This window comes from Streptomyces sp. VRA16 Mangrove soil (assembly GCF_017377775.1).
Classification (GTDB): Bacteria; Actinomycetota; Actinomycetes; order Streptomycetales; family Streptomycetaceae; genus Streptomyces.
On record NZ_JAFVLN010000007.1, the window covers coordinates 113,204 to 170,874 of the forward strand.

At 72.0% G+C, this 57,671-nt stretch carries 43 protein-coding genes, 1 tRNA gene and 1 riboswitch (2 of these 45 running past the window's edge); of the genes, 26 read left to right on the forward strand and 18 right to left on the reverse strand.

The features are described from left to right. A protein-coding gene (locus J3486_RS20450; RefSeq protein WP_207822194.1) for a cobalt-precorrin-6A reductase crosses the window boundary here: on the forward strand, window positions 1-76 show its end. Its footprint begins 668 nt before the window's first position; the window shows 76 of its 744 coding nt (coding positions 669-744); its start codon lies off the left edge, out of view; the stop codon is at window positions 74-76. On the opposite strand, the gene cobJ is transcribed toward J3486_RS20450, so the two are convergent. The 3 genes from cobJ to J3486_RS20465 are packed head-to-tail and all read right to left on the reverse strand — an operon-like array spanning window position 49 to window position 3,349. Beyond that, a complete protein-coding gene (cobJ, locus tag J3486_RS20455) occupies window positions 49-1,566 on the reverse strand; it encodes a precorrin-3B C(17)-methyltransferase (RefSeq protein WP_207822196.1) in 1,518 nt (505 codons plus the stop codon). The two genes, J3486_RS20450 and cobJ, sit on opposite strands and share 28 nt — an antisense overlap. Then, window positions 1,563-2,219, reverse strand: a complete 657-nt coding sequence (locus J3486_RS20460; protein WP_207822197.1) for a precorrin-8X methylmutase — start codon at window positions 2,217-2,219, stop codon at window positions 1,563-1,565. The genes cobJ and J3486_RS20460 overlap by 4 nt, the downstream gene beginning before the upstream one ends. Window positions 2,220-2,233: 14 nt before the next feature. Continuing rightward, a complete protein-coding gene (locus tag J3486_RS20465; protein WP_229378326.1) occupies window positions 2,234-3,349 on the reverse strand; it encodes a cobalamin biosynthesis protein CobG in 1,116 nt (371 codons plus the stop codon). Between the two features lie 65 nt (window positions 3,350-3,414). Further along, window positions 3,415-3,538: riboswitch (cobalamin riboswitch) on the forward strand. A 32-nt stretch (window positions 3,539-3,570) separates the two neighbouring features. Here J3486_RS20465 and cobN point away from each other — a divergent pair. The 4 genes from cobN to J3486_RS20485 all read left to right on the forward strand — a co-directional run bounded on the left by cobN (window position 3,571) and on the right by J3486_RS20485 (window position 10,417). Then, complete coding sequence (cobN, locus tag J3486_RS20470; RefSeq protein ID WP_207822202.1) at window positions 3,571-7,269, forward strand: cobaltochelatase subunit CobN; 3,699 nt, start codon at window positions 3,571-3,573, stop codon at window positions 7,267-7,269. Between the two features lie 116 nt (window positions 7,270-7,385). Next, the gene (locus tag J3486_RS20475; RefSeq protein WP_207822204.1) at window positions 7,386-7,982 is read left to right on the forward strand and encodes a Uma2 family endonuclease; all 597 of its coding nucleotides are present in this window, start codon (window positions 7,386-7,388) and stop codon (window positions 7,980-7,982) included. A gap of 55 nt (window positions 7,983-8,037) precedes the next feature. After that, window positions 8,038-9,108, forward strand: a complete 1,071-nt coding sequence (locus J3486_RS20480) for a MerR family transcriptional regulator (RefSeq protein ID WP_207822208.1) — start codon at window positions 8,038-8,040, stop codon at window positions 9,106-9,108. Window positions 9,109-9,112: 4 nt separating this feature from the next. Next, a complete protein-coding gene (locus J3486_RS20485) occupies window positions 9,113-10,417 on the forward strand; it encodes an MFS transporter (protein WP_207822210.1) in 1,305 nt (434 codons plus the stop codon). On the opposite strand, the gene J3486_RS20490 is transcribed toward J3486_RS20485, so the two are convergent. Next, complete coding sequence (locus tag J3486_RS20490; protein ID WP_207822776.1) at window positions 10,402-12,909, reverse strand: polysaccharide lyase family 8 super-sandwich domain-containing protein; 2,508 nt, start codon at window positions 12,907-12,909, stop codon at window positions 10,402-10,404. The two genes, J3486_RS20485 and J3486_RS20490, sit on opposite strands and share 16 nt — an antisense overlap. Before the next feature lie 291 nt (window positions 12,910-13,200). On the opposite strand from J3486_RS20490, the gene J3486_RS20495 reads away from it, so the two are divergent. From J3486_RS20495 to J3486_RS20505, 3 genes are all read left to right on the forward strand, one after another. Next, a complete protein-coding gene (locus J3486_RS20495) occupies window positions 13,201-13,533 on the forward strand; it encodes a hypothetical protein (protein ID WP_207822212.1) in 333 nt (110 codons plus the stop codon). Window positions 13,534-13,636: 103 nt separating this feature from the next. Continuing rightward, on the forward strand, window positions 13,637-14,584 hold the full coding sequence (gene sigJ, locus J3486_RS20500; protein ID WP_207822214.1) for an RNA polymerase sigma factor SigJ: 948 nt from the start codon (window positions 13,637-13,639) through the stop codon (window positions 14,582-14,584). A gap of 118 nt (window positions 14,585-14,702) precedes the next feature. Next, window positions 14,703-15,902 carry an NAD(P)/FAD-dependent oxidoreductase gene (locus J3486_RS20505; protein WP_207822216.1) on the forward strand — a complete coding sequence of 400 codons (1,200 nt, stop codon included), beginning with the start codon at window positions 14,703-14,705 and terminating at the stop codon, window positions 15,900-15,902. Window positions 15,903-15,919: 17 nt separating this feature from the next. On the opposite strand, the gene J3486_RS20510 is transcribed toward J3486_RS20505, so the two are convergent. Both J3486_RS20510 and J3486_RS20515 read right to left on the reverse strand, forming a co-directional pair. After that, complete coding sequence (locus J3486_RS20510) at window positions 15,920-17,548, reverse strand: acyl-CoA dehydrogenase family protein (RefSeq protein WP_207822218.1); 1,629 nt, start codon at window positions 17,546-17,548, stop codon at window positions 15,920-15,922. After that, window positions 17,545-18,189: a TetR/AcrR family transcriptional regulator gene (locus tag J3486_RS20515; protein WP_207822220.1), complete on the reverse strand. Its 645-nt coding sequence runs from the start codon at window positions 18,187-18,189 to the stop codon at window positions 17,545-17,547. The genes J3486_RS20510 and J3486_RS20515 overlap by 4 nt, the downstream gene beginning before the upstream one ends. A 71-nt stretch (window positions 18,190-18,260) precedes the next feature. On the opposite strand from J3486_RS20515, the gene J3486_RS20520 reads away from it, so the two are divergent. The 4 genes from J3486_RS20520 to J3486_RS20535 all read left to right on the forward strand — a co-directional run bounded on the left by J3486_RS20520 (window position 18,261) and on the right by J3486_RS20535 (window position 22,994). Beyond that, entirely contained in the window at window positions 18,261-18,875 is a 615-nt protein-coding gene (locus J3486_RS20520; protein WP_207822222.1) for a TetR/AcrR family transcriptional regulator, read from the forward strand. A gap of 143 nt (window positions 18,876-19,018) precedes the next feature. After that, on the forward strand, window positions 19,019-19,954 hold the full coding sequence (locus J3486_RS20525; protein ID WP_207822224.1) for a TauD/TfdA family dioxygenase: 936 nt from the start codon (window positions 19,019-19,021) through the stop codon (window positions 19,952-19,954). Continuing rightward, on the forward strand, window positions 19,951-21,240 hold the full coding sequence (locus tag J3486_RS20530) for an MFS transporter (protein WP_307804879.1): 1,290 nt from the start codon (window positions 19,951-19,953) through the stop codon (window positions 21,238-21,240). Before J3486_RS20525 ends, J3486_RS20530 begins: the two co-directional genes overlap by 4 nt. Window positions 21,241-21,278: 38 nt before the next feature. Beyond that, window positions 21,279-22,994, forward strand: coding sequence for an aldehyde dehydrogenase family protein (locus J3486_RS20535; protein WP_207822225.1), 1,716 nt, complete (start codon window positions 21,279-21,281; stop codon window positions 22,992-22,994). Window positions 22,995-23,055: 61 nt separating this feature from the next. Here the strand turns inward: J3486_RS20535 and J3486_RS20540 are convergent, their stop codons facing one another. Both J3486_RS20540 and J3486_RS20545 read right to left on the reverse strand, forming a co-directional pair. Next, window positions 23,056-28,143, reverse strand: a complete 5,088-nt coding sequence (locus J3486_RS20540; RefSeq protein WP_207822227.1) for a DUF5979 domain-containing protein — start codon at window positions 28,141-28,143, stop codon at window positions 23,056-23,058. 721 nt (window positions 28,144-28,864) lie between these two features. Continuing rightward, a tRNA-Gly gene (locus J3486_RS20545) sits at window positions 28,865-28,938 on the reverse strand. A 548-nt stretch (window positions 28,939-29,486) separates the two neighbouring features. On the opposite strand from J3486_RS20545, the gene dcd reads away from it, so the two are divergent. Beyond that, the gene (gene dcd, locus J3486_RS20550; protein WP_207822229.1) at window positions 29,487-30,062 is read left to right on the forward strand and encodes a dCTP deaminase; all 576 of its coding nucleotides are present in this window, start codon (window positions 29,487-29,489) and stop codon (window positions 30,060-30,062) included. 11 nt (window positions 30,063-30,073) lie between these two features. Further along, entirely contained in the window at window positions 30,074-30,589 is a 516-nt protein-coding gene (locus tag J3486_RS20555; RefSeq protein ID WP_207822230.1) for a phosphoribosyltransferase, read from the forward strand. Between the two features lie 63 nt (window positions 30,590-30,652). Here the strand turns inward: J3486_RS20555 and J3486_RS20560 are convergent, their stop codons facing one another. Next, the gene (locus J3486_RS20560; protein WP_207822232.1) at window positions 30,653-30,943 is read right to left on the reverse strand and encodes a GntR family transcriptional regulator; all 291 of its coding nucleotides are present in this window, start codon (window positions 30,941-30,943) and stop codon (window positions 30,653-30,655) included. 165 nt (window positions 30,944-31,108) lie between these two features. Here J3486_RS20560 and J3486_RS20565 point away from each other — a divergent pair, with 165 nt between their 5' ends. Further along, entirely contained in the window at window positions 31,109-32,155 is a 1,047-nt protein-coding gene (locus J3486_RS20565; protein ID WP_207822234.1) for a site-specific integrase, read from the forward strand. A gap of 78 nt (window positions 32,156-32,233) precedes the next feature. Here the strand turns inward: J3486_RS20565 and J3486_RS20570 are convergent, their stop codons facing one another. From J3486_RS20570 to J3486_RS20605, 8 genes are all read right to left on the reverse strand, one after another. Next, window positions 32,234-33,082 (reverse strand): Yip1 family protein, encoded by an 849-nt coding sequence (locus tag J3486_RS20570; protein ID WP_207822236.1) that lies wholly within the window; start codon window positions 33,080-33,082, stop codon window positions 32,234-32,236. 109 nt (window positions 33,083-33,191) lie between these two features. Further along, window positions 33,192-34,676: an FG-GAP-like repeat-containing protein gene (locus J3486_RS20575; protein ID WP_307804880.1), complete on the reverse strand. Its 1,485-nt coding sequence runs from the start codon at window positions 34,674-34,676 to the stop codon at window positions 33,192-33,194. 74 nt (window positions 34,677-34,750) lie between these two features. Beyond that, a complete protein-coding gene (locus tag J3486_RS20580) occupies window positions 34,751-36,265 on the reverse strand; it encodes an FG-GAP-like repeat-containing protein (protein WP_207822238.1) in 1,515 nt (504 codons plus the stop codon). Between the two features lie 51 nt (window positions 36,266-36,316). Next, entirely contained in the window at window positions 36,317-37,798 is a 1,482-nt protein-coding gene (locus J3486_RS20585; RefSeq protein WP_207822240.1) for an FG-GAP repeat protein, read from the reverse strand. A gap of 203 nt (window positions 37,799-38,001) precedes the next feature. Then, on the reverse strand, window positions 38,002-39,348 hold the full coding sequence (locus J3486_RS20590) for a VCBS repeat-containing protein (protein WP_207822241.1): 1,347 nt from the start codon (window positions 39,346-39,348) through the stop codon (window positions 38,002-38,004). Between the two features lie 115 nt (window positions 39,349-39,463). Then, window positions 39,464-40,858 (reverse strand): FG-GAP-like repeat-containing protein, encoded by a 1,395-nt coding sequence (locus J3486_RS20595; protein WP_207822243.1) that lies wholly within the window; start codon window positions 40,856-40,858, stop codon window positions 39,464-39,466. Between the two features lie 269 nt (window positions 40,859-41,127). Beyond that, window positions 41,128-42,657, reverse strand: a complete 1,530-nt coding sequence (locus J3486_RS20600; protein WP_207822245.1) for an FG-GAP-like repeat-containing protein — start codon at window positions 42,655-42,657, stop codon at window positions 41,128-41,130. 189 nt (window positions 42,658-42,846) lie between these two features. Further along, window positions 42,847-45,129 (reverse strand): (Fe-S)-binding protein, encoded by a 2,283-nt coding sequence (locus J3486_RS20605; protein WP_207822247.1) that lies wholly within the window; start codon window positions 45,127-45,129, stop codon window positions 42,847-42,849. Between the two features lie 327 nt (window positions 45,130-45,456). Between J3486_RS20605 and J3486_RS20610 the strand changes: the two genes are divergently transcribed. The 10 genes from J3486_RS20610 to J3486_RS20655 all read left to right on the forward strand — a co-directional run bounded on the left by J3486_RS20610 (window position 45,457) and on the right by J3486_RS20655 (window position 55,180). Continuing rightward, a complete protein-coding gene (locus tag J3486_RS20610) occupies window positions 45,457-46,500 on the forward strand; it encodes an NAD-dependent epimerase/dehydratase family protein (protein ID WP_207822249.1) in 1,044 nt (347 codons plus the stop codon). A 1-nt stretch (window position 46,501) separates the two neighbouring features. Continuing rightward, the gene (locus J3486_RS20615; protein ID WP_207822251.1) at window positions 46,502-47,605 is read left to right on the forward strand and encodes an MraY family glycosyltransferase; all 1,104 of its coding nucleotides are present in this window, start codon (window positions 46,502-46,504) and stop codon (window positions 47,603-47,605) included. 68 nt (window positions 47,606-47,673) lie between these two features. Then, complete coding sequence (locus tag J3486_RS20620) at window positions 47,674-48,078, forward strand: hypothetical protein (RefSeq protein ID WP_207822253.1); 405 nt, start codon at window positions 47,674-47,676, stop codon at window positions 48,076-48,078. Next, window positions 48,075-49,076, forward strand: a complete 1,002-nt coding sequence (locus J3486_RS20625; protein WP_207822255.1) for a glycosyltransferase family 4 protein — start codon at window positions 48,075-48,077, stop codon at window positions 49,074-49,076. The genes J3486_RS20620 and J3486_RS20625 overlap by 4 nt, the downstream gene beginning before the upstream one ends. A 64-nt stretch (window positions 49,077-49,140) precedes the next feature. Beyond that, complete coding sequence (locus tag J3486_RS20630) at window positions 49,141-50,196, forward strand: LCP family protein (protein WP_207822257.1); 1,056 nt, start codon at window positions 49,141-49,143, stop codon at window positions 50,194-50,196. 170 nt (window positions 50,197-50,366) lie between these two features. Then, window positions 50,367-52,214, forward strand: a complete 1,848-nt coding sequence (gene dnaK, locus J3486_RS20635) for a molecular chaperone DnaK (protein WP_207822259.1) — start codon at window positions 50,367-50,369, stop codon at window positions 52,212-52,214. Then, entirely contained in the window at window positions 52,211-52,894 is a 684-nt protein-coding gene (gene grpE / locus J3486_RS20640; RefSeq protein WP_207822261.1) for a nucleotide exchange factor GrpE, read from the forward strand. Before dnaK ends, grpE begins: the two co-directional genes overlap by 4 nt. A gap of 48 nt (window positions 52,895-52,942) precedes the next feature. After that, window positions 52,943-54,124, forward strand: coding sequence for a molecular chaperone DnaJ (gene dnaJ, locus J3486_RS20645; RefSeq protein WP_207822263.1), 1,182 nt, complete (start codon window positions 52,943-52,945; stop codon window positions 54,122-54,124). Between the two features lie 5 nt (window positions 54,125-54,129). Then, entirely contained in the window at window positions 54,130-54,579 is a 450-nt protein-coding gene (locus tag J3486_RS20650) for a heat shock protein transcriptional repressor HspR (protein WP_207822265.1), read from the forward strand. A gap of 82 nt (window positions 54,580-54,661) precedes the next feature. Then, window positions 54,662-55,180 carry a GNAT family N-acetyltransferase gene (locus J3486_RS20655; protein WP_207822267.1) on the forward strand — a complete coding sequence of 173 codons (519 nt, stop codon included), beginning with the start codon at window positions 54,662-54,664 and terminating at the stop codon, window positions 55,178-55,180. A gap of 81 nt (window positions 55,181-55,261) precedes the next feature. Here J3486_RS20655 and J3486_RS20660 read toward each other — a convergent pair whose 3' ends face one another. Further along, window positions 55,262-57,046: a DUF2207 domain-containing protein gene (locus tag J3486_RS20660; protein ID WP_207822269.1), complete on the reverse strand. Its 1,785-nt coding sequence runs from the start codon at window positions 57,044-57,046 to the stop codon at window positions 55,262-55,264. 322 nt (window positions 57,047-57,368) lie between these two features. Between J3486_RS20660 and J3486_RS20665 the strand changes: the two genes are divergently transcribed. Further along, window positions 57,369-57,671, forward strand: the 5' end (the start) of a protein-coding gene (locus tag J3486_RS20665; protein ID WP_229378329.1) for a cellulase family glycosylhydrolase. 1,401 nt of this gene lie beyond the right edge of the window; 303 of the gene's 1,704 nt are visible here — the first part of the coding sequence; the start codon lies at window positions 57,369-57,371; its stop codon lies off the right edge, out of view.

A 57,671-nucleotide genomic window follows, 5' to 3' on the forward strand; every position in this document is an offset into this window, starting at 1 on the left:
GCAGGGGGTGGCGGTGGCGGCCACCGTCGAGGAGGCCGCCCACTGGGTTCAGCGGTCGGCCGGGGCCTGCGGATAGCGCCGCGGCGTCCACGCCACCGTCCGCCCGTCCGCGCCCCGGGGCACCGCCCGCGTCTGCGACGAGCCGACGATCAGCAGCGTGCGCATGTCGACCTCGGCCGGGTCGAGATCGGTCAGCCGCACCACGCGGACCTGCTCCTGCGGGCCGCCCACGTCCCGCGCCACGACCACCGGGGTGTCCGGGGCGCGGTGTTCGAGCAGCAGCTCGCGGGCCTTCGCGACCTGCCAGGTGCGGCTGCGCGAGCCCGGGTTGTAGAGCGAGATCACCAGGTCGGCGGCGGCCGCCGCGTGCAGGCGCTCCGCGATGACCTCCCACGGCTTGAGGCGGTCGGACAGCGAGATGGTCGCGTAGTCGTGGCCGAGCGGGGCGCCCGCCTTGGCCGCCGCCGCGTTGGCCGCGGTCACCCCGGGCAGCACGCGGACGTCGATGTCCGCGTAGCGCTCCTCGGCGGCGACTTCGAGGACCGCCGTCGCCATCGCGAAGACGCCCGGGTCACCGCCCGACACGACCGCGACGCGGCGGCCGCGCAGCGCCAGGTCGAGGGCCATCTCGGCGCGCTCCGACTCCACCTTGTTGTCCGAGCCGTGGCGGCGCTGCCAGGGCCGGGACGGGACCCGGTCCAGGTAGGTCGTGTAACCGACCAGGTCGTCGGCGGCGGCGAGCGCGCCGCGCGACTCGGGGGTCAGCCAGGGGGCGCCCGCGGGGCCCGTGCCGACGACCACGACCTCGCCGCGGGCCGGATCCTCGGCCGGCTCGGCGTCGATGCGCGACGGGAGCACCGCCACCGAGAAGTACGGGACGGAGGCCGGGTCGACGTTCGCCAGCGCGCCCGTGCGCTCGCCCGCCATGAAGGCGCGCTCCACGTACCGGGCGCCCTCCAGGCGGCCCGAACGCTCCAGCGCCGTACGGACCTTGGGGAAGGTGCGGCCCAGCTTCATCACCACCGCCGAGTCCGCCGCCGCGATCCGCGCCGTCAGCTCGTCCTCGGGCAGCGTGCCCGGGATGACGGTGAGGGTCTCGGTGTCCTCGCACAGCGGCTCGCCGAGGCGGGCCGCGGCCGCGCTGATGGAGGTCACGCCGGGGATGACCGTCGTCTCGTACCGGTCGGCGAGACGCTTGTGCATGTGCTGGTACGAGCCGTAGAACAGCGGGTCGCCCTCGGCGAGGACGGCCACCGTGCGGCCCGCGTCCAGGTGGGCGGCGAGCGTGGCGGCGGCCTCGGCGTAGAAGTCGTCGAGGGCGCCGCGGTAGCCGCCGGGGTGGTCCGTCGTCTCGACGGTGAGCGGGTACATCAGCCGCTCCTCGATCTGGTCCTCGCGGATGTGCTCCGCGGCGATCGAGCGGGCTATGGACCGGCCGTGCCGTGCGCAGTGGTACGCGATGACGTCCGCGCCCGCGACGGCCTTCACCGCGGCCACCGTCATCAGCTCCGGGTCCCCCGGGCCGAGTCCGACGCCGTAGAGCCTGCCGGTCGCCTTGCCGCTCATGCGCGGTCCTCCATGATCTCCGCCTCGGTGGCGAGGGCGTTCAGCGCCGCCGCCGTGATCGCGCTGCCGCCGCGCCTGCCCCGCACGATCAGGTGCTCAAGTCCCAGGTCGCTGGCGGCGAGCGCGTCCTTCGACTCGGCCGCGCCGACGAAGCCGACCGGGATGCCGAGCACGGCCGCCGGGCGCGGGGCGCCCTGCGCGATCATTTCGAGGAGGTGGAACAGGGCGGTGGGGGCGTTGCCGATCGCGACGACCGCGCCGTCGAGCCGGTCCCGCCACAGTTCGAGCGCCGCCGCGCTGCGGGTCGTGCCCAACTTGGCCGCGAGCGCCGGGACTTGGGGGTCCCGGAGCGTGCAGATCACCTCGTTGTCGGCGGGCAGCCGCTTGCGCGTGACGCCGCTCGCGACCATGTGCGCGTCGCAGAGGATCGGCGCGCCCGCGCGCAGGGCGGCGCGGGCCTTCGCCACGACGGCCGGGGAGTGGCCGATGTCCTGTACGAGATCCACCTGGCCGCAGGCGTGGATCATGCGGACCGCCACCTGGGCGACGTCGGCGGGCAGGGCGGCGAGGCCGTCCGCGGCCTCCGCGCGGATGGTGGCGAAGGACTCGCGGTAGATCGCCGCGCCGTCCTTCTCGTAGTCGTACAAGGACATGAGGTTCGGCTCTCTCAACTGGGGTGCGTGGTACGGGTGGTGGTCGTGTACGTGCCGTCGGTCCTGGCCGTGACGTCGACGTACGGCCCGGTCGGGTGGCCGCAGCGGCGCTCGCAGCCGGACCAGTACGTGGGGAGTTCGGGGTGCCGGGGTGCGGCGTCGGCCCGTACGTCGGTGTGGGCCTTGGCGCAGCCCCGGCTGCCGATGCAGGCGCCGAGGCGGGTCCACGGGGTGTCAGGGTCGGCGGGTGCGCCGGGCACGACGACCCGGCGCCAGGGGGTCAGGCGCAGTTCCTGGGCGGGGAGTCGAGCGGCCAGTTCGGTGAGTTCGGCCCACTTCTCGGGGGTGGCCGTGCCGAAGGGAAGGGCGAGTCCGGCGGGCTCGGCGGGCGTGGCCGCCGCGGCGGGTCCGTCGGCCACCTCGCCCCGCAGGCCGGCCGACACGAGCCGGGCCTCCAACTCGGCTCGTGAAAGGGTCAGTTCGGCGACGCGCCAGGTCCGGCCCGGGGCCTCGCGCGCCGCCGTCACGAAGACCTCCGCCGCGATCACCGCCGCCCGTGCCGCGTCCCCGTGCGCCACCCGGAACCGTGCCTCCCCGAGCGACACCTCGGCGTCGCCCCCGGGCAGCCCCCGCACCAGCACGTCGGGGCCGAGCGCCGCGACGTCGCCGCGGCCGTCGTCCAGCGCGAACAGGAACCGGCCGGAGAGCCCCGGGGTGACCGCGCTCGCGCACAACTCCGCGTCGAGCGCGCGCAGCCAGCCGCGTACGTCGACGGATCCGAGGCCGTCGAGCCCGGACATCGGCGACGCCACGACGTTGCGGACCCGTTCGTGGGCCGGGGACGGCAGCAGTCCGGCCGCGGCCAACGCCTCCGCCAGAGCGCCGCCGCAGCCGTCGCGCACTCCGCGCAGCTGCACGTTCCCCCGCGACGTGAGGTGCAGCGCCCCGTCCCCGAGCCGGGCGGACAGCGCGCCGAGCGCCCGCGCCTGGTCCGCCGTCAGCACCCCGCCGGGTATGCGCACCCGCGCCAGGAACCCGTCGTCGGCGGCGTGCAGCCGCAGCGCGCCGGGGCAGGCGTCGCCGGACGTGCCGGTACCTGCGGATATGGGGGGATCGGGGGAGGCGGACATGCCGGGGAGCATACCCATGGGCCTGTGACCGGCATCCCGTACCGGCCCGTCGCCCCGACCCGTACGATGAGCGTGCCATCGACGGCAAAAGGGGAGGAAGCCCGGTGTGAATCCGGCGCGGTCCCGCCACTGTGAGCTCCGCAACAGCGGAGTGAGCCAGGAACTCCCGCCGTCCAACGACCACCCGGGGCGCGGACACCCCGAGGAAGGGCCGCCGACGCATGCCTCAGCAGCTTCTGCTCCTGTCGACCTCCGACACCGACCTGCTCAGCGCCCGCGCGGCGAACACGACGGCCGGCACGCCGGTTTCGTACCGCTTCGCGAACCCCTCCCGGCTCCCGCTGGACGACCTCGACGCGCTCCTCGACGGCGTCGGCCTGGTCGTCGTACGGCTCCTGGGCGGGGTCCGTGCCTGGCAGGACGGCATCGACCGGCTGTCCGCCGCCGGGATCCCGCTCGTGGTGCTCAGCGGTGAACAGGCCCCCGACGCGCAGCTGATGGCGGCCTCCACGGTGCCCGTCGGCATCGCCGCCGAGGCCCACAAGTACCTGGCGCACGGCGGTCCCGCGAACCTCGCCCAGCTCGCCCGGTTCCTCTCCGACACCGTGCTGCTGACCGGCCACGGCTTCGAGGCGCCTGCGCCCGCTCCCACCTGGGGATCCCTGGAGCGCACCGCCGCGACGACCGACGGTCCGACCGTCGCCGTGCTCTACTACCGCGCCCACCACATGAGCGGCAACACGGCCTTCGTGCACGCCCTCTGCGACGCGGTCGAGCACGCCGGAGCCCGTCCGCTCCCGCTGTACGTGGCCTCCCTGCGGGCCCCCGAGCCCGAGCTGATCGAGGCGCTCGGCGCGGCCGACGCGATCGTCACCACCGTGCTCGCCGCGGGCGGCACCCGCCCCGCGGAGGCGAGCGCGGGCGGCGACGACGAGGCGTGGGACGCGGGCGCGCTGACCGGGCTCGACGTGCCGATCCTCCAGGCCCTGTGCCTGACCTCGTCCCGGTCCGACTGGGAGGAGAACGACGAGGGCGTCTCGCCGCTGGACGCCGCGAGCCAGATCGCGGTGCCGGAGTTCGACGGGCGCCTGATCACCGTCCCGTTCTCCTTCAAGGAGATCGACGAGGACGGGCTCCCGGCGTACGTCGCCGACGCCGAGCGCGCCGCCCGTGTCGCCGGGATCGCCGTGCGCCACGCGCGCCTGCGCCACATCCCGGCCGCCGACAAGAAGCTCGCCCTGGTCCTGTCCGCGTACCCGACCAAGCACTCCCGGATCGGCAACGCGGTCGGCCTCGACACCCCCGCGTCGGCGATCGCGCTGCTGCGGCGGCTGATCGCGGAGGGCTACGACTTCGGGGACGAGGCCGGCATCCCGGGCCTCGTCTCCGCAGACGGCGACGAGCTGATCCGCGCGCTCATCGAGGCCGGCGGCCACGACCAGGAGTGGCTCACCGAGGAACAGCTCGCCAAGAACCCGGTCCGCATCCCGGCCGCCGACTACAGGCGCTGGTACGCGACGCTGCCGCTCTCGCTGCGCGAGCAGGTCGAGCGGCACTGGGGGCCGCCGCCCGGCGAGATGTTCGTCGACCGGTCCCGCAACCCCGAGGGCGACATCGTGCTCGCCGCGCTGCGCCGCGGGAACCTGCTCATCCTCATCCAGCCGCCGCGCGGCTTCGGCGAGAACCCGATCGCGATCTACCACGACCCCGATCTGCCGCCGTCCCACCACTACTTGGCGGCCTACCGCTGGATCGCGGCCTCCGCCGACGACCGGGGCTTCGGCGCCGACGCGATGATCCACCTCGGCAAGCACGGCAACCTGGAGTGGCTGCCCGGCAAGAACGCGGGCCTGTCCGCCGCGTGCGGCCCGGACGCCGCGCTCGGCGACCTGCCGCTCGTCTACCCGTTCCTCGTGAACGACCCGGGCGAGGGCACCCAGGCCAAGCGCCGCGTCCACGCCACCCTCGTCGACCACCTCGTGCCGCCGATGGCCCGCGCCGACTCCTACGGCGACATCGCCCGCCTGGAACAACTCCTCGACGAGTACGCCCAGATCAGCAGCATGGACCCGGCGAAGCTGCCCGCCATCCGCGCGCAGATCTGGACCCTGATCCAGGCCGCGAAGCTCGACCACGACCTGGGCCTCGACGACCGCCCGGACGACGACGGCTTCGACGACTTCCTGCTGCACGTCGACGGCTGGCTCTGCGAGGTCAAGGACGCCCAGATCCGCGACGGCCTGCACGTCCTGGGCCAGGCGCCGGCCGGCGCCGACCGCGTCAACCTCGTCCTGGCGATCCTCCGGGCCCGCCAGATCTGGGGCGGCACGCAGGCTCTGCCGGGCCTGCGGGAGGCGCTGGGCCTGGACGAGTCGAGCGCGACCCGTACGTCCGCCGACGAGGCGGAGGCCATGGCGCGGGCCCTGGTGGAAGCGATGGAGGCCGCCGGCTGGAACCCGGAGGAGGCCACCCGCCTTGGGCAGTCCGCCGCCTTGGGCGGCAGGGTGGGCACGGCGGCACCCCAGCACCGGGCAGGCGCTGCGGAGGGCGGTGAGCACGGCCCGGCCGAGGACGCCGTCACCGCCATCCTCGACTTCGCCGCCCGCGAAGTCGTCCCCCGTCTCAACGCCACCACCGACGAACTCGACCACACCGTCCGCGCGTTGGAGGGCCGCTTCGTGCCCGCGGGCCCGAGCGGCTCCCCCCTGCGCGGCCTCGTCAACGTCCTGCCGACCGGCCGCAACTTCTACTCCGTCGACCCGAAGGCCGTCCCGTCCCGCCTCGCGTGGGAGACCGGCCAGGCCCTCGCCGACTCCCTCCTCACCCGCTACCAGGACGACAACGGCGCGTACCCCACCTCCGTCGGCCTCTCCCTGTGGGGCACCAGTGCCATGCGCACGGCGGGCGACGACGTGGCCGAGGCCCTCGCGCTGCTCGGCGTCCGCCCCGTCTGGGACGACGCCTCGCGCCGCGTGACGGGCCTGGAGCCGATCCCGTACGCCGAACTGAACCGCCCCCGCATCGATGTGACCCTGCGCATCTCGGGCTTCTTCCGCGACGCGTTCCCGCACGTCATCGGCCTCCTCGACGACGCCGTACGCCTTGCGGCGTCGCTCGACGAGCCGGCCGAGGTCAACCACGTACGCGCCCACGTCCAGGCGGACGTCGCCGAGCACGGCGACGAACGCCGGGCCACCACCCGCATCTTCGGATCGCGCCCGGGAACGTACGGCGCGGGCCTCCTCCAGCTGATCGACTCCAAGGACTGGCGCACCGACGCCGATCTGGCCGAGGTCTACACGGTGTGGGGCGGCTACGCGTACGGGCGCGGCCTCGACGGCTGCCAGGCCCGCGACGCGATGGAGACGGCCTACAAGCGGATCGCGGTCGCCGCCAAGAACACGGACACCCGCGAGCACGACATCGCCGACTCCGACGACTACTTCCAGTACCACGGCGGCATGGTCGCCACGGTGCGCGCGCTGCGCGGCACCGCCCCCGAGGCGTACATCGGCGACTCGACCCGCCCCGAGACGGTCCGTACCCGCACCCTCGTCGAGGAGACGTCCCGCGTCTTCCGGGCCCGCGTCGTGAACCCCAAGTGGATCGAGGCGATGCGCCGCCACGGCTACAAGGGCGCCTTCGAACTCGCCGCCACCGTGGACTACTTGTTCGGCTACGACGCCACGACCGGCGTGGTCGCCGACTGGATGTACGACAAGTTGACGGAGACGTACGTCCTCGACGAGACCAACCGCCAGTTCCTCTCCGAGGCCAACCCGTGGGCCCTGCACGGCATCGCGGAGCGGCTGCTCGAAGCCGAGTCGCGCGGCATGTGGGAGAAGCCGGACCCGGCGGTCCTGGAAGCCCTGCGCCAGGTGTACCTGGAGACGGAGGGCGACCTGGAGGCCGACGAGTAGGGCGCTGAGCTGGGGAAACGCGCCTGCTTGCCCATTCGGGTGAACGATCTGAGGATCCCCGGGCCTGCCCCCACCTACCCTGGGAGTGTCGCGCTGAGCGAAGGAGGAGGTCCGTCATGGCAGCTCTGCCGGTCCCGGAGCACCATCCCGTGGGGCCGGGGCATGTTGGTGTCCCGGACGTCGAGGAGGCCTTCACTCGGGTCAGCGCGGCCGCCCCCGAGGGGTGGCGCGTGGAGTTGATCGAAGGGGAGATCCACGTGACACCTCCAGCCAACGGTGAGCACGAGGAATTCGTGACCGAGGCATCGGACCAGATCACGCTCCGGAGGCTGGACCGCACACTGCGCAGCTACACCGGAATCGGGCTGAACGTACCCGGAGCCTCCGCGACCGGCCACGTCGTCCCCGATATCGTCGTCGCCCCGAAGGGATCCTTCGACAACGACCTGGAGTGGCACGAGCCTTCGGCCGTTCTCATGGTCGTCGAGGTCACCTCCGACTCGACCGCTGGGAACGACCGCTTCAAGAAGATCCGTGGGTACGCCCGCGCGGCAGTGCCGCTGTATCTCCTCATTGACCGCGAGGCCAAGCGGGTCACCCTCGGTTCCGTGCCCGAGGGCGACGACTACGCGAAGAAGACCTCCTACAAACTCGGCCTCGCCGTCCCCCTCCCCGACCCCCTCGGCTTCGACCTGGACACCGCCGAGTTCTGAGCCGCTTGACCCTCGACCTGGTGCAGGGCCCAGAGTCCCGGGTGTGGAGAACGACATGCGCAGCATCGGCGAGCTGGCCCGGGACAGTGGCCTGGGCGTGAGTGCCCTGCGGTTCTACGACCGGGCCGGTGTGCTGGTCCCCGACCGGGTCGATCCGCTGACCGGCTACCGCTGGTACGCGCCCGAGCAGCTCGACGAGGCCCGCCTGCTGGCCCGCCTGCGCCGGGCCGGGATGCCGCTGGCCGACATCCGGCTGGTCCTGGCGAGCTGGTCCGGCAAGGACACCGTCCTCGTACGGAACCTGCTCGACGCCCACCTCGACCGGCTCGAACAGGGGCTCTTCGACGCCCGCACCGCGTTCTCCGCACTCCGAGCAGCACTCGACGAGAGGGAGAACACCATGACCGCCCCCGCCGCGCCCGCGACGACCGTCCGGCTGACCGTCACCGCGGGCGACCTGTCCGCGGCCCTGGACGCCGTCCGCTTCGCCGCGAGCACCGACCCGGGCCTGCCGATGCTGGCCGGGGTCCTCTTCGACGTCGAGGACGGGACGCTGCGCCTCGTGGCCACCGACCGCTACCGGATGGCCGTCGCCCGGGCCGCCGTCGACGGGTACGACGGCGAGCGCGTCCAGGTCGTCGTGCCGAGCGCGCTCGCCGACGCGATGCGGCCGCTGCTGGACGCCGAGGAGCGGGTGACGCTCACCGTCGACGGCGGCCGCGTCAGCCTCGACACCGGCACCGGCCAGACCTCGGGCCCGCACCTCGACCACGACTTCCCCGACTACCGCAGGCTCCTCCCGCCGGCCGGGGCCCGCCGCGCCACGGTCGACACGGCCGCCTTCCGCCGCTCCCTGGAGACCGGGCCCGTCCGCACCGACGACACCGGGGCCGTGCTCAGCGTCCTCGGCCTCGCCGCCGACGGCACCGTGACCCTCGCCCAGGACCCCGACGGCGACCCGGACCGCGTCGCCGTGAACCGCGGCTACCTCCTGGAGGCCCTGACCGCGGGCGCCCGCGCCGAACTCGTCCTGGAACTCGACGCCCCCACGACCCCGGTCGCTGTCCGCCGCCCCGACGACGGGGACACCTTCTCGCTGCTGATGCCGGTGCGTCTTGAGGCGTAGCGGGATGACCGCCCCCGAAGAAACCGCCGACGACACCGTCGGGCCGCACAGAACAGCGGGCCCGGCGCCCGCCCGGGAGGACCGGGAGCGGCTGCCGGGCCCCTATCTGTGGTGGCTCGCCGCCATCCTGGTCTCCCTCGCCGGCAACGCCGTCTTCTCCTTCGCGCTCGGCTGGTCGGCGAGCGCGTACGGCGGGGGCGTCGCGGGCCTCGTCCTGAGCGCGGTCACGCTGCCGCGCGTGCTGCTGCTCCTCGTCGGCGGCGCGGTGAGCGACCGGGCCGGTGCGCGCCGGGTGCTGATCACGGGTGACGCGGCGATGCTCGCCTTCTCGCTCGTGCTCGCCGCCGTCGCCCACCGCCTGGGCACGCCGCCCTGGCTGCTCATCGCGACGGGCGTCGCCGTCGGTGTCGTCGACGCCTTCTACCTTCCGGCGTCGGGCACCATGCCGCGCCGCCTCGTCGACGCGCGGCAGCTGCCGAGGGCGCTGTCGCTGCGGCAGGCCGGCGGCCAGCTGACCGGGATGGGCGCCGGGCCCCTGGGCGGCGTCCTGGCCGGGCTCGCCGGACTCGTCGGAGCGGCCCTGGCCAACGCAGGCACCTTCGCCGTGACGCTGATCGTCCTGGCCCTCGTCCGCCCGCGCGAAGGCAGCGGGCCGCCACCGCCCCCGCGCCGGGCCCGTCTGTTCAGGGACGCCGCCGACGGCGTACGGGTCGCCTTCTCCCATCCGGTGCTCCGCCCGGCGCTCTGCCTCACGGGCTGCGCGGCGGGCTTCCTGCTGCCCGTGCCTGCACTGCTGATCCCGCTGTCCGCGCGCGCCCACGGCTGGGACGCGGGCACCGCGGGGCTGGTGATCGGCGCGCAGGGAGCGGGCATGGTGGCCGTCACCCTGCTGGTCGTGCGGCGCGGCCCGCTCGGCCGCCCGGGACTGCTGTCGGCCGCCGCCCTGGTCCTCGCCGGGACGGGGGTACTGGCCCTGGCCCTCGCACCCGGCGCCCCGGTCGCGGTGGCCGCGGGCCTGCTCATCGGAGTCGGCAACGGAACCTTCTCCTCGCACATCGCCCCCCTGATCCTGGCCGCGGCACCGGAGAGCCATCTCTCGCGCGTCCAGGCGGTGCTCGTGCTCGTGCAGAGCGTGGCGCTGCTGTGCATGAACGGCGCACTCGGCTCCTTCGCCGGCACCGCAGGCCCCACGGCGGCGCTCACGCTCTGCGCCGCCGTCCTCGCCGCCATCGGCCTCGCGGCCCTGAGCTCGCGACCACTGCGCACCGACCGCACGGGACTGCGCAAGCAGCGCTACTCGGCCAGCTGACAGCTGAAGCTGCGCCCGTAGGCGTGGCGCGTGGTCACGTCCAGGCGGGTGCCGCCCGGTACCGGCCGCACGTGGACGGCGTCGTCCCCGTCCGTCCTGCGCAGCGCCCGTCCGTGCAGCGTGACCGAGACCGTGTCGCGTTCCGTCGTCGGGTCGCTGACGGCCACCGTCACCTTCTTCCCCTCCCGTCGCACCAGGACCGACGCCGGTCCCTCGACGGCGAGACCCGCCGTGTGGTGCGTGCCGGAGGTGAAGGTGTTGGCGGCCGTCAGGCCGAGGGACGTGTGGCGTACGGCCTGCAGGCGCGGGGTGTTGGCGAGGAGCTGCACGCGGGGTGCGGCCCGGACCGCGTCCGGGGTGGCGTGCGGGAGCAGCACGTAGGCGAAGGCGGCCGGCCGGGACCCCGCCTCCTGTTCGACCGTCACCGAGAAGACCTGCTTGGTGACCGCCGTGTCCGGGTTCGAGGTGCGCACGACGCGGCGGCTGCGGGTCACCGTGTCGAGGCGGACCTTGGGGGCGGGGCCCGCGAGCCGGACGTAGCCGACGGAGACGTGCTGTGTGGTGTTCGCCCAGTGGGTCCAGCCGTCGCCCTCGGTCACCGACACCGCGTCACCGGCGGCCGCGATCCGCGCGTCGACCGTCGTCGTCACCGCACGGCCCGCGCCCGGCGCGTCCCCGACGCCGGCCGACAGGATCACCACCTCGTCGTCGAGGAGGAACCAGGACTTCGTGGCGCGCGCGTTGCGGTACGCGATGAAGTCGTCCGGCAGGATGCCCGCCTGCCGGTCGCGCCAGGGCACGTCGTCCGACTGCACCCAGCCCGCCGCGCCGTACACACCGTCGAGGACCGCCCCGCCCGAGTACGCCTGGGTGGCCGTCGGGAAGTAGACGTAACGGTTCTGGGACTCGGAGGACGCCGTGAAGTTCAGCGGGTGCGACGGGTTGTCGTAGAAGAGCTTGCCGTCGTACAGCTCCGGGACCGTGCCGCGGTGTTCGACCGGCGCCGTCACCCCCGCCAGGCCGTACGGCGACACGGTCGTGAAGTAGTCGATGCCGAACGCCTGCGTCTGGTCCTGGCCCGACAGGTAGAGGTGGTGGGCGCCGTCGCCCTGGAACCACGGCATCAGGTTCTCGCCGCTCATGTACTCGTACTTGCTGATCCTGCGCGAGCTGCGGGAGAGCGTGAACGCGTAGCCGGGGCGGCGGTGCACCGTGCGGTCCATGGCGTTGAACGCGACCGAGCGGGCCGGGGCGTTGAGGTCGGCGGCCGGCACCGAGGCGTCGGCGAGGACGGCGGTGTAGCGGACGATGCTCAGCGGGGAGACGAACGTCGTCGGGTCGAGGGCCGCGCGGGACGAGGCGCGCAGGTGCTTCACGTACGAGGCGAGGGCGGTGGCCTCGGCGCCGGAGGAGAGGGAGGCCAGGTCGACGACGGCCTCCACGACGGTGGCGACGTCGGCGTAGCCGGTGCCGGTGCGGGAGACCGAGCGGCCCTTGACCGCCTCCATCATCCAGCCCTCGAAGATGAGCGGCGCGAAACCGTCGCGCACCCAGCCGTGGATCGTGGGGAGCAGCGCGTCGGCGGCCACGAAACCGGTGCCGTCGAGGATCTTCAGCGTCTGCACGACCCGGGTCAGCAGGCCCTTCCCGTACGCGCCCGTGTACGCGACCGACGCGTGCTGGATGAACGACCCGTCCGCGTAGTAGCCGTCCGTCACCCCGTGCCGGAGGGCGTACGGGTCGACCGTCGCGAAGACCGTGAGCTGGTCGGTCAGCGCCTTGCGGATGCGGGCCTCGCCCGGCGCACCGCCGGTGACGGCGCCCTGGAGGATGCGGTTCGTGGTGATGTCGGCGAGGTTGGCGCCGGTGTGGAAGCGGGAGTCGAGGTCGACGTCGCCGTCCTTGCCGTTGCGCAGATACGCGTCCATCGACGCCACGTACGCGGACACGAGGGGGGCGGGGACCTGGTCGCCGAGCAGCACCAGCGTGCGGCTGATGTGCTGGGGGATGCCTATCTCCCAGGAGAACCAGTTGCCGTAGTAGCCCTGGGACTGGTCGCCGTAGTAGTGGGTGTGGAGCCATTGCAGGCCGTCGACGACCCGGCCCCTTACCGCTGAACTCCCGTACAGATCAGGGGAGACGCCGGGGGTGACGGTCGCCAGCGCGATCTCGTACAGGCGCTGGTAGGTGGTGGTCAGATTCGGGTCGCTGGTGCCGAGGGGAACGCCGGCGAAGAGTTCGGTGCCTTCACCGGACGCCGCGTCGAGGGCGGCCAGGTTCGTGCGGGCCGTCCTCTCGGCGGCCGCGACCTTGGCGGCGGTCTCCGGGCGGGAGTTGGCGGCTTCGGTGCCCGCGAAGACGGCGATCGTGTTCGCGAGCAGCCGCCGCACCCCCTCGGCCGTCTCCGCGGCGCCCGCCGGTCCCACGGGGACGGCGGCCAGTACTCCGCTCGCGGCCAGCACGCTCAGCAGACGTCTGCGGGTGATGTCCATGCCCGTCAGCATGAGGCCCTCCAGCCACGCCGACAACCTGCACAACACCCCTTGGTGCACGGTCAGTTGTGCTACCTCCGTGAAGCGGCCACGGGGGCCGCGGGAGCGTACGCTGGAGGCGGTCCGTGGAACAGGTGTCGCCGTCAGCGCGGCGACACTCTTCCGGCGATCTTCCGGGGCAAGGAGCCCCCAGCGCCAGCGGCTTTCCCGGCGGGTCCCTGCGCCCGCGACTTCGTGCCGTTGTGCCCGGCCCTGCCGCTCCGCACCGGTGCATCACGCCCTGGATCCGCCATGCATGGCTATTACGTCGATGACCTCGTTCTCATCACCCCCGTCCAGCACCCCGCAGGTGTCCGCCTGATCGGCCGGCTCATCGGGGCGCACAAGGTTCCGCTGACCCAGGCGGTTCAGGAACAGAGCCGCGGCTGCCGGGAGGTCGTCGTCGACCTCACCGGGGTCGACTACCTCGCCAACAGCGCCCTGGAGACCCTGGTCGCGGTCGCCCGCACCCTCGGCCCGCCCCGGTGTCTCGATGTGCGGGCCCCCGCACGGCTCGGCCTCGGCGAGCGGCTGACCGGGCACGGCTGGGACGGCGTGGAGACACTGCGCCTCACCCTCGTGTGACCCGCTGCCCCAACGGACGCCGGGAGAAGGGAGGTTCGGCCCGCGGCCGGCCGGTGTCGCTTACGATCTGCGGGAACTCTCGCGACGGAGGACGGTGCCTGCGATGCTGACGGCGGACGACATCGAGCGGTTCGAGGCGTCCCGGCGCCGCCTGGAAGCCATCGCCTACCGCATGCTCGGCTCGTCGGCCGAGGCCGAGGACGCCGTGCAGGAGACCTTCCTGCGCTGGCAGGCCGCCGACGTCGCGCGCATCGAGGTGCCCGAGGCGTGGCTCACCAAGGTGCTGACCAATCTCTGCCTCACCCAGCTCACGTCGGCCCGCGTCCGCCGCGAGACCTATGTGGGCGCGTGGCTGCCGGAGCCGCTGCTCGCCGGTGACCCGATGCTCGGCCCCGCCGACACCGTCGAGCAGCGCGACTCCGTCTCGTACGCGGTCATGGTCGTCCTGGAGCGGCTGACCCCCAACGAGCGGGCGGTGTACGTGCTGCGCGAGGCGTTCACGTACTCCCACCGGGAGATCGCCGAGATCCTCGACATCAGCGAGGCCGCCAGCGCGCAGATCTTCCACCGCGCCAAGAAGCATGTCGCGGACGGCAGGGCCCGCACCGAGATCGACGGGGCGGCGGCCCGGCGGATCGTCGAGGAGTTCCTCTCGGCCGCCACCAGCGGGCGGACCGAGCCGCTGGTCGCCCTGCTCACCCAGGACGCCATCGCGATCGGCGACGGCGGCGGGAAGGTGCCGGCGCGGGCGACCGCCTTCGAGGGCGCGAAGGCGGTCGCCACGTTCATGCGGGGCCTGTTCAAGCCGGGCAAGGCCAAGCGGAACCTGGTCGGCGGCTCGCCCGAGGTGTACGTGTCGGCGGCCAACGGCTCGGCGGCGATCGTCGCGGTCCTGGACGGCCGGGTCATCGGCGTGATGTGTCCGGAGTTCGGCGCGGACGGTGCCATCGCCGCGTTCCGCAGCCAGGTCAACCCGGACAAGCTGGAGCGTCTGACGCGCCGGTGGGCGGCCACGGATCACGGGGAGCCGGTGCTGCGCAGCGCCTTCTGAGCCCGCCGGGCGTGGGGTGACGGGCGTCACACCGGGCCGGTGTCAGGAATCGGCGGGCTGTCCGGTTCAGGTGTCGAACCCGCCCGGAACGGGGCGGCACGAGCCACAGGAGCCCGCCATGCACCAGCAGCACCGCATCGTCGTCCTCGGCGCCGGCTACACCGGAGCCACCGCCGCCGGCCGGCTGGCCAAGCGGCTGCACGGGGACGACGTCCGCATCACCCTCGTCAACGCGGAGCCGGACTTCGTCGAGCGGGTCCGCATGCACCAGCTCGCGGCGGGCCAGGAGCTGAAGGCCCGCCCCTTCGCCGAGATGTTCCGGGGCACGGGCGTCGAGCTGCGGCTCGGGCACGTCACGGCCGTCGACGCCGAGCGCCGCACGGTCGCGGTCACCGACCGGGACGGCGCCGAGGCCGAGCTCGCGTACGACACGCTCGTCTACGCCCTCGGCAGCGCCTGGGACGACCACGGTGTCCCCGGGGCCGACCGGTACGCCCACCAGATCGCGAGCCGCCCGGGCGCGCTGCGGCTGCGCGAGCGGCTGGCCGCGCTGGGTGCCGGGCAGCCGGTGGTCGTGGTCGGCGGGGGCCTGACCGGTCTGGAGGCCGCGACCGAGATCGCCGAGGCCCGCCCGGACCTCGACGTCGCGCTCGTCGCCCGCGGCGGCCTCGGCGACTGGCTCTCCGACAAGGGCCGCGCCCACCTGCGCAAGGTCGTCGACCGGCTCGGCATCACGGTCCACGAGAACGCGGCGGTGACGGAGGTCGGGCAGACGCGGGTGTCCCTGGACGGCCGGGAGTCCATCCCCTCCGCGGCCACCGTGTGGACCACCGGCTTCGCCGTCCACCCGATCGCGAAGGCCACCACCCTGGAGGTCTCGGACACCGGGCAGATCGTCGTCGACCGCACCATGCGCTCCGTCTCGCACCCCGAGGTCTACGCCATCGGAGACGCGGCCCTGGTGGAGGGCCCCGGCGGCCAGCCGCTGCGGATGTCCTGCGCCTCGGGCGTTCCCACCGCCTGGCAGGCCGCCGACGCCCTCGCGGCCCGCCTGACGGGCACGAAGGTCCCGACCGTGCCGATCCGCTACTTCAACCAGTGCGTCTCGCTCGGCCGCAAGGAGGGCCTCATCCAGTACGTGACCGCGGACGACCGCGCCAAGGCCGCGGTCCTGACCGGCCGCACCGCCGCTCTCTACAAGGAGATCATCTGCAAGGGCGCGGCCTGGGGCGTCGCCCACCCGACGGTCGGCACGGTGGCCCGGCGCCGCCGGGTGCGGGCCGCCGCCGCGCGGCCGGTGTCCGAGCCGGCCGCGTGACCTGCGCCGCACGGCCCTCAGGCCGGCAGCCGCTCCAGGAGCGCCGCGAAGTCGGTGTCCGGCGGCAGGGTGCCGAAGGCGAGGCCCTGGTCGCCGGCCAGCCGGGAGGCGCAGAACGCGTCCGCGACCGCGGCGGGCGCGTGGCGGACGAGGAGAGAGCCCTGGAGGACGAGGGCCGCCCGCTCGATGACGCGGCGGGCGCGCAGCGGGGCGTCCTCGGTGAGGACCAGCTGCTCCTTCAGCTCCCGCCAGGCGGCGTCGAGCCGGCGGTCCGCGCCGGACGCCGCCTCGATCTCCGTACGGAACGCCTCCAGGGACTGCGGCTCGCGGGCCAGGGCGCGCAGCATGTCGAGGGCGTTGACGTTTCCCGACCCCTCCCAGATGCCGTTGAGCGGCGCCTCCCGGTACAGCCGCGGCATCCCTGACGCCTCGTCATAACCGTTGCCGCCGAGGCATTCCAGGGCCTCGGCCACGATCGCGGGCTGCCGTTTGCACACCCAGTACTTGGAGACGGCGGTGGCCAGCCGCAGGAACTCCCGCTCGCCCCGGTCGGCGGCGCCCGCGAGCCGCAGCCCGAGGGTGGTCGCGGCCTCGGACTCCAGGCTCAGATCGGCGAGCACGTTGCGCATCAGCGGCTGGTCGATCAGCTTCGCCCCGAAGACCGAGCGGTGGCGGGTGTGGTGGGCGGCCTGCGCGAGCGCCTCCCGGATGTGGCCGGCCGAGCCGAGGACGCAGTCGAGCCGGGTCATCGTCACCATGTCGATGATGGTGCGCACGCCCTTGCCCTCGTCGCCGACGAGCCAGGCCACGGTGTCGTCGAACTCGGGCTCGCTGGAGGCGTTCGAGCGGTTGCCGAGCTTGTCCTTCAGGCGCTGGATGCGGAAGGTGTTGCGGCTGCCGTCGGGCAGGACACGGGGCACCAGGAAACAGGAGAGCCCGCCGGGCGCCTGCGCCAGGACCAGGAAGAGGTCGTTCATCGGGGCGCTGGTGAACCACTTGTGGCCGCGCAGCCGCCAGCTGCCGTCCGGCTGCTCGGCGGCGGTCGTCGTGTTCGCCCGTACGTCGGTGCCGCCCTGCTTCTCCGTCATGCCCATCCCGGCGAGCAGCCCGCGCTTGGTGGTGGGGGTGCGCAGGCCCGGGTCGTAGACCGTCGACGTGAGCAACGGCTCGTAGACCTTGGCGAGTTCGGGGGAGCGGCGCAGCGCGGGGATCACGGCGTACGTCATCGAGACCGGGCACATGTGGCCCTGCTCCATCATCGTCGCCACCATGAACGTCGCGGCCCGCGCGACATGGGCGCCCGGCCGCTCGTCCGCCCACGCCGAGCCGGCCGCGCCCGCACCGACGGTGGCGGTCATCAGGGAGTGGTACGCCGGGTGGAAGTCCACCTCGTCGATCCGGTTCCCGTACCGGTCGTGGGTGCGCAGTTCGGGCTCGAAGCGGTTGGCCTGGTCGGCCCACTCCCGTGCCTCCGCGCTGCCCACGACCTTGCCGAAGGCGTGCAGGTCGTCGAGGTGCCAGGCCGCGCCCTCACGGCGTACGCCCTCCAGGAGCACCGCGTCGTCGGCGGCGTCGTGGCCGGTCAGCGGCGGGGCCTGGTTGGTGACGTCGTGCGTCACGGCGGTGGGACGACTGGTCACGGTCATGCGGGGGCTCCTTCGGGTGCGCGTGGGTTGCCGGTGGCGGGGGCGGCGCCCGCGCAGCGCAGCACGGTCGCGGTGAGGTCGGTGATCAGGTCGTCGGGCGCGGTGCCGTCGGGGGTGCCCAGCGGGTACGCGAGCACCTCGCCGACCGCGCCGGTGAGCGCGGCGGCGGTGATCTCGCTCTTCTGCGGCGGCAGTCGACCCGCCGTGATGCCCTCGCGCACCACGTCGGCGAAGAGCGCGCGATATCGGCGCCGGAAGTCGAGCCGCTCGGCGCCGACCGCCGGCTCGGCGGGGGCCGCGAGCAGCGCGTAGGCCAGACCGCGGTTCTCCAGGGCGCGGCGCGCGAACACCTCGACGCCGTGCGCCAGCCGCTCGACGGGGTCGCCGGGGCCGTGCAGCACCTCGTCGAGCACCGCCACCTCGTGGCCCGCGGCCCGCCGGAAGACCTCCACGGCGAGCGCGGCCTTGGACGGGAAGTGCTGGTAGACGGAGCCCGCCGCGATCCCGGCCGAATCGGCGACCGCCGTCACGGACGCCTGCGCCCAGCCCACTTCGGCCACGACGGCGGTGGCACAGGCGATCAGGTGCTCCCGTGCGGCTTCGAGACGGCGCAGTTCGGCGGGGGTCTTGCGGTAGGCCATGCAAGCAGTGAACCACCATTCAGAGCTTGACGCCATGGTCTGCCCGCGGCCCGTCCGCGTAGGGTCGCGGCATGGCGGACGATCAGTCGGGGGAGCAGGCGCGGCGCGGGCCGGTCAGGCGCGGGCCCGGACGGCCGCGCCAGGAGCACGTCACCCGGGCCGTCCTCGACGCCGTGGTGGAGCTCGTCGCGGAGCGCGGCATGGGCGCGCTGACCATGGACGCCGTCGCGGCCCGCGCCGGGGTGAGCAAGCCCGCCATGTACCGGCGCTGGCCCACCAAGCAGGACCTCGTCATCGCCGCCGCCGAGTCCCGGATCGGCCCGCTGACCGTGCCCGACATGGGTGACTTCCGCGCCGAGCTGCGCGCGGTGCTCACCACGCGCATGAACGCCTACCGGCAGCCCGGCATCGACCGCCTCCTCGCCGGCGTGATCGGCGCCTCGGCCGAGGAGGGCGCGGTCCGTGAGGCGTTCCACGCGTACACGGCGCGGGTGATGAGCGAGACCCGGCACGTCCTGGAGCGCGGCATCGCGCGCGGTGACGTGCGCCCGGACGTGGACCTGTCCGCCGCCACGACGCTGGTCGCCTCGTCGATGGTGTTCCGCATGGTCGCCGAGCAGCGGATGCCGGACGAGCAGCTGGTGGCGTCGGTGGCCGAGCTGATCGGGCGCGCCGTCGGGGTGTAGCCCCCGGGGCCTTCGCGTGCTCGTCCCGGCCGGGCCGCCCTCCTGAAATCAATCCCCTCCCAGCCCTTGCCCCGCCGCATCCCAATATCGATACTGCCGGTTACGTAATAGCGTCACTCGTCTCGCTGTGGGGAGCACCGCCCATGCACGACATCGCTTCGAACCCCGTCGCCGACCCCAAGCCGGTCCTCGACAAGCCGCTGATGCACTACGGCCGCCGCACCCTGGAGCGGCTCGCCCCCGGCGCCGAGCAGACCGATTACCGGCTCGTCGAGGTCAGCCCGCTCACCCCGCACTTCGGTGCCGTCCTCGGCGGGGTCGACCTCACGCGGCCGATCACGGACGAGCTCGCCGAGGAGCTGCGCCAGGCGCTCCTGGAGTGGAAGGTGATCTTCTTCCGCGGTCAGACGGGCTTCAACTCCGAGCACCACATGGCCCTTTCGGGCCTGTGGGGCCCGCCGGAGCCCAACCCGTTCTTCGGCAGGACCGACACCGTCGGCATCTCCCGGCTCGCCAAGGACGCCAAGGCGGCCGGCAACAAGAACATCTGGCACAGCGACCACTCGTTCATGGCGAACCCCTCGCTCGGCGCCGTGCTGCGCGCCGTCGAGGTGCCCGCGGCGGGCGGCGACACCATGTGGGCCGACATGGGCGCCGCGTACGACAACCTCCCCGACGACCTCAAGGAGCGCATCGAGGACCTCGTCGCCGTCCACGACTGGGAGATGAGCTGGGGCGCGCTCATGAACGACGAGCAGAAGGCCGCCTTCCGCGCGAGCTGGCCGCGGGTCGAGCACCCCGTCGTCGTCCGCCACCCGCGCAGCGGCCGCCGGACGCTCTACGTGAACGAGCCGTTCACCAGCCACATCAAGGGCCTGTCCGCCGAGGAGAACCGCGAACTCCTCGACATCCTCGTCCTCCAGGCGCGCATCCCCGAGTTCCAGATCCGCTTCCACTGGGAGCCCGACTCGATCGCGATCTGGGACAACATCGCCGTCCAGCACTACGCGGTCAACGACTACTTCCCGCAGCGCCGGGTGATGGAGCGCATCGCCATCGCCGGGGTACCGCTGTCGTGACCACCGCATCCGCCGCGCCCGGCGCGGCAGTCGACACGGTCACGCGCGGGAGCCGCCGCGCGTGGACGGTGACCGCGCTCCTCGTGGTCTTCATGATGGTCAACTTCGCGGACAAGTCCGTCCTCGGCCTCGCCGCCGACGAGATCCGGGCCGATCTGCATCTGAGTGCCACTCAGTTTGGGCTGGCCAACAGCGCGTTCTTCCTGCTGTTCTCCGTCGCCGCGATCGTCGTGGGCCTGGCCGCCGACCGCGTCTCGCCCCGGCTGCTGCTGCTCGGCATGGCCGTGCTGTGGTCCGTGGCGCAGGTCCCGGCGGCGATCGGCGGCGGCCTCGCCGTGCTCGTCGGCTCCCGGGTCTTCCTGGGGGCGGCCGAAGGGCCCGCCTTCCCCGTCGCCCAGCAGGCCACCCTGTCCTGGTTCCCCGACGACCGGCGCAACCTGCCCGGCGCCCTGATCACCGTCGGCATCACCCTCGGCGTGATCGTCTCCTCGCCGACCCTGTCCTGGGTCATCCAGCACCACGGCTGGCGCACCGCCCTGTGGGTGCTCGCCGTGATCGGGTGCGTCTGGGCCCTGGTCTGGGCGGTGTTCGGCGCGGACAGCCCGCGGGTGCGCCCGGCCGCGCGGACCGGGGCGGCGGCGCCGCAGGTCCCGTACCGCCGGATCTTCGCCAGCCGCACCTGGATCGGCACCACGATCGCCTACTTCACCAGCTACTGGACCGTGGCCCTGATGCTGGTCTGGATGTCGTCGTACCTGCGGCACGCCCTCGGCTACTCGGCGAGCGCGGCCGGGACGGTCGTCGTCGCGCCGTGGGCGGTCGGCGCCGTCGTCCTGTTCGGGCAGGTCTGGCTCACCGGGCGGCTGACGCGGCGCGGCGCCGGCAGCAAGGTGGCCCGCGGCCGGGTCGGCGCCTGGACGCTCACCGCGGGCGCCCTGTGCTGCCTCGCCGTACCACTGGCCGGGAACACCGTCGCCCAGACCGTGCTCATCTCGCTCGGCCTCGGCCTCAGCGGCTCCTACGCGACCCTGGCCGCGACCACCGTCGCCGAGATCGCCCCGCCCGGCCGCGGCGGCGGCGCCCTCGGCCTGATGAACGCCGTCGTCACCGTCGCCGGGCTGCTCGCACCCGCGGTCGTCGGCGCCCTGGTCGACGCCCAGGGGACGGCCGGCTACCAGCACGCGGTACTGCTGTCCGGCGCGCTCGTCGCGGCCGGCGCCGTCGCCGCGTTCACGCTGATCGATCCCGAGCGGGACCGGGCCCTGCTGCTGACCCCTACTCCGTAGTAACGTCCAAGCCCCCTACCCGACCCAGGAGTTGTTCCGTGAGCGCTGCCCCACCCGCACTCGACACCACCCCGCTCGACACCGCGGCCCGCGAGCTCAAGGAGCACGCCGCGTCGTGGACCGCGACGGCGCTGCCCGAGCGGATCGCCCTCCTGGAACGGATGCTGCCCCGGATAGCCGACGGCGCCGCCGCGACCGTCGCCGACGCCGCCCGCGCCAAGGGCTACGCGCCGGACTCCGGCTGGGCCGCCGAGGACTGGATCACCGCGCCCTACGCGCTGGCCCAGACGATCGGCGCCTACCTCCACGTGCTGCGCCGCCTCGCCGCCGGACAGCCGCCGGTCGACGCCAAGGCGGTCCGCAGCCACGAGGGCCGCACCGTCGTCGACGTCTTCCCGGCCGTCACCGCCGACCGGCTGCTGCTCAACGGCTTCAAGGCCGAGGTGTGGACGCTGCCCGGCACCACCCGCGAGCAGGTACTCGCCCGCGCCGCGGGCGAGTACCGGGGCCGGCCCGGCGAGAGCGCCGTCGCCCTCGTCCTCGGCGCGGGCAACGTCGCCGCGATCACCCCGCTCGACATCGTCCACAAGCTGTACGCGGAGGGCCAGGTCGTCCTCGCCAAGATGAACCCGGTCAACGCCTATCTCCGGCCGCACTTCGAGAAGGTGTTCACCGAGTTCATCGAGGCGGGCTGGGTGCGGTTCGTCGACGGCGGCGGCGCCGAGGGCGCGTACCTCACCACCCACGAGGACATCGACACCATCCACGTCACCGGCTCCGACCGCACCCACGACGCCATCGTGTGGGGCACGGACGAGCAGGCCGAGGAGCGCCGCCGCGCCGACACCCCGGTGAACACCAAGCCGTTCACCAGCGAACTGGGCGGCGTCAGCCCGTGCATCGTGACGCCGGGCCCGTGGAGCGACGCCGACTTCCGCTTCCAGGCCGAGCACATCGTCACCAGCAAGCTCAACAACTCCGGCCACAACTGCATCGCCACGCAGGTCCTCGTCGTGCCCCGCGAGTGGGACGGCACCGAGAAGCTCCTCGCCCAGATCCGCACGGTGCTGCGCGCCCTGCCGCCGCGGCCCGACTACTACCCGGGCGCCGCCGACCGCCGCGCCACCGTCACCGGGGCGCACGCCGACGCGGAGATCCTCGGCGCCGACGACTGCCGCGTCCTCGTCCCCGACATCACCGACCCCGACGACCCGATGCTCAAGGTCGAGGTGTTCGCCAGCGCCCTCGGCGTCGTCCGGCTGCCCGGCGCCGACGCCCCCGCCTTCCTGCGCGCGGCGACCGACTTCGCCAACGACAAGCTGCCCGGCACCCTCGGCGCCACCCTCCTCGTCCACCCGAAGACGGAGCGCGCCCACCGCGCCGCCGTCGACGAGGCCGTCGCCGACCTGCGCTACGGCACCCTCGGCGTCAACCTCTGGTCCGCCTTCGGCTTCCTGCTCGGCTACACCCCCTGGGGCGCCTTCCCCGGCCACACCCGCCAGGACATCGGCAGCGGCATCGGCTTCGTGCACAACGCGTTCCTGCTGGAGGACATCGAGAAGACCGTGGTGCGGGCCCCGTTCGCGCCGTCGCCGCGCGGCCTGTTCACCGGCGCGCCCTCGCTGTCGCCCCGCCCCCCGTACTACGTCACCAACCGCACCGCCCTCACGACGATGCGCCGTATGACCGCCTACACCGCCGACCCGAAGGCGTCCCGGCTCCCGGGCATCTTCGCGTCGGCGCTGCGCGGCTGACCCACGCCCGCGGCCCCGGACGAGTCCGACTCGTCCGGGGCCGCGGCCTGTTCCGCCCGGCTCAGCGCCGGCCGGCGCGGGTCATCCTGCGGAGCGTGAACCCGCCCGCGAGGGCCAGGGCCATCAGCAGCAGACCGACGAGCACCCAGTCCCGGGTCCCGGTGTCGGCCAGGTGGCCCTTGTCACCGTGGTGGCCGGGACGGTCCGGCTCCGGCGGCACCGGGAAGGTGTTCGTCACCTCGACCGACGCCTTCCCGTCGACCACGACCTCGCCGTCGTCGCCACCGTCCGACGCGCTGTAGGTGACCGTGTCACCGCTCGGCACGTCCGTCTCGGTCACCGTGCAGCTCGCGCCCTTGGGCACGCTGACCGTGCGGCTCTCGCCGTCCGACAGCTCGAAGGCCCGGTCGCCCGCGGCCAGCGGAACCTCACCCTGGCCGGTGGTGCAGGCCAGCGTGAAGGCGTACGGACCGGCGTCCCCGTTCACCACGTGCTTGGTGACGGTGAGTTCGGCGGCGGGGAAGGTGTTGGTCACCGTGATGACGGCGCCGTCACCGCTGCCGTCCGCCGTGACGATCGCCGGGTCGCCGGCCGTGCCGTGGTCCACGACCGCCTTCTCGGCGCCGCCCGTGTCGACCTCCTCGGCCCAGCACCGGGTGTTCACCGGAAGCGGCTTGACGACCACCGGCTCGTCGGCGCCGACCTCGTACGTCTTGTGGAGCACCAGATCACTGGCGGCGCCGGACGCGTTCGGCAGCGCGCAGGAGACCTCGACGCCGAACGTCCGCCCGTCCGCGTACCCCGCGGCGTCCCCGTCCACGGCCTTGACCAGTCGCAGCTGCCCGAACTCGAAGTCGTTCTCGATCCGGGCCGTCTGCACCGTCGTCTCGCCGAGACCGGGCTGGATGGTGACCTCGACCGGGTCGCCGACGGGGTGGCTGGAACTGCCGCCGCGCGCCGACGTCTCCCAGACCGAGCACTCGGCCCCGGCCGGCAGCCCCTCGACGGTGACGGGCTTGTTCTCGGAGACCCGGTAGTCCTTGTCGAGGACGGTCCGGTCCCGGCCGCCCTGCGGGTGGATGACACAGGTGACGTGGAACGGGAACGGCACCCGCTTGAGCGCCCCGTCCAGCGCGGCCGGATGCTTGCCGATCCGCTTCACCAGCTTCAGGTCGCCGTACGCGAGGGCCACCCCGACCTGGATCGGCTCGTTGGGCTGGAGCACCCGCGGCGAACCGGCGCGGTCGGTGGTCTCGTTGTGGGCGTAGGAGTTCCAGGCGATCGTCGGATCGCCGTTCTTCGCGACGTCCAGCGGGGTGTCCATCGCGTACGTGATCGAGACGGTGCCGCCGGGCGGCAGCGGGGTGGGGAAGGCGAGGTCGAAGCGGGCGCCGACGGCCCGCGGGCCGTACGCGTCGTCCCACACGTCCGAGCCGCACTGCGGGTCGCTCGACCCGGCACCGCCCATGTCCAGGTCGTCGGTGCACAGCGGTTCGCTGGTCTCGTACGACGTCGTCATGGTGGCGGCCCCGTCGAGCCGCGGCCGCGAGGCGAGCGTGGGCCGCTTGTCCCAGGCGGTGTTGCGCGCCGAGTCGAGGATGACGCCCTTGTCGCCCATGACGGGGAAGCGGTCGACGATGCGCATCGCGGTCCCGGACTCCGTGCCCGCGTTCTGAATGCGCATCAGGTAGTGGTACTGGTCGCCCGGGTTGACCAGCGCGATGCAGGGGCTCGTGGTGTAACGGCGCCCGTCGGCGTCGGTCGTCGACAGACAGGAGTCGTCCCCGGCGGGCAGCTTCTCCTTGGTCAGCACGTTGTACCAGCCGAGGCTGTCGTTGCCGGAGACCCACTTGCGGGCCTGGAACGCGGCGCCGGTCTTGGCGGTCAGCGTCGCGCTCGCCACGCAGTACAGCCCGTCCCCGAAGTCGCCGTCCCGCTGCGACGTCCCGTCACAGGCGAGATCGGGGTCGGACGAGGTCGCCCCCATCGTGTTGGTGACGACGTCACCGGCGTTGATGCCGGCCTCAAGGCGCACATGGATCTCGATGGTGAACGTGGCGCCCGGCGGGAAGACATACGCCTTCCCGTCGTCGTCCTTCGAGAAGTCCCAGCTCAGCCCGCTGATCCGGCCGCCCGAACTCTGCTGCTTGAAGTCGGGGGTCGGCAGCGCGGGCGTCCCGGCCGGCATCTGCACGTCAGTGATCTTGTACGGGAGCCCGTCGTCGCCCTGGAAGGTGTCGACGAAGGCGATGCCCGGCGGCAGCGCGTCCTTCACCACCAGGTCAGGGACGTTCGCGGTCCCGGTGTTGGTGACCTTCAGATAGAACGGCGCGTCCTCGCCCGGCGCGAGCACGGTGTTCGGCGTCTTGCTGACATCGAGCACCGGGTCGCCCTTGACCAGGTTCAGGGTGGCGTCGACGGGGTCGATGGCCTTCGGCTTGTCCGGGTCCTCCAGCTTGGTCAGGAACTCACCGCTGACCGTGTCCTCCAGATGACTCGGCACGGGCTCGCCGTTGCTGCGCAGCGCCGGACGCGGGCTCACGTCCAGGACCAGGATCCCGTAGCAACTCGACGTCGTGCACTCGGGCTTGATCACGTACCCGTCGTTGGCGGTGCTGGTGGAGGAGTAGGTGACGCGCAGCCCGACGACGTCACCGGCACTGACCCCCGAGGGCAGGGCGGCGCCGGCGGACGGTGTCCCGTTCACCCAGGCCCCGTCGACATAGGCGTCGATCTGGACCCGGTCGGCACCGGCCGGCATCTGGTTGGACTTGATGGAGACCAGGTCGACCGCGTCGAAGAAGTCGTCGTCCTTGTCCGTCATCCGCAGGTACTTCGCGGACATGTTGCCGGTGTTGGCGACGGTCAGCGACATGTCGGCGTGCTGGCGCGGCAGCCCCGGCACGTACTCCGGCAGGGTGCCAGGACTGATCGTCTTGTTCAGGGACGCCGAGTCGGAGGCGGGCGCGGTGTCCATGGACGGGCCGCAGACCGGCGCGCCCGGCGTGTAGTCGCCGCCCGCGTCGATCGAGTAGCAGTTCTGCAGCGTGGTGCCGTCGGGGACGCCGGGGCGGCGCTCGGCGACGACCGTGACGGTGAAGGTGGTCTGCGGCGACATCTCCCCGTCGTAGGAGCCGCGCACGCCCGTGGCCCGCTCGAGCAGAGCGGCGTCGTTCGCGTCGTAGGCGACCCAGGCGCCGCTGCCGCCGTTCGCCGTCGGGTCCCACAGCTCGATCTTCACCGGGGCGTTCGACGGCGAGACGGTCACCGAGGTGATCTGCACGACGTCGAACGGGTTGTTCGTCGTCGACGGCGAGCCGTCCGCGTTCGCCGTCGGGTCGGTGATCACCGGCGAGACCAGCGGCTTGTTGCCGTTGTTGGTCACCTTCAGGTTCATGGTGATCGGCTGGTCGGCCGGGATGTCGTTCTGCGAGGCGTCCTTCGTGCCGCTGCCCGAGGTGTTCGGCGCCTCGATCGGCAGCGTCTTGCAGGCGTTGCCCGACGCGGTGCCGCTGCCGTCGGTGCGGCCGGCGTCGCCCTTGTACCCGGCGCAGTTGTCGACGCCCGGACTGGTGCCGCCGGGCAGGTCCTCCGCGGTGACGTCGTCGGTCAGCGTGCCGTGCAGATCGAGCCCCGCGGTGGCGCCCTCCTTGATGGTCGGGTTCCCGTCCGCGTCCACGCCCGTGTACGTGACCTCGACCTTGGTGACGGTCGTGCCCGCCTTGGCGACGTCCACCGTCGTGTTCGCCGTGTAGTCGTCCTCGAACGTGGAGCCGTCCGCGTACGTGACGGTCAGATGAGCCGTCGTGGCCCCGTCCGGGAACCGCAGCCGCACCGTGCTCACGTCGATCTTGTCGAACTCGCTCGCCGCTTCGGCCGACGGTTCGGTGATGGTGATCGACTTCACCGGGAACGGCGAGGCGTTCTTCACGTCCACCTCGGTGCTGACCGGCGAGTTCTCACCGAGCACCGCGTGCTCACCGTTGTCCTGGGCGAAGTTGCCGTTGGTGTCCGGGTAGAACCGCTTGGTCGGCTGGAGCACCAGGATGTCCGGCAGGATGTCGTACGGGGCACAGGCCTGCGCCCCGGCGACGTCACCGTCCGTCTTCTCCTGAGCCGACGGCACGGCGCAGTTGTTCACCGTGACCTTGTCGGTGGGCTCCAGCGTGGCGCCGCTCGACCGGTAGGTGTCGCGCAGCTTCATCTTCACCTCGACGGTGCCGCCGGTCGTGTCGTACGGCAGCACGTCCCCGGAGCTGTCGCTGAACACGACCTCGAACCCGACGACGTCTCCGGGATCGACCCCGGCCGGCATCGGCAGCTCGCCCGGCGCGGAGATGTCCGCCCCGGTGTGTGTCTGCCCGTCCGCCGTGGTCACGACCAGATGCGCCTGGTCGGCGCCCTTGGGGAACGCCGTCACGGTCGCCGACTCGAAGTCGAAGTACTCGAAGGTGTCCGCGGTGGTGTCCGCCACCGACAGCTCGGTCACCTCGGCCGACGACGAGGAGTTGTTGCGCACGTTCAGCGTGATCGTCGACTCCTCGCCGCTGAGCGCGATGGCGGAGCCGTCCTCCCACGTCTTGGTCGTCACCGGCTTGACCACGCGCGGGATCGTGACGCTCACATCGGTGGAGGAGTCCTTGGGATCGGCGTTCTCGGCGTCCACCGTGGCGCTGTTGGTGACGGTCGCCCCGTCCTCCAGCTGCGTGTCGGTGGGCACCCGCATCCCGATCTCGACGGAACCGGCCTGCCCGGCCCGCAGCCCGGTCTTGCCCGCGGGGTTCTGCAGGGTCTGCTTGTAGACGACCGTCAGCAGTCGGGTGCTCTCGTCGTACGTGACATCGCGCGTCGTCGTGCTCTGCGGCAGGCTCGTCACCTCGAACTCCGCCGGCAGCGTGTCCGTGACGGTGAACTCCACACAGTCCACGGTCAGCCCCGAGCACTGCCCGGTGAGCGTGTAGATGAACTCGTCGCCCGGCTGCTGCGGCTGCCCGCCGGTGTCGTTGGTCTTGGTGATGCCGACCGAGCTCATCGGATCGTCGGCGGCGGGTGCGAGGGGCACCGCGGCCGCGTGCGACCCGACGAGCAGGCTCAGCGCGGCCACCACCCCCACCGCGAGGCGGCGCAATGAACGGACTTTCGCTGGCATGGGACCCCTACCGCCGGTTCCGGGCGTCGTTGGACCGATATCGGGGCCGACCGTAGGGCGGGGTCACATCACATCGGGAAGAGCCTCGCCGTTGAACTGATTATCCGTCAGGTCATTTGATCCGTACGGAGCAGCGAGGGGGCGCACCGGCTCCGCACGCTGCCGCCATCCGCCCTGGGGCTCCTTCGTGGAGCGGGTGACGAGAATCGAACTCGCGCGCTTGGCTTGGGAAGCCGGGGGTGGTCCAGGGCCATGTGGTCCGCTGACCTGTCACGGAGAGCCTTATCCATCTCCGGCGGCCCTCATGGCATACCGGCCGTTCCCCGTGGCTCCCCGCTCGACCTGGCACGGATCTGGCATGGTGTCAGGCACTGATGTCAGGAGCAGGAGCGGCCTCGACATGGCGACGTTTGGCCCGCCACGTCCTCACCCCATCCCCGACGAGAAACGCCGCGAAGATCAGAAAAGCTCCCCCCACCATTTGCTCAGGCAGGCTTTCCTCGACGAGAGCGCCTCTCGCGATTCTCCAGACCCCGACAACGATAACGATCAGCTCGAACCAGAACCGCGGCTTGCGCCACTGGCGTACGCCATCACTCACTTGCCCCCCACTCACCAGGGCAGGAACGATACCGCGCGGTCCGTGGAGCCGACCGGCCCCGGCCACGACGGCGGAAGCGCACAGCAAAAAGCCCCGGGCCGCTGGCCTGGGGCTTCTGTATGGAGCGGGTGACGAGAATCGAACTCGCGCTCTAAGCTTGGGAAGCTTATGTTCTACCATTAAACTACACCCGCGTGGTACTGCCGTTGGAGCGGCTCGTACTGCCGGACACTGTACCTCATGCCGGGCCCCGGGCGCTTTCGCGTTCGGGGCCCGGATGCGTTGTGGGGGTCGGATGTGACTGCGGGTGAAGGGAGTTGGGGCGTACGGTGGGGGGACCGCCAGAGGGTTGTCCGGGGTTGATTCCCGGTCGGGGAGTCGCCTGGATCGGCGTCCCTTTCATCCCGTAATGTGACCCCTTGTCGTCGGCCGGGAAACCGGCCCAATGGCTCGTGGGGAAGGGATTCCGGGACTTGATGGACTCGATGGAGCGCACCGTCGTCCGTTGTGCCGAAGGGCACGTGTTCAGCACCGCTTCGTTCCCGATGCAGCAGGCGGACCGACTCGGTCCCAGCCGGCTCATCCGGTGTCCGCGCTGTGCTCGGCTGCGGCATGCCGTTCCTGTGGGACCCGGTAAGCGGTAGCCGTACAGGTCAGCGAGAGGTCCGGTCGTACAGACCGGCTCAAAGCGCGCGGGGCCGCCGATTGTGGCGGGCCCGCGCGCTCTGCGTATCCTCGCTGTGTGCTTCTCTCAGACAAGGACATCCGGGCCGAGATCGACGCCGGACGGGTACGGATCGATCCCTACGACGAATCGATGGTTCAGCCGTCGAGCATCGATGTGCGGCTCGACCGCTACTTCCGGGTGTTCGAGAACCACAAGTACCCGCACATCGACCCGAGCGTCGAGCAGAGCGACCTGACGCGGCTCGTGGAGCCGGAGGGCGACGAGCCCTTCATCCTGCACCCCGGCGAGTTCGTGCTCGCGTCGACGTACGAGGTCATCTCCCTGCCCGAGGACATCGCCTCGCGCCTGGAGGGCAAGAGCTCGCTGGGCCGTCTCGGCCTCGTCACGCACTCCACGGCCGGGTTCATCGACCCCGGCTTCAGCGGTCACGTGACGCTCGAACTCTCGAACCTCGCGACGCTCCCCATCAAGCTCTGGCCGGGCATGAAGATCGGGCAGCTGTGCCTGTTCCGGCTGTCGTCGCCCGCCGAGTTCCCGTACGGCAGCGAGCGCTACGGTTCGCGGTACCAGGGACAGCGCGGCCCGACCGCCTCCCGTTCCTTCCTCAACTTCCATCGGACCCAGGTGTGAGCAGCAGCGAGATGAGTGACAGCAGCGGTACGGACTCCGCGCGAGAGAGCCTTACGTACGAGACGTTCGGGATCGCGGTGCGCGAACTCGCGCAGACCATTGCCGATGACGGTTATGAGCCCGACGTCATCCTGAGCATTGCGCGAGGCGGGGTGTTCGTCGCGGGTGGACTGGCGTACGCGCTGGACTGCAAGAACATCCATCTTGTGAACGTCGAGTTCTACGAGGGTGTCGGCAAGACGCTGGACATGCCGGTCATGCTGCCGCCCGTGCCGAACGCGGTGGACTTTAGCTCGAAGAAGATCCTCGTCGCCGATGACGTCGCCGACACGGGGAAGACCCTCAAGCTCGTGCACGACTTCGCGCTGGCGCATGCTGCGGAGGTCCGTTCCGCAGTGATCTACGAGAAGCCGCAGTCCCTCGTGAAGTGCGAGTACGTGTGGAAGACGACCGATCGGTGGATCAATTTCCCCTGGTCGGTGCTGCCGCCGGTGGTCAAGCGGGACGGCCAGGTGCTGGACGCCTGATCCGTACTTCTGGTGGGGCTCCGCATGCGTGCAGCATGCGGAGCCCTTTTTGTTCGCGGCTGGTCAGCGCCGCCTGTGGCGCGGCGGCGGACCGAACGGCTGCTGCTTCGCCAGCGGCACGGCCCCTTCCGCGAGGAACGTACCGAGCCCTTTGACGCGCCGGATCAGTCGTGCGTCCTTCAGGTGGCCCATGACCTTGTCCGCGGTGGACGTCGCGATGCCGAACTCGGCCGCGAGTTCGGCCACTGACGGGAGCCGGTCGGCGGTCGTGTAACGGCCTTGGGCGATCTGGTGCGCGACTGCCGCGGCCACCTGCTGCCAGACCAAGTAGGTCCGGTCGATGTCGTAGGTCACTCGGGAAATCCTAATCCGCACACATTTCGCGCGCACCCTTACTAGCGTGTGGGTAAGCGCGGGTAGGTGCGGGTACGTGTGGGTAGGTCGGCGTCCCGTGCTCGCCCTCGCCGGACTGTTGGCAAGGGCGGCACGTCGTGTCGCTCGCCAGGAAAGGCGGCAGGCATGCAGGAAGGCGCCCCCACGACCCGGATCAACCCCGCGGTCGAACAGGGCTGGATGACACCGTCGGAGCGCAGTTTTGCCGACTGCTGGGAGGAGTGGCTGGCGTTCGGGACCAGAGAAGTGTCATCGGTCAGCCAGTATCGGAGCATCTACCGGTGTCATTTCTCGGGCTGGTTCGGCTGGAAGCCCGTTTCCGCCATCACCGCACAGGACATCGAGCTCTGGGAGGACGACCAGAAGCGGCGGGGATACGCGGAAATGGGCGTACGCGGCCGGAAGGTCGTGCTGAAGTCCTTCCTCCGGTACTGCTGTGAGACCGGCGCGATCACCGCGTACCCCGGAAAGGAGATCAAGGTGAGCGGCCGGAAGGAGGCGGCCTACCGCGCGGTGCGTCCCACCGAGGTGCCGACCACAGCGGAAGTCATGGCGATCTACGCAGCGATGTGGCCGCACTACAAGTCGACCGTGTGGATCCAGGCGGGTTGTGGGCTGCGGGTCGGTGAAGCATTGGCCTTCTCGGAGTCGCACCTCGGTCGGCGGGAGGGCTGGTACTTCGTCCAGAACCAGCTGACCACGTTCGGAGCCAACGAGGGGGCCAACCGTGGTGTCGCGATCAAGAACGAACCCAAGTGGAGCCGGAGCGGACGCTGGGTCCCCGTGCCGCCGTCCGTGACCGAGGTGCTCGAACTGCACCGTGAGAGCTGGCAGCCCTGGGGAGAGGAGGGCTGGTTCTACGAGTCCGCGGTCTACTCGGGGCGGCACCCGTCACGTACGCACTACTCGGACCGGTGGAAGCAGGCGGTGGACAAGGCCGGTCTCGCCGACCGCGGCTACACGGCAAAGAGCCTGCGGCACTACTTCGTCTCCATGGCCCTCGCGGCCGGGGTTCCCTTGTTCGAAGTGTCGCGCTGGCTGGGGCATACGTCGACCAAGGTGACCGAGCAGGTCTATGCCCATCTCGTCGAAGAGGCGGCGCCCAGGATCACCGACGCTTTCGAAGGAGCGCTGGTGCGGTCTCTCAAGGCGTATCTGCGGGTTGTGTCCTGACAGAGCGCGAGGGCGCCACGTGCCGGGGCCCGGCACCGATGACGACATCGGTGCCGGGCCCCAGCGCATGCACAGTGATCAGAACGTGCCGAGCTTGATGATCGACAGCAGGGCGATCAGCTGGATCGCCGACGCGGCCAGGGCCTTGGGCCAGGGCAGGTCGTGGGACTTGGAGACCATCGTGGTGAGCAGCGCGCCCGCCAGGGCCCAGGTCGCCCAGCCGAGGATCTGGACGAACATCTCGTTGCCGCCGAGGAACATGCCGAACAGCAGGCGCGGGGTGTCCGTCAGGGAGACGATCAGCATCGACAGGCCGACCGTGGGCTGCCAGGCGCCGTCGCCGCCGAGCTGGCGGGCCAGGGTGTGGGTGACCACGCCGAGGATGAAGAAGGAGACCGTCACCGCGACGCCGGTGGTCAGGACGTACGGGATCGCCGACGAGAGTGTGGCATTGATCACGTCCTCGCGGGCGCCGTCGAATCCGAAGATCGCCAGCAGGCCGTAGAGGAAGGTGACGATGAGCGCCGGGGCCCACATCGCGTAGTCGCGCATCTGGAGGTAGGTCGGCGCCGGGCGCAGCACGACCCCGGTGAGCAGGTCCTTCCAGTGCAGGCGGGGGCCGATGGGGCCGGCCGGGGCCGCGCCCGCCTGGTACGTGGCGCCCTGGGTGTACGCGTACGGGTCGCCGTCGTCCGGATTCACCGAGAACGCCTGGGTGTGGCCCGGGTTGTTGGCCGCGTACGGGTCGTAGCCGCCCTGCCCCTGGCCACGGCCCTGGTGGTCACCGAAGTACTCCGGTTCGCCGTACCCGCCCCCGTTGCCGTTCCCCTGGGGCCACTGCTGCTGCCCGCCCCCGCCGTAGTGCTGCGGGGGGCCTTGCGGCGCTTCGCGGTTGTCCCGGCCGCGTCCGTTCCTGAATCCAGCCACGTATCGAACGTACCTGGTTTTGACGTGCCGTTTGCCGGGCCCGGGAAGCGGGCCCGGCATTGCGGCTGAGCTGTGACATCCCTTAGGGGGAGGTCACCTAGGGGGGTGGTCAGCCGGTCAGGCCGGCGCCGAAGGCCGGGCCGCCCGCTGTGGAGAGGCCCACCGTGGACGGGCCGTACGTGGTGGCTCCCGTTGTCGTGATTCCGGTGGAACGGCCCTTGAGAGAGGTGAGGGAGCCGTTGCCGGCGTTCTCGTGCTCCGAGCCGATGAACAGGTCCGCGTGACCGTCGGCGTTCACGTCGGTGAGGGAGACGGCCCAGCCGAAACGGTCGATGTCCTCGTTGTCGCCCGGTACGCCCGCGGTGTTCTGGTGGAAGACCTGGATGCCGGAGGACGTGGACAGTCCGGCCGGGGTGCCCCGCAGGACGAGGGCCTGGCCGGTGGTGGTGGCCGATCCGATGGACTCGTCGGAGGAGCCGACGGCCACGTCCGCGAGGCCGTCGCCGTCGATGTCCCCGACGGAGAGGGCGCTGCCGAACGCGTCCTCGTACTCGTCGGCGCCCGGGACGCCGGCCGTGGACTGGTCGATGTGCTGATCGGGTTCTTCGGAGATGCCGTCGGCGCCGCCCCGGTGGATGCTGATGCTGCCGCCGCCGTTGGCCGAGGAGTTGAGGTCGTACGGGTCGCCGGACACCAGATCGTCGTATCCGTCGCCGGTGATGTCGCCGAACGCCAGGTGGTGGCGGTTCGACGTGTCGCCGAGGGGGAGGGTGGCGGACAGGGACAGGCCGGTGGTGCCGCTCTGGTAGACGAAGCTCGTCGCCATGCCGCCGACGGCCAGGTCGTCCTTGCCGTCGCCGTTCGCGTCGCCTGCCGCCAGGGCGTAGATGCCGTGACCGCTGCCCTCGACGCCGGTGGCCAGTGTCGAAGTGCCGCCGGTGGAACCGGACTTGGTGAAGGGGCCCTTGCGGATCGTCAGGCTCGTGCCGCTGCTTCCCACGGCCAGGTCCGTGTCGCCGTCGCCGTCGAAGTCACCCGCGGCCAGCGCCTGCCCGTAGCTGTCGTGGGAGGAGGGGGCGGGGTCCGTGACCGTCGTGCCGCCGTGCAGGCCGGAGGCCGAGCCCCACACGATGGCGACCGTGCCGCCGCCGGTGTCCGTGCCGACGTCCTCGCCGGGAGCGCCGACGGCGAGGTCCGTGTAGCCGTCGGCGTTGAAGTCGCCGGTGGCCGTGGCGTAGCCGAAGACGTCGTACTTCTCCGCGGCCCCCGGTATGTCGGACGAGTTCTGGGAGATCACGGTGCGGTGGGCGGCGCTGACGCCGGACGATGAGCCGTACAGGGCGACGATGCTGCCCGCTCTGCTCAGGGAGGCGACGGTGGCGCCGTGGGCGGTGGAGACGAGGTCGGGGTATCCGTCGCCGTTGAAGTCGGGGCGCTCCGTGGCCGTTCCGGTCGCCGTGGTCGCCGCGGCGGCTGTGGTGGCGGAGAGGCCGAGCAGGCCGCCGGAGAGGGCTGCCGCGGTGGCCGTGGCGGTGGCCAGGCGCAGTCGGGTGGGGGAGGAGGTCATGCGGGTGGCGCGCTTGTGCCGTGGCACGGTGACTCCTTGGAGAGGGGATGGCGCGGGCCCGCGCTGGTGCGCGGGCCCGGCCGAGTGAGCTGCTGTCCGGATCAGTTGGCGGCGTTCGCGCCGAACTGCGGGTAGCCCGCGGTGTCGACGCCGGCCGCGCTCGCGGAGATGCCGCGCGAGCCGGTCGTGGTGATCTTCGTGCCGTCGGACGGCAGGTAGGTCACGGCGCCGTTGAAGTCGTTCTCGCCGGCGGCGCCGACGTTCAGGTCCGCTTTGCCGTCGCCATTGGTGTCGGCGAGCTTGACCTCGGCACCGAAGTAGTCGTTCTTCTCGTCGTTGCCGGGGACACCGGCGGTCGACTGGGCGAAGAACTGGGCGCCCGACGTGGTGTTCAGGCCGTCCGCGGAGCCGTACAGGACGGTCACGGAACCGGTGTTGACGACACCGCCGAGGTTCTCGCCGGCGGCGCCGACGACGACGTCCTGGTAGCCGTCGCCGTTGATGTCGCCGAGGGAGAGCTCGCTGCCGAACCAGTCACCGCGCTCCGAACCGCCGGGGACGTTGCCGGTGTCCTGCGTGATGTCCGTGCCGTAGGCCGGGCCGGAGGCCGAGCCGTACGTGACGTGGATCTGGCCACCGGTGGTGGAACCGGGCACGGTGTAGGTGCCGCCGTTGCCGTCGCTGAGGTTCGGGTCCCACTCCTGGCCGGTGACGATGTCGCCGAAGCCGTCGCCGTTGACGTCGCCGACGCCGGTGATGACGCCGCGCTTGAGCTGCACGGCGCCCGTCGTGGTCAGGCCGGAGGCGGAACCGGGCAGGTAGTAGTTGGTGTTCCAGCCGTCGGCGGTGCCGGTCTCGTAGCCGTTGACGACGAGGTCCGTCTTGTTGTCGCCGTTCACGTCGCCGGCGAAGAGGCTGAAGGGCCCCGCGGTACCGCCGCCGATGATGTTCGGCTTCACGGTGTAGTGGCCGCCCAGCGAGGAGGACTTGGTCAGGCCGCCCTTGTAGATGTACAGGGTGGCGGCGGACGACCCGATGGCCAGGTCGTCCTTGCCGTCCCCGTCGAAGTCGCCCGCGGCCAGGGACTTGCCCCACCGGTCGTGGGAGGAGACCGCGGGGTCGGTGATGGTGGTGCCGCCGGACAGGCCGTTCGCGGAGCCCCACAGGACGGCGACGGTGCCGCCGTCGACGTCGGTGCCGACCTTCTCGTACGAGGCGCTGACGGCGAGGTCGTCGTAGCCGTCGTGGTTGAAGTCGCCGGTCGCGCTGACCCAGCCGAAGTGGTCGCCCGCTTCGGCGGTGCCCGGGACACCGCTGCTGTTCTGGCTGATGGTGGACCGCTTGGCGCCGGTGGTGCCGCTCGCCGAGCCGTACAGGGCGACGATGTCACCGGCCTCCTTGTGGCCGGAGACCGTGGCGCTGCCCGCAGCGAAGGCCACGTCGCCGTAGCCGTCGCCGTTGAAGTCGGCCTGCGGGTGGTGGACGGAGTCGGCCGCGCCCGCCGTGCCCGCGGAGACCGCGAGCAGGCCGCCGGTGACGGTGGCCGCGGCGGCCGTCGCGGTGGCGATACGGACCCGGTTGCGGGAGGGGACGGGAATGCGTCTGTGCTTGCCCATGCGGGTTGCTCCTGGGATGAGGAAGTTCGGCGGGATCCGCGAAGTGCGTGATCAGTCCGTGAAGTTGGCCCCGAGCCGCGGGGTGCCGCTGGCCGAGATGCCGAGGGTGGAGGTGTAGAGGGCGGAGGAGGGGGTCAGGGTCTTGCCGTCCGCGTTGACGTACACGGGGTAGACGGCGCCGTTGGACCCGTTCTCGCCCGCCGCCCCGACGTAGACCTCGCCGCGGCCGTCGCCGTTGAGGTCGTCGATGTGGACGTCGGAGCCGAAGTAGTCGTAGTTCTCGTTGCTGTTGGGGACGCCGGGGGTGTTCTGGTCCACGTAGAGGGAGCCGGTGCCGGTGATCCCGGTGCCGTCCGCCTTGCCGTACAGGACCCAGACCGCGCCGGCGTCGGTGCCGTTGGTGAGGTTCTCGCCGTCGGCGCTGACGACGAGGTCGAGGTGACCGTCGCCGTTGACGTCGCCGAGGTCCAGTTCCTGGCCGAAGTAGTCGTTCTTCTCGGCGCTGCCGGCCACGCCGGAGGAGTCCTGGGTGAACTTCGTGGCGCTGGAGGTGACCGGGCCGGATGCGGAGCCCTTGATGACGGAGACGGCGCCGCTGTTGGTGTCGCCGCCGACCGTGGCCCAGGAGTCGCCGACGACGATGTCGTCGTAGCCGTCGCTGTTCGTGTCGCCGAGGTCGGTGATGATGCCCTCGGGAAGGCGGACGGCGCCGGAGGCGCTCGGGCCCGAAGAGGTGCCCGGCAGCCAGTAGTTGGCGTTGTAGCCGTCGTCCTTGGAGTAGCCGTTGACGATCAGGTCGTCCTTGCCGTCGCCGTTGGCGTCGCCCGAGTGCAGGTTCCACACGCCGGCGCCGGTGTCGCTGATGACCGGGACGGTGACGACGGAGCGCGTGGCCGGGCCCGTGGTGCGGCTGACGCCGCCGCGGAAGATGTCGACGGTGTCCTTGTTGTTGGCGCCGATGGCCAGGTCGTCCTTGCCGTCGCCGTCGAAGTCGCCCGCCTCGACCGGGCCGCCGAAGCCGTCGTGGGCGCTGGGGCGCGGGTCGGCGACGGTGGTGCCGCTGGTGAGGCCGTTCGCCGAGCCCCACAGGATGGCGGCGGTGCCGCCGTCGGTGTCGGAGCCGACGTCCTCGCCGGGCGCGCCGACGAGCAGGTCGTCGTAGCCGTCGCCGTCGAAGTCGCCGTACGCGGAGTCCGCTCCGAAGTAGTCGCCGGACTCGGCGGTGCCGGGGACGCCCGCCGAGTTCTGGCTGAGGAGCACCTTGTGGGTGCCGGTGGCGCCGCCGTAGACGACGGCGATCTGGCCCGCGTTGGCGTGACCGGAGACGTAGGCGTGGGAGGCGGAGACCGCGAGGTCCGCGTACCCGTCCCCGTTGAAGTCGGCGTCCGACGCCGAGACCCCGGACGTGTCCGCCGAGGCGGATCCGGCCGAGACCGCGAAGAGGCCGCCCGTCAGCGCGGCCGCGGTGGCCGTCGCCGTGGCGAGGCGGACGCGGGTCGGGGACGGGGCGGGGGTGCGCTTGTGCTTGGCCATGCGGTGAGCTCCTGCGGGAAGGGGATGTCTGGCGGACATCCCGCGACAAAGGGCGGAAGTGCTGCCGTTTGGCGGGCGTTTGCCTGGAGTTGTCCTGGGCATGACCCGCCGGTCGGCGAACAGGAGACTCGTTGGGGGGTACAAGGGTTGTACGGGGTCTGTGGGATTTTTGAGAATCCGGGGACGGGGCGGACCGACAGGTCCTAGGGCGTCGTGAACTCGGCGCTGGTGAACGAGAGGCGGGGGCCGGACGCGAGCAGGGCGGCGCCGCGCGCCCCGCGGTACACGGTCACTGTGTCCTTGCCGGACCCGGACCCGGACCCGGACCCGGACCCGGACCCGGACCCGGACCCGGACCCGGACTCGGACTCGGACCCCGACCCCGACCCCGACCCCGACCCGGAAGCTCCCGTGTCGCGCTGCAGCACCAGGTCGTCCCGGCCGTCCCCGTCGAAGTCGGCCACCGCGACGACCTTCCCCGCGCCCGGTGACGTCGCCACCGTGCGCGTACCGCCCGCGAGGAGGCGGACCTGCGCGCCGCCCGAGACGATCAGGTCGTCCTTGCCGTCGCCGTCGAGGTCGCCCGTGTCGAGCGCGCTGCCGGTCGCCTTCAGACGGCGTCCGCCGACGGTCACCCCGTTCTCGGTCAGCACCGCGGCGCCGAACCGGCCGAACGCCACGTCCGCGCCCGCCGGGTAGGCGGCGCCCGCCGTGCGCGGGCCCGTCGGGCCGCCCAGGACGACGGCGGAGGGGGAGGTGCCGCCGTGGGTGCGGACCAGGACGTCGTCGGTGCCGTCGCGGTCGATGTCGGCGGCGGGCCCCGCAGGAACGTTTCCTGAGGTCTGTACGAGACGGGCCGTGCCGCGCGGGGCGCCGGAGCGGGTGAACGGGCCCGGCAGGAAGGAGAGTTTGCCGTTGCTCGCGTGCACGACCAGGTCGGCCTTGCCGTTCCCGTCGAAGTCGCCGCACACCGGCTGGTCGGGCCAGTCGTTGCCGAACCTGGCCTTCGCGGGGATGGCGACCTTCACGCCCTGGCCCGTGATCCCGGAGGGCGAGCCGAAGAGGATCTGCAGCGGTACCGGGGGCTGCCCCTGTCCGTCGTAGGGCGGGTCGGTGGAGACGACGAGGTCGGTGAACCCGTCCGCGTTCAGGTCGCAGCTCGCCTCCGACGCGAACGACGCCGGGGCCTGCCCCTTGGTCCGCGCCGCGAACTTCGCCGGGGACAGCAGCTGCCGGGTCCGCGGGACAAGTCCGTGCCCCTTCTTCCCGTACACGATGCCGATCCCGGCGTCGTCCCCGAGCCCGTCGTGCGCGAGATCGTCCAGTACGAGGTCGGGGGCGCCGTCCCCGTTGAAGTCGGAGACGGTCCTGGAGCCCTTGCCGTGCGGGACGGGGAGCGGTGCGCTGTCGCCCTTGTCGGCCAGGGCCACGGGGCTGTGGGACGCGGCGGCGGTGTCCTCCTGGGAGCCGCCGCCGCACCCGGTGAGCGCGGCGGCGGCGAGCAGCACGGCGCCGCCGAGCCCCGCCGCGCCTCTGCGTATGCCTGCCATGGGGTGCCCCCGCCCGTCTGCCGAGTGGGCCCGTGGGCGGGCCCGGTCGATTCCGTTCGCGTTCATGATGCCGGTGGGGCGCCGGGGCTGTAAGAGGCGGGGGCGAAGGGCGGGGTCAGCGCAGCGTCGTACCGAAGTGGAGGCCGGCGCCCAAAAGCCCGAAGTCCGCGCCGTTGAACGAGGTCACGGCCGTCGTCGTCAGGTACGGGGACGAGCCGCGCAGCACGGTGACGGCGCCCGCGTCGGCGGTGGAGCCGATGTCCTCGCCGGACGCGGTGACGGCGAGGTCGGCCCGGCCGTTGCCGTTGATGTCCTTGAACCGGACGGTGGAGCCGAACGCGTCGCCCTTCTCCGCGACGCCGGGCACCCCGCTGGTCTCCTGGTGGTAGGCGCGGCCCGGCAGGGCGGTGTCCTTCTGTCCCTTGAGGACGGTGACGGAGCCGGTGCCCGTGACGCCGTCGACGGTCTCGCCCGGCGCGCCGACCGCGATGTCGTCGTAGCCGTCGCCGTCCATGTCGCCGACGGTCACGGACGCCCCGAAGCCGTCCTCGGGCTCGGTCACCCCGGGGACGCCCGCGCTGTCCTGGGTGATCTTGTGCATGGCCTCCATCTCGTCGCCGAAGATGGTGGATCCGCCGTAGAAGATCCAGATGGTGTTGTCGGCGCGCTGCCCAGTGACGAGGTCCGGGTAGCCGTCGCCGTTCACGTCGCCGGTCGCGGCGGCCTCGGTGGTGGAGCCGGTGTAGTCGCGGTCGATCTCGCCGGAGTAGTAACCGATGTCGCCCGGACCGCCGTTGACCCAGCCCATGTACGGGCTGCCGTCGGCGTGCTTGCCGTACAGCACGTACGTGTACGTCCTGCCGACGCCGGTGCCGTGGAACTGGTCGGCGGTCTGGCCCTCCAGGGTCACGTCGGAGGGGACGAACTCGACCTCGGGGGCGTAGCCGTCCTGAGGGGCGTTGGAGTCCGAGTACCACCACCACTTCTTGGCGCTGACGACGGAGAGCTGGGCGTGGTCGTCGCCGTCGAGGTCGACGAAGACGGCGCCCTCGCCGAAGCGTTCGTCGTCGGCGGTCGGCGAGTGGTAGACCCGGCCGCCCGTGGTGAAGCCCTTGGCGCCGCCCCACACGACGGTGACGGAGCCCGAGGCCCAGTCGGCGACCTGCTCGCCCGGGGCGCCGACGATCAGGTCGGCGTAGCCGTCGCCGTTCACGTCGCCGCTGGTGACGTTCTCGCCGAACTCGTCCTCGGCCTCGGTGGTTCCGGGTACGCCCGTGGTGGCCTGGCTGACGGTCACCGACTTGCCCGGCCCGACGCCGGAGGCCGAACCGAACGTCACTGTCACGGAGTTGGCCTTCGGTGTGCCGATCGCGAGATCGCGGTAGCCGTCGCCGTTGTAGTCGTCCTTGAGCACGGTGGCGGCGGATGCCGTCCCGGCGGGGAGCAGGGTGAGGCCCGCTGTGGTGAGGGCGGCGACTGCGGTGGCGGTGGCGAGTCTTTTGAGGCGCACGGGCAACTCCGTTGGGTTTGGGGGATGTTGTGGCTCGGGGTTGCTTGTGTGACGCGTGTGGGGGGTGGGGGGTTGTACGGGTTCGTGGGTGGGCGCGGGTCGGTGGGGGCTGGTCGCGCAGTTCCCCGCGCCCCTGAAGCATGCGCTGCGCGCAGCTTCCCCATCGGGGAGATGTCGCACCGAAGGTGCGCATCTCAGGGGCGCGGGGAACTGCGCGACCAGCCACGACGAGAGCCGCACCCGACCACGCACCCCCGCCCCAACGGCGCCTAGTCGTCCACCGCGGCCCCGAACCGCGCGTCCAGCGACGGCGCGCCCAGGGACCCCGCCCCGTATGTCCACGAGCCGGACGCCGTCACCCCGCCCGACCCGGCCGAGAAGACCCACACGACACCGTCGTTGGTGTTCTCACCCGGCGCCGCGGCCAGCAGCCCGAAGCGGCCGTCGTCGTTGGGGTCGGTGAAGGAGACCTGGGCGCCGAACTTGTCGCCCTTCTCGGCGGTGCCGGGCACATCGGCGGAGTCCTGGTTGAAGTCCCGTACCCCGGTGGCCGTCAGACCGCCGGCGGAGCCGCGCAGGACCCAGACCGCGCCCGCGTCCGCGACCGACCCGATGTCCTCGCCGGGTGCGCCGACGGCGACGTCGGCGAACCCGTCGCCGTTGGTGTCGCCGACCGACAGATCGCCGCCCCAGCCGTCGCCCTGCTCGGCCGTCCCGGGCACCCCGTCGCTGTCCTGCGTCCACACCTGGGGATCGCCGGACGGTCCCGCGTCCGAGCCGAAGTGGACGGCGACCTCGCCGCCGGTCATGGTCGCCCCGCTGTCGTGCGGGCTGTGCGGTTCGCCGGTGACCAGGTCGTCCTTGCCGTCCCCGTTGACGTCACCGGAGGCGACGACGGGGCCGCCGCGGACCGCGAGCGGCGGCAGCGGGTCGGCGTCGGATGCGGAGCCCGGCAGCACGTAGGACCAGCCGCTGCCCGTGTCCTGCTCCACCGAGGTGCCGGAGACGACGAGGTCGGCGAAGCCGTTGGCGTCGTAGTCGCCGGTGGTGAGGGACATCGGCTGGATGCCCGGCGCCTCGTCGGCGGCGAGGCCGCGGGCCTTCGGCGCCTTCGACCTGAAGTCCGTACGGGAGTCGAGCCTGAGGTGCTTGCCGCTGGGCGCCGTGCCGGTTCTGAGGGCGGGCGAGGCCGCGTCGAACGCGTACAGGCTCAGGCCCGTGGAGTCGAGGACGGCGAGCATGTCCCCGTCGGAGACGTCGGTGAAGCGGGCCGCGGCGAGCGCCAGGCCGAACTTGCCGCCGCTGACCGGCGCGTCGGCCTGGATGCCGGTGCTCTCGGTGCCGACCAGGCCGTTGGGCGTGCCCCACAGGACGACGCCGCCGCCGGAGTCCGCGGCGGTGCCCAGGTCCTCGCCGGGGGAGCCGATGATCGCGTCGTCGTAGCCGTCGCCGTCGAGGTCGCCGGTGGCGACGGCCTGCCCGAAGGCGTCGCCGGCCTCGGCGCCGCCCGGCACGCCCGTGGTGTTCTGGCTGAACACGGCGGAGCGGGAAGTGCCCATCCCGCTCGGGCCGCCGTACTGGACGGTGACGACCCCGGCGCCGGCGTGCCCGCCGACGGTGGCTCCCGGGGCGCCGACGAGCACGTCGTCGTAGCCGTCGCCGTTGAAGTCGGTGTTGCGGTCACTGGCGCGGGTGCCGCCCGGGACGCCCGCGTACGCGGCCGGGGCGGTGGCGATGAAGGCGCCGGTGAGGAGAAGGAATGAGGCCGCCGCGAGGGCGGCCGTACGGTTCTTGCGCACGTGCGGCTCCTTGACTGAAGGAAGACCGGGCAGCGCGGGGGGACGGCCGGAAAGGGCCCGTTCCTGTTCCGGCGCAGCGTTTGACAGGGGATCAACAGGAAGGGTTGTACGGGGCGGAACGGAAAAGAGGGCGCCCCGTGAACTCACGGGGCGCCCTCGGTGTCGTACGGACGAGCCGTACGGATCCTGCTACTTGACGGGCTCGGGCTCCGGGGCGTCGGCCGTCTCCTCGTCGCCCGCCGGGTCGGCCGGCGTCTTCACGGAGTCCAGCAGCAGCTGGGCCACGTCGACGACCTGGATCGACTCCTTGGCCTTGCCGTCGTTCTTCTTGCCGTTCACGGAGTCCGTGAGCATGACGAGGCAGAACGGGCAGGCCGTGGAGACGATGTCGGGGTTCAACGACAGGGCCTCATCAACACGCTCGTTGTTGATGCGCTTGCCGATCCGCTCCTCCATCCACATCCGCGCGCCACCGGCGCCGCAGCAGAAGCCGCGCTCCTTGTGGCGGTGCATCTCCTCGTTGCGCAGACCCGGGACCTTGCCGATGATCTCGCGCGGCGGCGTGTAGATCTTGTTGTGGCGGCCCAGGTAGCACGGGTCGTGGTAGGTGATGATGCCCTCGACCGGGGTCACCGGGATCAGCTTGCCCTCGTCCACCAGGTGCTGGAGCAGCTGGGTGTGGTGGATGACCTCGTAGTCGCCGCCGATCTGCGGGTACTCGTTGCCGATCGTGTTGAGGCAGTGCGGGCAGGTGGCGACGATCTTCTTGGCCGTACGAGGCTTCTTGGACTCCTCGGTGACCTTGCCGTCGTCGTCGTACTCCTCGCCGAAGGCCATGTTCAGGGCCATGACGTTCTCCTGGCCGAGCTGCTGGAACAGCGGCTCGTTGCCGAGGCGGCGGGCGGAGTCACCGGTGCACTTCTCGTCGCCGCCCATGATCGCGAACTTCACGCCCGCGATGTGGAGCAGCTCGGCGAAGGCCTTGGTGGTCTTCTTGGCGCGGTCTTCGAGGGCGCCGGCGCAGCCGACCCAGTACAGGTACTCGACCTCGGTGAGGTCCTCGATGTCCTTGCCGACGACCGGCACCTCGAAGTCGAGCTCCTTGAGCCACTCCAGGCGCTGCTTCTTCGCCAGGCCCCAGGGGTTGCCCTTCTTCTCCAGGTTCTTGAGCATCGTGCCCGCCTCGGACGGGAACGCGGACTCGATCATCACCTGGTAGCGGCGCATGTCGACGATGTGGTCGATGTGCTCGATGTCGACCGGGCACTGCTCGACGCAGGCGCCGCAGGTGGTGCAGGACCACAGGACGTCCGGGTCGATGACGCCGTTCTCCTCGTGCGTCCCGATGAGGGGGCGCTCGGCCTCCGCGAGGGCGGCGGCGGGCACGTCGGCGAGCTGCTCGGCCGTCGCCTTCTCCTCGCCCTCCATCGACTTGCCGCCACCGGCGAGCAGGTACGGGGCCTTGGCGTGCGCGTGGTCGCGCAGCGACATGATGAGGAGCTTCGGCGAGAGCGGCTTGCCGGTGTTCCAGGCGGGGCACTGCGACTGGCAGCGGCCGCACTCGGTGCAGGTGGAGAAGTCGAGCAGGCCCTTCCAGGAGAAGTGCTCGATCTGGGAGACGCCGTAGACGTCGTCGTCGGACGGGTCCTCGAAGTCGATCAGTTCGCCGTTCGAGGTCATCGGCTGGAGGCCGCCGAGGGCGACGTCGCCGTCGGCCTCGCGCTTGAACCAGATGTTCGGGAAGCCGAGGAAGCGGTGCCAGGCGACACCCATGTCCGTCTTCAGCGAGACCGTGATCATCCAGATGAAGGAGGTCGCGATCTTCAGCATGGCGACGAAGTACACGATGTTCTGCAGCGTCGCGGTCGACAGGCCCTTGAAGGCCAGGACCAGCGGGTACGAGGCGAAGAACGAGGCTTCGTAGGAGTCGACGTGGTGCATCGTCGCCTCAAGGGCGTGCAGCGTCATGATGCACAGGCCGATGATCAGGATCACGGCCTCGACGAAGTAGGCCTGGCCGAAGTTCGAGCCCGCGAAGCGGGACTTGCGGCCGGCCTTGCCGGGCTTGCTCAGCTGGCGGATGACGATCAGCGTCAGGATGCCGAGGGTCGTCATCAGGCCGATGAACTCGACGAAGATGTTGTAGGGCGCCCAGTCACCGATGATCGGCAGGATCCAGTCGGCCTGGAACAGCTGGCCGACGGCGTTCACGATCGTCAGGATGAGCGAGAAGAAGCCCACCGCCACGAACCAGTGCGCGAATCCGACGATGCCCCACTGGTTCATGCGCGTGTGGCCGAGGAACTCCTTGACCACGGTCATGGTGCGCTGGGCGGGTTCGTCGGTGCGCGTGCCTGCGGGGACGTTCTGGCCGAGCCGCACGAAGCGGTAGATCTGTGCGATGGCCCGGACGAACAGGGCCACGCCGACCACGATCAGGGCCAGCGACACGATGATCGCGGCGAGTTGCATTTGGGGGCTCCTCGGGCCTGCGAGGGGGAGTCTTCTCGGGACGGATTGAGGGGTTCTGCTGATTACTAAGCGGTAACTTATGTAGTCCGTCTGAGACTACCCACTTACGCCGTCGCAATGTAGCCGGGTGGGTGGTGATCTGTGTCGCTGAGGTCACCCTCAGGGCGGCGTCGGGGCGGTGTCGGGGTGGTGTCGGGCGACACCCAAAGCAGATCGTGTTATTCGCCCCATATTTGGACATAAAGGAATAACTTATGTAGGGCTCCGGATGGGCGCGGCCCCACCGGTGTCACCCCGATACCGCACCCGCAATCCACCGAGGGGCCCATGACGACCTCCGCACCTCTGACATACCTGGTCACCGGCGGCGCGGGCTTCATCGGCTCGCATCTGACGGACGCCCTGCTCGCGCAGGGCCACACCGTCGTCGTCCTCGACGACCTCTCCACCGGGGACCGCGTCAACCTCGCCGCCGCCTGGCCCGACCCGCGGCTGCGCTTCGTACGCGGCTCGGTCCTCGACGCCCGGCTCGTCGACGAACTCACGGCCCGCTGCGACCACGTGGTCCATCTGGCGGCGGCGGTCGGCGTCCGCGCGGTCGTCGAGCAGCCGCTGAAGTCCTTCACCACGAACGCGCGGGGCACCGAGACCGTCGTCGAGGCCGCCCGCCGCCACGGCCGCCCGCTGCTGTTCGCCTCCACCTCCGAGGTCTACGGCAAGAACGGCTCGGGCCCGGTCGCCGAGACCGCCGACCGGATCCTCGGCCCGACCACGGTCGCCCGCTGGTCGTACTCCACCGCCAAGGCCGTCGGCGAGATCCTCGTGCTCGGCCACCACCGGGAGTTCGGCCTGCCGGTCACGGTGGCCCGGATCTTCAACACGGTCGGCCCGCGCCAGTCGCCCGCGCACGGCATGGTCGTGCCGCGGCTCGCCGCGCAGGCCGTCGCGGGCCGGCCGCTGACCGTGTACGGCGACGGGACCCAGCGGCGCTGCTTCACCCACGTCGCCGACACCGTCGACGCGCTGCTGCGGCTGCTCGCGCACCCCGGCGCGTGCGGTGAGGTCTTCAACGTCGGCAGCGACGAGGAGACCGCCATCGGCGACCTCGCCGGGATCGTCGTCGAGCGCGCCGGCTCGCCGTCGCCGCTGCGCTTCATCCCGTACGAGGAGGTGTACGGCGGCGCCGCGGGCGGCTTCCAGGACCTGCCCCGGCGCATCCCCGACACCGGCAAGCTGCGCGAGCTCACCGGCTGGGCCCCGAAGTCGGGGCTCGTCGACATCGTGGACGCGGCGCTGCTCGACGCGGGCGGCGGTTTCCCGGTGCCCGCGACACCCGCCGTCTTCCCCGCCGCCGCCCCGGTCCGGGTCTGACGTGCTGTACGGGCTCGCGGCCGCCGCGACCGCACTGCTGCTCGCCGCCGTCCTGACCGCGGCCCTGCGCGCGTTCGCGCTGCGCACCGCGCTGGTGAAGGTCTGCCGGGACCGGCCCGGCGCCCGCACGGCGCGCGCCCGGGCCGTCCCCTGCCTCGGCGGGGTCGCCGTGGCCTGTGCCACCGGGGCCGTCTCGGTGGCCGGTGCCGCGTCCGGGCTCGCCCCGCTCGGCTCGACCACGGGGACGCTGCTGCTCGCCGCGGGCGCCGTCGCCGCCCTCGGGTTCCTGCACGACGTGCGGCCGATGGGGGCGCGGGCCCGGGTGATCGTGGAGGCGGGCGCGGCGACCGTGGTCGTGCACGGCACCGGGCTCGGCCTGCTGCCCGGGGCGCTGGCGGTGCTGTGGATCGTCTTCGTCACCAACGCCTTCAACCTGCTCGACAACTCGGACGGGGCGATGGGCACCGTCGCCGTCGTCACCGTGCTCGGCCTGTGCGTGTGCGCAGGGGCGGAGGGCATCGGCTCGCTCGCCGTCGTCCTCGGTCTGCTCGCCGCCTCGCTCACCGGTTTCCTGATGCACAACTGGCATCCGGCCCAGGTCCTGCTCGGCGACTGCGGCTCGCTGTTCACCGGGTTCGTGGTGGCGTGCGCGGCGCTGCTGGTGAACGTCGAGCACGAGGCACCGGCCTCGCTCGCCGCGCTGTTCGCGGTGACCGCGGTGGCCACCGCCGACACCGTCCTCGTCCTGGTCTCCCGGCGCCGCGCGGGCCGCGGTCTGCTGCGCGGCGGCACCGACCACATCGCCCACCGGCTGCGCCGGCTCGGCCTGACCACGGCGGGCGTCGCCGTGGTGCTCGGCCTGGCCGCGGGCCTGACCACGGCGACCGGGGTGCTGCTGCACCGCGGGACGGTGAGCGCCGGGGCGGTGTGGTGGCCGGCCGGCGCGGCCGCGGTGGCCGTGGCGCTGCTGCTGCGGGTGCCGGTGTACGGGGCGCGGCGCGGCGGGGTGCGGGCCAGGGAACAGGTGTCCGCGCCCGCGCGCGCCGGACAGCAGGTGACGGGGCAGCAGGTCGCCGGGCCGCCGGTCGATCTGGCCCGGGGGTGAGCCGCGGTGCGGAACGGACTGTTCGTGTGGGTGGCCCCGCGGGGCCGGACGCGTGAAGGAGCAAGGGCATGCTGAGCTTCGGCCGGACGCGCAGACTGGTGCGTCATCTCGACAGCCAGGAGATCGACCTGGTCCTGGAGTCGGGCCGGTACGACGGGGCCTTCGGGCGCGGGCTGCGACGGGCCGGGTACCGCGGCCGGATCGTGTCGTTCGAGCCGTTCGGCGGGCCCCGCGCCGCAGTGCGCAGGGCCGCCGCCCGCGACACCGCCTGGCAGGTGCTGCCGTACGCGCTGGGCGACAGGGACGGCGCCTGGACCCGCCGCCTCGACGGCGTGTGGGAGGACGTGGTGGCCCCGGGTGAGCGGGTGCTGCTGCACGTGGACCACCGGCCCGAACTGCCCGAAGTCGTCGCAGGGGCCGGGGAGTTCGAGGGCGATCTGACCCTCGTGCGGTCGGGGACGGCCTTCGTATGAGGGTCGCGTTCGTCCACAGCCTGTCCGTGCCGGCCGGACCCGGCGGGGTGGACGCGGCCGTCCTCGACCAGGCCGCCGCCCTCGACCGGGCCGGTCACGAGGTCCGTCTCGTCACCGGCGCCGGCGGCTACGCCCGCAGCCCGCTGGGCGCGCTGCACGCCTTCGCGCCCGACGTGGTCCATGTGCACCATCTGGCCCCCGACTTCGGGCGGTCCTGGGCCACCGAGTGGACGGGGCCGCTCGTCGCCACGCTGCACGGCCCCTGCCCGCCGGGCGGCGAACGCCGGTCCGGGCTGTGGCAGGGCCGCCACCGGGACGTGTGGCTCGCGGCGCGCGGCGGGGTGCGCAGGGACCCGCTGCTGCGCCGGGCCGACCGGGCGGTGGCGCCGTCCGAGCCGAGCCGGGACACGTACCTGGCGGCCGGGATGCCGCGCGAGCGCCTCGAACTGATCCCGCACCACGTCCCCGCGGTGCGGCGCGGGGACACCCGCGAGCACGGCGCGTGGGTGTACGTGGGGCGGCTCGCCCCGGAGACGGGACTGCCCGAACTGCTGCGCCGCTGGCCCGCGGGCAGCCGTCTGGACGTCGTCGGCGCCGGGCCGCTGGAGCGCTGGTGCCGGGCCGCGGCGCCGCCGTCCGTCAGGTTCCTCGGGGTGCGCGAGCGGGGTGCGCTGCGCCGGTCGCTGCCCGGTTACCGGGGTCTCGTCCTGCCGGGCCTGCCGGGCGACGGGGGCGTGCCCCTCGTGTACCTGGAGGCCCTGGCGGCGGGGCTGCCCGTGCTCGCCTTCGAGGGTGCGGCCGTGCCGCGTGCCGTGCGCGCCGAGGGCACCGGGACGGTCACCGACCGGGACGCCTCGCTGCCCGCGGCCCTGGCCGCCGCCGACCGCATCTTCCCGACCCTGCGCGAGCACTGCCGCTCGGTGCACGCCAAGCGGTACGGCGAGGCGGTGTGGGTCGAGCGGATCGAGGGCCTGTACGCGGAGCTCGTACGGCGCTGAGCGTCCGCCCGACCGACCGGGTGAATGTGTGGTCGCCCGGGAAGCCGTGTGGAAGGTGTGCTGCATGGCATCGAGGTCTCCGCGTGCGACGCGTACGAAGTTCCATCGACTCCTGCCGAGGCGGCGCGGCCTGCGCTGGGGGCTGTTCGCCTCGTGTCTGCTGCTGGTGACGGCGGTGTGCGCGGGCGGATTCGCGTACGCGCGGCTGAGCGGCGGCATCCGCACGGACGAGACCGCCGACCGGACGCTGGCGGCCGAGCACGGCAGCCGGCCCGTCGCCCGCGCGCCCAGGGCCCAGAACATCCTGCTCATGGGCTCGGACATCGAGGCCACCAAGGACAGCCAGCGCTCGGACACCACGATGCTGCTGCACCTGTCGGCGGACCGGAAGCGGGCCGCCCTGGTGAGCGTGCCGCGCGATCTGATGGTCGACATCCCGGCGTGCAGGACCTGGGAGGGGGAGCGCAGCGAGCCCGAGTACGCGCAGTTCAACTGGGCGTTCGAGCGCGGCGGCTCGGCCTGTGCGATCCGTACCTTCGAGGATCTGACCGGCGTCCGGGTCGACCACCACCTCGTCGTCGACTTCACCGGTTTCGAGGAGATCGTGGACGCGCTCGGCGGCATCGACGTGAAGGTGCCGCAGCGGATGCGGGTACCCGGCGGTGACGTCGTCCTCGACAAGGGGAAACAGCATCTGGACGGCGCGCAGGCGCTGGTCTTCGTGCGCGGCCGCACCGGGGTCGGCGACGGCAGCGACCTGCAGCGCATCGAGCGGCAGAAGGAGTTCGCGCGGGTGATGATGCACCACGTCCGCCAGGCCCGGCTGCTCGACCGCCCGGCCGAGCTGTACGACGTGCTGGACGCGGTGACCTCCTCGCTCACCGCCGACCGGGGGCTCGACTCGCTCCCCGAGCTCGGGCGGCTGGCGAAGGACGTCGGCGCGGTGCCGGAGCGGCGGGTGGCGGTCGTGACCGTGCCGAGCGTGGAGCACCCCGACTACTGGGGCCGCTACATGCCGGTCGAGGACCAGGCCGACGCGCTCTTCGAGGCGCTGCGCGAGGACCGCGCGCTGCCCGCGCACCTCTACAACGCGTACGACCCCGACAACGACGAGCTGTAGCGCGCGCTCCAGCACAGGGAGAAGAGGCTGGTCAGCGGGTTTCCTACGGGGTCTTGCCCATAAGCGCAGGATAAAAGTTGAGCGGAGGCGACTCAGGTCTGTTGACTCTGAGGCGGGTGTCGTGCACCCTTGAGTCAGATCCACTCAAGTAGGCACCTGGAGGACCCGAAATGGCACGTGCGGTCGGCATCGACCTGGGCACGACTAACTCCGTCGTCAGCGTTCTCGAAGGCGGCGAGCCCACCGTCATCACGAACGCGGAGGGCGCCAGGACCACGCCGTCCGTCGTCGCCTTCGCGAAGAACGGCGAGGTGCTGGTCGGCGAGGTCGCCAAGCGCCAGGCGGTCACGAACGTTGACCGGACCATCCGCTCCGTCAAGCGCCACATGGGCACTGACTGGAAGATCAACCTGGACGGCAAGGACTTCAACCCGCAGCAGATCAGCGCCTTCGTGCTGCAGAAGCTGAAGCGGGACGCCGAGGCGTACCTGGGCGAGAAGGTCACGGACGCGGTCATCACCGTTCCGGCGTACTTCAACGACTCCGAGCGTCAGGCGACGAAGGAGGCCGGCGAGATCGCGGGCCTGAACGTCCTGCGTATTGTCAACGAGCCGACGGCCGCCGCCCTGGCCTACGGCCTCGACAAGGACGACCAGACGATTCTCGTCTTCGACCTCGGTGGCGGCACCTTCGACGTCTCGCTCCTTGAGATCGGCGACGGCGTCGTCGAGGTGAAGGCCACCAACGGCGACAACCACCTCGGTGGTGACGACTGGGACCAGCGCGTCGTCGACTACCTGGTGAAGCAGTTCAACAACGGCCACGGTGTGGACCTCGCCAAGGACAAGATGGCGCTCCAGCGTCTGCGCGAGGCGGCCGAGAAGGCCAAGATCGAGCTCTCGTCCTCGACCGAGACCACGATCAACCTGCCCTACATCACGGCGTCCGCCGAGGGCCCGCTGCACCTGGACGAGAAGCTCACGCGCGCCCAGTTCCAGCAGCTCACGTCCGACCTGCTGGAGCGCTGCAAGACGCCGTTCCACAACGTCATCAAGGACGCGGGCATCCAGCTCTCCGAGATCGACCACGTCGTTCTCGTCGGTGGCTCGACCCGTATGCCGGCCGTCGCCGAGCTCGTCAAGGAACTGACGGGCGGCAACGAGGCCAACAAGGGCGTGAACCCGGACGAGGTCGTCGCCATCGGCGCCGCCCTGCAGGCCGGTGTCCTCAAGGGCGAGGTCAAGGACGTCCTGCTCCTCGACGTCACCCCGCTGTCCCTCGGCATCGAGACCAAGGGAGGGATCATGACCAAGCTCATCGAGCGCAACACCACGATCCCGACCAAGCGGTCCGAGATCTTCACGACGGCCGAGGACAACCAGCCGTCGGTGCAGATCCAGGTCTACCAGGGCGAGCGCGAGATCGCGGCGTACAACAAGAAGCTCGGGATGTTCGAGCTGACCGGTCTGCCGCCGGCCCCGCGCGGTGTCCCGCAGATCGAGGTCTCCTTCGACATCGACGCCAACGGCATCATGCACGTCACGGCCAAGGACCTCGGCACGGGCAAGGAGCAGAAGATGACCGTCACCGGTGGCTCCTCGCTGCCGAAGGACGAGGTCAACCGGATGCGCGAAGAGGCCGAGAAGTACGCGGACGAGGACCACGCCCGCCGCGAGGCCGCCGAGACCCGCAACCAGGGCGAGCAGCTCGTCTACCAGACGGAGAAGTTCCTCAAGGACAACGAGGACAAGGTTCCGGGTGACGTGAAGACCGAGGTCGAGACCGCCGTCACCGAGCTGAAGGAGAAGCTCAAGGGCGAGGACTCGGCGGAGATCCGCACCGCCACCGAGAAGGTCGCCGCCGTCTCGCAGAAGCTGGGCCAGGCCATGTACGCCGACGCCCAGGGCGCGCAGGCCGCCGGTGGCGCCGAGGCGCCGCAGGGCGACGCCAAGGCCGCTGACGATGATGTCGTCGACGCCGAGATCGTCGACGAGGACCGCAAGGACGGTGCCGCGTGACGGAGGAGACCCCGGGCTTCGAGGAGAACGAGAAGCCTGACGTCCCCTCCGGCGCCGCTTCCGAGGACGCCGAGTCGAAGGCCGCCACCTCGTCCGACAAGGGCGAGGGGGCGGCCCCGGCCGGGGACTCAGCTTCCACCGCATCTGGTGCCGACGCCGGTCTGACGGCGGCTCTGGACCAGGCCCGCGCCGCCCTCGGCGAGCGCACCGCCGACCTCCAGCGCCTCCAGGCCGAGTACCAGAACTACCGTCGCCGTGTGGAGCGGGACCGCGTCACGGTCAAGGAGATCGCCGTCGCGAACCTCCTGTCCGAGCTGCTTCCCACCCTCGACGACATCGGCCGCGCCCGTGAGCACGGCGAGCTCGTCGGTGGCTTCAAGTCCGTCGCCGAGTCGCTGGAGACGGTCGCCGCCAAGATGGGCCTGCAGCAGTTCGGCAAGGAGGGCGAGCCCTTCGACCCGACCGTGCACGAGGCCCTGATGCACAGCTACGCGCCGGACGTCACCGAGACGACCTGCGTGGCGATCCTGCAGCCGGGCTACCGGATCGGCGAGCGCACCATCCGCCCCGCGCGGGTGGCCGTGGCCGAGCCGCAGCCGGGTGCGCAGACCGTGAAGTCCGACGAGGAGCCCGAGAAGAAGGACTCCGAGAAGGACAGCGGTGGCCCGGACGAGGGCTGACGTCATACGCGCGAGTACCGAAGTGAGTGAGGAGGGACGTCGAGGCCGATGAGCACCAAGGACTTCATCGAGAAGGACTACTACAAGGTCCTCGGCGTCCCCAAGGACGCCACCGACGCCGAGATCAAGAAGGCGTACCGCAAGCTCGCCCGGGAGAACCACCCCGACGCCAACAAGGGCAACCCCAAGGCGGAGGAGCGCTTCAAGGAGATCTCCGAGGCGAACGACATCCTCGGCGACCCCAAGAAGCGCAAGGAGTACGACGAGGCGCGCGCCCTGTTCGGCAACGGCGGATTCCGTCCGGGGCCCGGCGGGGCCGGCGGCTCGTTCAACTTCGACCTGGGCGACCTCTTCGGAGGCGGCGCCCAGGGCGGCGGTGGCCAGGGCGGGTTCGGCGGCGGCATAGGCGATGTCTTCGGCGGCCTGTTCAACCGGGGCGGCGCGGGCACGGGCACCCGTACCCAGCCGCGCCGCGGCCAGGACATCGAGTCCGAGGTGACGCTCAGCTTCACCGAGGCCGTGGACGGTGCGACGGTGCCGCTGCGGATGTCCTCCCAGGCGCCCTGCAAGGCGTGTTCGGGCACCGGCGACAAGAACGGCACACCGCGCGTGTGCCCGACCTGCGTCGGCACCGGGCAGGTCTCGCGGGGCGGTGGTGGCGGTTTCTCCCTCACCGACCCGTGCGTGGACTGCAAGGGCCGCGGCCTGATCGCCGAGACCCCTTGCGAGGTCTGCAAGGGCAGCGGTCGCGCCAAGTCGTCCCGCACCATGCAGGTCCGCATCCCCGCCGGTGTCTCCGACGGTCAGCGCATCCGCCTGCGCGGCAAGGGCGCGCCGGGCGAGCGGGGCGGCCCGGCGGGTGACCTGTACGTCGTCGTGCACGTCGACGCCCACCCGGTCTTCGGCCGCAAGGGCGACAACCTCACGGTCACCGTCCCGGTGACGTTCGACGAGGCGACGCTCGGCGGCGAGGTCAAGGTGCCCACGCTCGGTGGTCCGCCGGTCACCCTGAAGCTGCCCCCGGGCACGCCGAACGGGCGGACGATGCGGGCCCGCGGCAAGGGCGCCGTTCGCAAGGACGGCACGCGCGGCGACCTGCTGGTCACCGTCGAGGTCGCCGTCCCCAAGGACCTGCCCGAAGAGGCCCGTTCGGCCCTTGAGTCGTACCGCAAGGCGACTGAGGACACCGATGTGCGGGCAGAACTGTTCCAGGCCGCGAAGGGAGCTTGAGCCGGATGGACGGCCGTCGACGAAACAACCCGTACGAACTGACCGACGAGACCCCGGTCTACGTCATTTCGGTGGCGGCCCAGCTGTCCGGCCTGCATCCGCAGACCCTGCGCCAGTACGACCGCCTCGGCCTGGTCTCCCCCGACCGCACGGCCGGGCGCGGCCGGCGGTACTCGGCCCGTGACATCGAACTGCTCCGCCAGGTGCAGGAGTTGTCGCAGACCGAGGGCATCAACCTGGCCGGCATCAAGCGCATCATCGAGCTGGAGAACCAGGTCGCCGCGCTCCAGGCCCGGGTGGCGGAGCTGTCCGCCGCCGTGGAGGGAGCCGCCGCGGCCATGCAGCAACGTGAGGCGGCGGTGCACGCCTCGTACCGCCGCGACCTGGTCCCGTACCAGGAGGTGCAGCAGACCAGCGCGCTGGTGGTGTGGCGGCCGAAGCGTCCCCAGGACTGACGTCCGCAGGACCGAGCGTTCGCGAGAGGGGCCCGGAGGCGATGCCTCCGGGCCCCTCTCGCCGTCCGGCAGGATGGATGCCATGACCGAGATCCGTACCCCCCGTCTGCTCCTGCGCCGCTGGCTCCCCGACGACGACCTGGCCCCGCTGGCCGACATCCAGTCCGACCCGGCGGTGATGCGCCACGTCGGCGACGGCGCCCCGCGCTCCCTCGACGAGAGCGCCGAGGACATCGAGCGCTGGGAGGAGGAGTGGGACGACGAGGGCTTCGGTGTCTTCGCCGTCGAACTCCTCGGCTCCGGCGAGCTGGCGGGAGCGGTCGGCCTGTACGTACCCGACGCCCCGCCGCGGGTGGCGGGCCACATCGGCGTCCAGTGGCGGCTCGGCCGCCAGTTCTGGGGCCAGGGCTACGCCTCCGAGGCGGCCCAGGCGTCCCTGGAGTTCGCCCTCCAGGACCGGGGCATCGACCGGGTCGTGGCGGTGGTCGCCGAGGGCGACACCTCGTCGGTGAAGGTCCTGGAGAAGCTCGGCATGGAGTTCACGGGCGAGGCCGACGGCGCCCGGCTGTACGCCATCGACCTCACGGAGTACGAGGGCTGAGCGAGGGGCGTACGGCCGCGCGGGTCGCGGTCCGGCGGTCCGGCCCGGCCGGGTCTGTCCGGAACCTGTGACGTCTCCGCGTCACCACGAGCCGCCGCCGCCCCCGCCCGTGCCGCCGCCGACACCGCCGGAGCCGCCGCTCGAACCGCCGCCGCTGCTGCCGCCGCCCCCGCTGGAGGACGGCGCCGTGGTGGACACGGCCGCCGCGGCGACGAGGGTCACCGCCAGTGCCGGGAGGTACTGGGCCAGCGTGGTCGAGCCGCGGGGGCCGCCGGGGACGGCGGTGGCCTCGGCGACGGTCCGCTCCCAGCGTTCCGCCATGCCCAGGGCCACGGCCCAGGCGGTGAGCAGCTCCAACTGGTCCTTGTCGTAGGGGACTTCACCCTCCGGCCGGGCCGCGGCGCCGCCGAGCCACCGTCGGAAGCCCTCCACCTGGAGCCGCAGGGCCGCGCCCTCGGCCGTACGGGAGTGCAGTTCCCAGGAGTGGAACAGCAGGGCGATGCCGATCCCCGTCAAGGCCGCGCCCGCGCTGTACACCGGCGGGCCCGAGGACTTCACGGCGCCGTTGAGGACCGTGCCGACGCACGCCGTGACGGCTCCGGCGAGGGTCAGACCGAGCCCGGCCCACCGGCCCGCCAGGACGCGCCGCGCACTGGACGGCTGCCACAGCCCGCTCGTCTCCATCCATGCGGTGAGCCTGGTGTTCAGGGAGTTCCAGGCGGACCTGAACAGCGGGTCGTAGCGGCTGCCGAGGACGAACTCCTTGCGTCCCGCGAACATGTCGTCCAGCACGGCCGTGGTGTCCGCGTCCGGAACGCCCGCCAGGCCGGGCGTACGGCGCAGCACGGGATGCCGCCCCGTGCCCCGCACGGAGATGTGCCTGCGCAGCGACGCATGGAGCAGCCACGCCACCTGGTGGTGCGGTTCGACCCGTTCGGCGAGGAGGATGCCGCCCTGGGCGGGGGTGAGCCCTTCGGGCGGCGAGGCGGCGTCACGGACCTCCACCGGGGCGTCCGGCCGCCGGTCACGTCCGGCGAGCCGCAGCGCGACGACCGTCGACAGGGCGCAGCCCAGGGCGATTCCGGCCACGGTCAGCGCGGTCCGCAGGGGGTTCGGTGACGCCTCGGCGGTGGGTGTCGCCCCGGTGGGCGGCCGGAGCGCGGCCGCCTTGCCGTCGCCGTTCGGCGCACCGGCGGAGGCGTACACGGTGACGCCGTGACCGGCCCGGATCGTCCCCGGTGCGCCGCCGAGCCGCCCGTCCCCGGTCCCGGTGAACGGGCAGCTCTGCCGCGATCCGGTCCTGCCCCGCACGCAGCGCACCCTGTCCAGGCCGAAGGGCGCGGTGACCTGCACTTCCACGTTCCGCAGATCGACCTCCCAACCGGTGCCGACGGCGTCCCAGGCGAGCCTGCCCTTCTTGACGACGTCCGGGAGCGGGTACGAGATCCGGTAACGGTGCAGCCCGCTGACCGTTCGGCCGGCGTCACCGACCCGGATGTTCTGGTGGTTGTTGTCGCCGTACACGAGTTCGTACGGGACCGGAGCCCCGTCCATCGTGGCGCGGACCTCGTCGTCGTCGATGCCGTACGGCAGCCCGGGGATGTCGCGGTAGATGCCGTGGCGCCCGTCCACCGGGTGCCCGAAGTCGTAGTCGATGACCTCGGTGACGCGTGCGCTGCCGTCCTCGGCGATCCGCGCGCCGACCCACATGCGGTCGACCCGCTCGGTGTTCCCGGCGGCCCCGGCGAACCACACGACGAGCCCGAGCAGCACGGTGACGACCACGGTCCACACGCTGCCGCGCACTCTGAGCCGCCGCGTGGGGGAGAACCCGGCTCCGGCGCCGTCCTTCTTCGCTCCGCTCAAGACGCCCCCAACTGCCGCGTGCACGAAAGGGCAGCAGCCTAGGGCCGTTCGGTCCCAGCCGCCACAGTGACAACGTGTCGAGCGGGGCCACAGTTGTTGAAGCGCTTCGACGCTGACACATCTCACAGAAATCGTCAACTCCCCTGTGAGTAGCGGGATTTCGCTGCGTCCGGCCTGTTGCCCTCCCGGAATCGCCTCACTAGTCTCGCCCGGCAATTGAAGCGCTTCGACGAACAGGAGTCGCATCACCATGAGAACCGGGACGAGCAGCAAGCACGAAGCGCAGCGAGCCGGCCGGCCACCGGCCCGCGGACGCCACAGGATGGCCGTTTTCGTGGTGGCTCTGGCCGCCATCGGCGCCCTCTGCGCCGGGACGGCCGCAGCCGCGCCCGCCGACCAGCGGTCCCGGGCGACCGCCAAGGCCGCGGCGGTCACGGTCCCGCGCGACCCGATGGCCGCCGTGGCCCGGATGCAGCCCGGCTGGAACCTCGGCAACACCTTCGACGCCATCCCCGACGAGACCAGCTGGGGCAACCCGCTCACCACCAAGGCGACGTTCGACGGCCTGCGGGCCCAGGGCTTCCGCAGCGTCCGCATTCCCGTCACGTGGTACCCCCACCAGTCC

Excerpts from the sequence above, each read along its gene's own strand:
- cobJ (WP_207822196.1), bottom strand. The coding sequence starts at position 1,566 with ATGAGCGGCAAGGCGACCGGCAGGCTCTACGGCGTCGGACTCGGCCCG.
- J3486_RS20515 (WP_207822220.1), bottom strand. The coding sequence starts at position 18,189 with ATGGCCTACCGCAAGACCCCCGCCGAACTGCGCCGTCTCGAAGCCGCA.
- J3486_RS20495 (WP_207822212.1), top strand. The coding sequence starts at position 13,201 with ATGCATGGCTATTACGTCGATGACCTCGTTCTCATCACCCCCGTCCAG.
- J3486_RS20475 (WP_207822204.1), top strand. The coding sequence starts at position 7,386 with ATGGCAGCTCTGCCGGTCCCGGAGCACCATCCCGTGGGGCCGGGGCAT.
- J3486_RS20510 (WP_207822218.1), bottom strand. The coding sequence starts at position 17,548 with ATGACCGTGACCAGTCGTCCCACCGCCGTGACGCACGACGTCACCAAC.
- J3486_RS20480 (WP_207822208.1), top strand. The coding sequence starts at position 8,038 with ATGCGCAGCATCGGCGAGCTGGCCCGGGACAGTGGCCTGGGCGTGAGT.
- J3486_RS20520 (WP_207822222.1), top strand. The coding sequence starts at position 18,261 with ATGGCGGACGATCAGTCGGGGGAGCAGGCGCGGCGCGGGCCGGTCAGG.
- J3486_RS20650 (WP_207822265.1), top strand. The coding sequence starts at position 54,130 with ATGGACGGCCGTCGACGAAACAACCCGTACGAACTGACCGACGAGACC.
- J3486_RS20590 (WP_207822241.1), bottom strand. The coding sequence starts at position 39,348 with ATGGCAGGCATACGCAGAGGCGCGGCGGGGCTCGGCGGCGCCGTGCTG.
- J3486_RS20625 (WP_207822255.1), top strand. The coding sequence starts at position 48,075 with ATGAGGGTCGCGTTCGTCCACAGCCTGTCCGTGCCGGCCGGACCCGGC.
- dnaK (WP_207822259.1), top strand. The coding sequence starts at position 50,367 with ATGGCACGTGCGGTCGGCATCGACCTGGGCACGACTAACTCCGTCGTC.
- J3486_RS20610 (WP_207822249.1), top strand. The coding sequence starts at position 45,457 with ATGACGACCTCCGCACCTCTGACATACCTGGTCACCGGCGGCGCGGGC.
- dnaJ (WP_207822263.1), top strand. The coding sequence starts at position 52,943 with ATGAGCACCAAGGACTTCATCGAGAAGGACTACTACAAGGTCCTCGGC.
- J3486_RS20565 (WP_207822234.1), top strand. The coding sequence starts at position 31,109 with ATGCAGGAAGGCGCCCCCACGACCCGGATCAACCCCGCGGTCGAACAG.
- J3486_RS20630 (WP_207822257.1), top strand. The coding sequence starts at position 49,141 with ATGGCATCGAGGTCTCCGCGTGCGACGCGTACGAAGTTCCATCGACTC.
- J3486_RS20525 (WP_207822224.1), top strand. The coding sequence starts at position 19,019 with ATGCACGACATCGCTTCGAACCCCGTCGCCGACCCCAAGCCGGTCCTC.
- J3486_RS20585 (WP_207822240.1), bottom strand. The coding sequence starts at position 37,798 with ATGGCCAAGCACAAGCGCACCCCCGCCCCGTCCCCGACCCGCGTCCGC.
- J3486_RS20540 (WP_207822227.1), bottom strand. The coding sequence starts at position 28,143 with ATGCCAGCGAAAGTCCGTTCATTGCGCCGCCTCGCGGTGGGGGTGGTG.
- J3486_RS20485 (WP_207822210.1), top strand. The coding sequence starts at position 9,113 with ATGACCGCCCCCGAAGAAACCGCCGACGACACCGTCGGGCCGCACAGA.
- J3486_RS20460 (WP_207822197.1), bottom strand. The coding sequence starts at position 2,219 with ATGTCCTTGTACGACTACGAGAAGGACGGCGCGGCGATCTACCGCGAG.
- J3486_RS20655 (WP_207822267.1), top strand. The coding sequence starts at position 54,662 with ATGACCGAGATCCGTACCCCCCGTCTGCTCCTGCGCCGCTGGCTCCCC.
- J3486_RS20505 (WP_207822216.1), top strand. The coding sequence starts at position 14,703 with ATGCACCAGCAGCACCGCATCGTCGTCCTCGGCGCCGGCTACACCGGA.
- J3486_RS20465 (WP_229378326.1), bottom strand. The coding sequence starts at position 3,349 with ATGTCCGCCTCCCCCGATCCCCCCATATCCGCAGGTACCGGCACGTCC.
- J3486_RS20490 (WP_207822776.1), bottom strand. The coding sequence starts at position 12,909 with ATGGACATCACCCGCAGACGTCTGCTGAGCGTGCTGGCCGCGAGCGGA.
- cobN (WP_207822202.1), top strand. The coding sequence starts at position 3,571 with ATGCCTCAGCAGCTTCTGCTCCTGTCGACCTCCGACACCGACCTGCTC.
- J3486_RS20580 (WP_207822238.1), bottom strand. The coding sequence starts at position 36,265 with ATGGGCAAGCACAGACGCATTCCCGTCCCCTCCCGCAACCGGGTCCGT.
- J3486_RS20605 (WP_207822247.1), bottom strand. The coding sequence starts at position 45,129 with ATGCAACTCGCCGCGATCATCGTGTCGCTGGCCCTGATCGTGGTCGGC.
- sigJ (WP_207822214.1), top strand. The coding sequence starts at position 13,637 with ATGCTGACGGCGGACGACATCGAGCGGTTCGAGGCGTCCCGGCGCCGC.
- J3486_RS20555 (WP_207822230.1), top strand. The coding sequence starts at position 30,074 with ATGAGTGACAGCAGCGGTACGGACTCCGCGCGAGAGAGCCTTACGTAC.
- J3486_RS20620 (WP_207822253.1), top strand. The coding sequence starts at position 47,674 with ATGCTGAGCTTCGGCCGGACGCGCAGACTGGTGCGTCATCTCGACAGC.